This window comes from Stenotrophomonas sp. SMYL86, assembly GCF_036320025.1.
Lineage (GTDB): Bacteria > Pseudomonadota > Gammaproteobacteria > Xanthomonadales > Xanthomonadaceae > Stenotrophomonas > Stenotrophomonas maltophilia_A.
This window is the reverse complement of record NZ_JAWIRU010000008.1, coordinates 147,226-196,699: the sequence shown is the minus strand read 5'-3', so window position 1 is coordinate 196,699 and position 49,474 is coordinate 147,226. Positions and strand designations below refer to the sequence as shown.

Below are 49,474 nucleotides of genomic sequence, written 5' to 3'. Positions count from 1 at the left end.
CCTCCGGATCTGCGATTGCCGGCCAGCGGCCGTCACTACCGATAAAGAAAAACGCCGGCTTGCGCCGGCGTTTTCTGATGGCTTACTGCGCCTTCTGGATCACTGCGCAGGCCAGCCGCGCACCGGCGTTGCCGGTCGGCTGGGTCTTGTAGTCATCCGCATCGGCGTGGACGATCAGGCCGCGGCCGATGATGTCGAAGTCATCGCCCTTGCCGATGTTGACGTTGCTCGACACCGGGCCGTCGATGGTGGCCACGCCCTTGTCGTCGGCCTTGATGTTGGGCATGTCGCCACCGTGGTGCGGATCGGCGGACACGCTGCCGTGATCCTGCTTGCCCGGGTTGAAGTGGCCACCGGCGCTCATGCCGTCCGGCGCGCTGCAGTCGCCCTTCTCGTGGATGTGGAAGCCGTGCTCGCTGCCCGGCTTCAGGCCGCTGATCTGGCCGGTCACGTGGACCTTGCCGTCAACCACCTTGAAGGTGACGCTGCCCTTGGTCTCGTTGCCCTGGGTCGGCGCCAGCTCGGCCGTGGCCGAGACATCGGCAGCCGGGGCGGCAGCGGGTGCCGGTGCTGCGGCCGGTTCAGTGGTTGCGCCCTCGGCCGGCGCGGCCGGCGGGGTTTCAGTCTGCGGAGCGGCCGGCTGCTGGCCGCAGGCCGCCAGGCCCAGCGCGGCGATGGCCGCAAACAGCGAAGTGTGGATCAAACGCATGGAATCTCTCCCTGGATGATGCCTGCAGTGATCAGCGGACAACCCGGATCACGCCACAGGCGATGCGGACGCCGGCATTGCCGGCGGGCTGGCTGCGATAGTCGTCGGCGTTGGCATGCACGACCAGTGCACGTCCGGCGATATCGGTGGCGGCGCCTCCGCCAAGGGTAACGCCCTTGAGGTGGATATCGACGTTGGCGCGGCCCTGGGCGTCGGCACGCAGATTGTCCATGTCGCCCAGGTGGTGCTTGCCGGTGCCGGCGCGGCCATGCGCAGCGCCACCGGGATTGAAGTGATTGCCGGCACTGCTGGCATCCACCGCGCTGCAGTCACCGCGCTCGTGGATGTGGAAGCCGGCCTGCTGCATCGGCTGCAGGCCACCGATCAGCCCGGTGATGTGGATGCCACCGGGCTCCACCATCAGCGCGATGCGGCCACTGACGATGCTGGCCGAGGCCGGCGACAGATTGGCCTCGGCCTGCTTGGCGGCGCTGACCACGGTCGGCGGTGGCGGGGTGGGTTCGGCCTTCTTCGGCGCACTGCCACAGGCAGACAGCAGCGCGGCGGCGGACAACGGCAGGATGGCAAAGGACAGACGCATCGAAGACTCCTTGCAGGTGACACTACGGACGGCATCGTCCATGAACGATCAACGGTTCGGCAAGCGGGCGCGAGGATCGCGTGCAGGGACCGTTCAATGGCCCCCGCGACGGCGCCCGGCGCCCAGCTTGCGGGTAAGGGTATTGCGGCCAAGGCCCAGGCGGGCCGCGGCTTCGGCACGGCGGCCATGGGTGATCTGCAGCGCGGCCTCCAGCAGGGCATGGTCGACCCGCTCTCGCACCTGCGCGTGCAGCCCTTCCACGCCTTCGGCCAGCTGACGGCGTGCCCATTCGGCCAGCAGCGCCTCCCACTGCCCCGGATCGGCGTTGGTGGTGCTGCTGCGACGACCGCGCGTACGGTTGAGCGCGGTATCGACGTCGGCCACGCCAATGGTGTCAGCGGCGGCCAGCGCCGCCATCCGCCAGCACACGTTTTCCAGTTCGCGCACGTTGCCCGGCCAGTCGTGTTCGCGCAGCGCCTGCAGTGCGGCAGCGGTCAGGCGCTTCGGCGGCGTATCCAGCTTGCGTGCGGCGGCGGCCAGAAAGGTGCTGGCCAGTTGCGCGATGTCCTCGCGACGCTCGCGCAGCGGTGGCAGCTGCAGGCGCACCACGTCCAGGCGATGCAGCAGATCGGCACGGAACTTCCCCTGTGCGACCAGGCCTTCCAGATCCTGGTGGGTGGCGGCAATCACCCGCACGTCGACGCGGATCAACTCGCGACCACCGACGCGGAAGAACTCGCCCTGTGCCAGCACGCGCAACAGACGGGTCTGCAGCGGCAACGGCATATCGCCTATTTCATCGAGGAACAGCGTGCCGCCGTTGGCCTGCTCGAAGCGACCGATATGGCGGCGCTGGGCACCGGTGAAGGCGCCGGCTTCGTGGCCGAACAACTCGCTTTCCAGCAGCTCGGACGGGATTGCAGCAGTATTGAGCGCGACGAACGGCCCCTGCGCGCGCGGCGATTCGCGATGCAGCGCATTGGCCACCAGCTCCTTGCCGGTGCCGGTTTCGCCGGTGATCAGCACCGCCAGCGGCGCCTGCGCCAGGCGGCCGATGGCACGGAACAGCGCGCGCATCGGCGGGGTATCGCCCACCAGTTGCGGCGGCTGGTCGCCATGCGCTTCCGCCGCAGGTGTGGGCGCCGCCAGTGCCGGTGCAACGGCCGGCAGCACACGCTGCGCCAGCGCCACGGCGTCATCCAGATCGAACGGCTTGGACAGGAATTCATGCGCGCCACCGCGGAACGCACCGGCCGTGCTGGCCACGTCGGTGTAGGCCGACATCACCACCACCGGCAGCTGCGGAAGCGCGGCCTTGAGCTTGTCCAACAGCACCAGGCCATCGTCACCCGGCATGCGCACATCGGTGAACAGCAGCGCCGGCGGCGGGCCTTCGCTCAACGCCTGCAGGGCGGGGGCGGCGCTGTCGAAATCGACGACCTGGTAGCCCGCCTCGCGCAGCGCGGTGCACAGCACGAAACGCACGGCGCGGTCGTCGTCGACCACCCAGATGCGTTGTGCGGGAATGGAGGCGTCAGACATCACGCGGGGCCTCCTCGGCCGGGGCGGCGCCGCTGATGATCGGCAGCAGCAGGGTGAACACGGTATGGCCCGGGCGCGAGCGGTAGGTCAGTGTGCCGCGATGTTCGCGTGCGACCTGCTGGGCCAGCGCCAGGCCCAGCCCGGTACCCTCGGCGCGGCCACTGACCAGCGGCAGGAACAGGTGTTCGGCCAGTTCCTCGGGCACGCCACGGCCGTCGTCGGCGATTTCCAGGCGCAGCGCCAGCGTGTGCAGCTGCTCGGCGATGCGCACGCCATGCTCCACGCGGGTGCGCAGGGTGATGCTGCCGGCGCCGGCCTGGATCGCGTTGCGCACCAGGTTCCACACCGCCTGGGTGAGGCGGTCGGCATCGCCGTGGAATTCGGGAATGCTGGGGTCGTAGTCGCGCTGCAGGCGTACCGCCCAGCCGGCCTCGTTCTCGGCCAGGCGCAGCACGCGCTCCAGCGCGGCATGGATGTTCAGTTCGGCATGCGGTGCGGCCGGGGCCGGCGACAGCAGCTGGTCGAGCAGGCCGTTGAGGCGTTCGATCTCCGACCCGATCAGCTCGATCAGCTCGCGTTCGCTGGCATCGCGCTGGGCCGCGCGGCGGGCCAGCAGCTGGGCCGCGCCCTTCAGCCCGGCCAGCGGGTTGCGCAGCTCGTGGGCCAGTCCCTTCAGCGCCGCGCTGAGCGCGCTGGGCAGGGCCTGGGTCGGGTCCAACCCGGGGAATTCATCGACCGGATGCGCCTCCAGCAGCCAGCCGCCATCGTCGCGACGGCTCATCCAGCCCTCGGCGAAGCGCGGCGCCTCACCGGGCACCGCCAGCGCCAACCGGTTCAGGCGCAGGCTGTCGCGCTCATCGCAGGCCAGGAAATGGGCCAGCGCCTCGCCCTGCACTTCCAGTGCGGCCAAGGGCCGACCCAGCAGGCGCCGGGCGCTGACACCCAGCCAGCGGGCGAAGGCCGGATTGCAGCCGGCAATGCAGCCATCGGCCCCGGCCCAGGCCAGCGGCGTGCCCAGGGCATCGAGGGATGGCGGGGGTGCAGGGTCGGACATTGCACCAATGTAGTGCAAAACGCGGGTCCGGCATCAGATCGCATCGAATGCGTCGCCAGTCGTCGCGCCCGGGAATTACGCGCCATGCTTGCCTAAGGAATACTAACGCCTTACGATACTATCGTCACACGTTATCAATATGCCGATCCAATCATTTGCCTGCAAACGTACGCAGGCACTGTTTGATGGTCATCGCGTGCAGAGATGGCGCCACATTGAAGCTGCCGCGCTGCGAAAGCTGGCCATGCTCAATGTGGCAGCTGATCTGCGGGATCTGCGTCTGCCGCCAGCGAACAGACTGGAATCGCTGCATGGGGACCGGCGGGGCCAGTACAGCATCCGCATCAATGACCGGTTCCGGCTGTGCTTTGTCTGGTCTCGGGAAGGTCCTGCCGAGGTCGAAATTGTCGATTACCACTGAAGGAGTCGTGCGAGTGCGAACCGCCCCCTACCCCGCTCCCGGCGAGATCCTGTTGCATGAATTCCTTGAGCCTCTGGGCATCACCCAATACCGGCTGGCCAAGGCAATTGGCGTCTCACAACGCCGTATCGGCGAGATCGTCTCCGGCGATCGCGCAGTCACTGCGGACACCGGGCTGCGCCTGTCCCGCTACTTTGGCGTTTCCGACAAGTTCTGGATCGGCCTGCAGGCCGACTTCGATGCCGCGATGACCAAGGAAAAGCTGGCCGACGTGCTTGCCCGGATCGAACCCTACAACGCGGCTGCCTGAGCCTTGGCCCGGGGGCAGAGCCCTTTCCTTGCGGAAAGGGACCCGAGCCCGGGCGGGCAGCGTTACACCGGGTAGCCGGTGGCTTCCCGGGCCTTCTTCCAGGCGCTTTCGAATTCGCGCGCGCTGATCTCGTCGTCTTCGTCGAAATCCAGGAACGACACCGGCTGGTCGGCCAGCAGGAAGCGGTCATCGCTGTGGGCATGCTCGTCGGCCCAGACCATCTTGGTGCCGTAGATCTCCACCTGGCGCACGATCTTCTCGCCACGGGCTTCCATCAGCACGTTGCCCTTGCCCAGGCCCGATTCGGCCCAGTGCTTGTAGTACTTCTTCGCGGCGGATTTCGCGCCGGGTTTTGCGTTGTGCTTTGCGTAGGTCATTGCAGAGGTCCTGGCCGCAGGCGCGGTCGGAAAGTTCGGAATGGCGCCATTATCGCCCGACCTCGCAGCGCGCAGGTGAGTGCTTCACCGGGCCGACGCAGGCAACGCCACGCCCTTCGGCCACAGCATCCAGATGTTGCCCTTCTGCTTCATGTCGCCGGCCAGCTTGCCGGCGGCATCGCCGCTGCCCCAGTACAGGTCGGCGCGCACTTCACCGGCAATGGCGCCGCCGGTGTCCTGCGCGGCCACCGGGCGCACCACCGGGGTGCCGTCCGGGCGCGTGGTGGACAGCCACAGCAGGCTGCCCAGCGGCACCACGCTGCGATCCACTGCGACGCTGTAGCCGGCGGTGAGCGGCACGTTCAGTGAACCACGTGGGCCTTCCGGGCTGTCCGGGTTGCGCACGAAGAACACGTAGCTGGGGTTGCTGCGCAGCAGTTCCGGCACGCGCGCGGGATTGGCCCGGGCCCAGGCGCGGATCGCGTCCATGGTGACGTCTTCTTTCTTCAGCTGGCCCTGGTCGACCAGCCAGCGACCGATCGCGCGATAGGGGTGGCCGTTCTGTTCCGCATAGGCCAGCCGTACCTGCGTGCCATCGGGCAGGCGCACCCGGCCCGACCCCTGGATCTGCAGCAGCTGCAGGTCCATCGGGTCGGTCAGCCAGGCCAGTACCGGCGCCTTGGCGCCCTTGGCCGCGATGGTGCCGGCGTCGTCATAGGGCTTGAGCACCTTGCCCTCGACGCGCCCGCGCAGGCGCTTGCCCTTCAATTCCGGGTAGACGCTGTCCAGCTGCACCACGATCAGATCATTCGGCGTGCCGTAAACCGGTACGGTGGCAGCAGCCGTGCGGGTGAGGCTGCCGGGGTAGATCGGCTCGTAGTAGCCGGTAATCAGCCCGTCGGCCTGGTGGCCGCCGGCACGCAATGCATAGACATCCAAATCGCGCTGCAGGAACTGGCGGATCGCCGCCGGGTCCTTGTCCGAAACCGTCGCGGCGGTGGCGCAGGGTTTGGCCCAGACCGCATCGTTCTTCAGGCGGGTGCAGCTGCTGCGCCAGGCGACGAAACCGGCCTGCAGGTCACTGTCGGAGACCGGTGGCAGTGCACTCCATGCGGCCTTGGCGTAGGTGGCCGCGGGCGGTGTGGCCGGCATCGGCGCTTCGGTTCCAGTGCGGGGAGCGGTGGTGGAGCAGCCGGCGAGCACGGCCGCTGCCAGCAGGATGCAGTGCTTGCGCTTGAAGAAGATGGCGGAATCAATCATGCCGCCATGGTGGAGTGCCGGCCGCTGGGCGGCAACCCAGCGCGGGGCCAAGCGTTCATGCGCCGGTTCACGGCGTCTGCAGCAGCAGGGAATGCAGGATGCGGGCGTCTTCAGCATCCAGTGTCTTCGGCAGGTCGTCGCGGCCACGGAAACGGCGGTGGAAGGCGGCGACGGTGGCGTCCCGGTTGTCGAGCGGATAGCCGAAGCGGGCCAGCGCATTCCACGCGTCGAAGCCTTCCGGCGCAGCCCCGTCGGCGGCGCGTGGCCATACGCCGAATCCAGCCTCCGCCAGCTGCTGCCACGGGAAGAACCGGCTCGGATCCTGCTTGCGCGTCGGCGCCAGGTCGGCATGGCCGATGACCTGGCGCGGCGGGATGTTCAGGCGGGTGGTGAGATCGCGCAGCAGCACGATCAGCGATTCGATCTGCGCCGCACTGAACGGGCTGCGGCCATCGTTGTCGAGCTCGATGCCGATCGAGGCGGAGTTGAGATCGGTGATGGTGCCCCAGCGCCCGGCGCCGGCGTGCCAGGCGCGGCGCTCATCGGCGACCAGCTGGTAGCGATGGCCATCGGCACCGATCAGGTAGTGCGCGCTGACTGGTCCACCGCTGTTGGCCGTGCGCAACGTACGCAGGCTCTGCTGCACCGACTTCTGCTCGGTGTGATGGATGACGATGATGACGGGCGTGCGCGCGTTCTGGTTCGGCGACGGCACCCAGGTGGCGAGCGGGTTGTGGGTTTCCTGCGGCGCGGAGGCACAGGCGGCCAGCAGCAGGCAGGCCGAGAGCATCAGGGCGGTGCGGATCGGGTGCATGGCCCGATTGTGCGCGATCAGGCGCGATGATGCATGCCGCCGTGCCGAGCAAGCTTGGCACCCACCAGAGAGGATGCGGTAGATCCACGCCATGCGTGGATGGTCTACCCGCTGTGCCGACCAAGTGGTCGGCACCCACCAGACCCAGACCCAGTGCCAAGCAAGCTTGGCACCTACCAGAGCAGTAGAAGTGCCGACCAACGGTCGGCACCCACAACATCAATGCAGCAGCTCGGCCGCTACTTCAGGCCTCGTACGCGGACTCGCCGTGCGAGGTCACATCCAGGCCGGTGCGCTCTGCTTCCTCGGTCACGCGCAGGCCGACCACGCTGCGCACCACCAGCAGGATCAGCGTGGTCACTACCGCCGACCAGACCACGGTCAAGCCGACGCTGACCACCTGCACCCAGACCTGATGGGCGATATCCAGATCGGCCTTGGTGCCGCCCAGCGACTGCGCACTGAACACACCGGTGAGAATCGCGCCGACGATGCCGCCGACACCATGCACACCGAACACGTCGGCGGTGTCGTCCACCTTCAGCAGGCGCTTCAAACCGGTCACACCCCACACGCAGACCACGCCGGCGACGAAGCCGATGATGATCGCGCCGAGCGGGCCGACGGTGCCGCAGGCCGGCGTGATGCCGACCAGGCCGGCGACTGCGCCCGAGGCCGCGCCCAGTGCCGACGGCTTGCCCTTGCTGATCGCTTCCACCAGCGTCCAACCGAGTACGGCAGCGGCCGTGGCCAGCACGGTATTGAGGAAGGCCAGCGAGGCGACGGTATCGGCGGCAGCGGCGGAACCCGCGTTGAAGCCGAACCAGCCGACCCACAGCAGCATCGCGCCGATATAGGTAAACGGCACGTTGTGCGGCTTCAGCGCGGTCTGGCCATAGCCCAGGCGCTTGCCGACGAACCACGCGGCGACCAGACCGGCCACACCGGCGTTGATGTGGACCACGGTGCCACCGGCGAAATCGATCGCGCCCATCTCACCCAGGTAGCCGCCACCCCAGACGATGTGCGCCATCGGGATGTAGCTGAGGGTGAACCACAGCGCCGAGAACAGCAGCACCGCACGGAACTTGATGCGCTCGGCGAACGCGCCGACGATCAGCGCGGTGGTGATGCCAGCAAACGTCGACTGGAAGGCGACGAACAGGTAGTCCGGCAGGCCCTTGATCGGGGTGTTGCCGACCGACTCCGGAGTGAAGCCCTTGAGGAAGGCGAATTCGGTGAACGAGCCGAAGAACGGGTTGCCGGCGCTGAACACCGCGCTGTAGCCATAGGCCACCCACAGCAGCAGCACCAGCGAGAACACCACCAGGATCTGGCTGAGCACCGACAGCACGTTCTTCGAACGCACGAGGCCGCCATAGAACAACGCCAGGCCCGGCACCACCATCAGCAACACCAGCAGGGTGGACGTCAGCATCCAGGCCACGTCGCCATGGTCGTAGGTCGCGGCGGCTTCAGCCGCGGCCGGTGCGGCGGCCGCAGCGACCGGATCCTGCAACGGTTCGACCGCCACGCTTTCGCTCGGCAGCGGCGAGATCTGGGCCTGAGCGTGGGCACTGCCCGGCCACGCACCGGCGGCCAGCGCGCTGAGCAGCATCAACAGGCACACGAAGTGGAACCGGGCTTGCCACCCGGTGAGAAGGCGCATCTTCATGGGGGAGTCTCCGGAAAGGGGTTACAGCGCGTCGGCACCGATTTCGCCGGTGCGGATGCGGATGACCTGTTCGACGGCGGTGACGAAGATCTTGCCGTCACCGATCTTGCCGGTGCCTGCCGACGACTGGATCGCTTCGATCACCGCGTCGGCACGCTCATCGGTGACCACGGTTTCGATCTTGATCTTGGGCAGGAAGTCGACGACGTACTCGGCGCCGCGATACAGCTCGGTGTGGCCCTTCTGGCGGCCGAAGCCTTTCACTTCGGTCACGGTGATGCCCGACACGCCTGCGTCGGAGAGGGCCTCGCGGACCTCGTCGAGCTTGAACGGCCGGATGATGGCGGAGATCAGTTTCATGCGCATGTCCCGAGGGTGGATGGGGCCAGCGCGCCAGCGCGCGTTGGCATCAGGCAACCAGCGGCCATCAGGATGATGGCCGTGGCTGTTGCACCGGACACGTACAGGGCCGGGACGGCCGTGCCTCTCTCCTTGCACGACCGACGCGGGAGGGAGGGCGGCCCTGGTCGCGTATCCGGTCTCTCTTGCCCCTGTTTCAGCGGACTAACAGTCCGCTCTACTGCAGCGGGCCAGCGGCCCGCTCTACCACGGCGGGCCAGCGGCCCGCTCTACTACGGCGGGCCAGCGGCCCGCTCTGCCACGGCGGGTCGGGGTCCGCTCTACCACGGCGGACCGGGGCCCGCCCTGCGGCTCCCCAGCCGCGAAGACGGAAGCGATGGCGGCGGGTGGGAGGGGGAAGCCCACCGCCATCGCCACCGGTCAGCTGGCGTAGTACAGCTGGTATTCCAGCGGGTGGGTGGCCGCGCGGAACTTGGTCACTTCCTGCATCTTCAGCGCGATGTAGCCGTCGATGAAGTCATCGCTCATCACGCCGCCGGCCTTCAGGAACTCGCGGTCCTTGTCCAGCGCTTCCAGCGCCTGGTCCAGCGAGGAGCAGACCTGCGGGATCAGCTTCTCTTCTTCCGGCGGCAGGTCGTACAGGTCCTTGTCGCTCGGTGCGCCCGGGTCGATCTGGTTCTTGATGCCGTCCAGGCCGGCCATCATCAGCGCGGTGAAGGTGAGGTAGCCGGACTGGATCGGATCCGGGAAGCGCATTTCGATGCGGCGCGCCTTCGGGTTGGACACCCACGGAATGCGGCACGAAGCCGAACGGTTGCGGGCCGAGTAGGCCAGCATCACCGGTGCTTCGTAGCCCGGCACCAGGCGCTTGTAGCTGTTGGTGCCCGAGTTGGCGAAGGCGTTGATGGCCTTGGCATGCTTGAAGATGCCGCCGATGTACCACAGCGCCAGCTGGCTCAGGCCACCGTAGCCGTCACCGGAGAACAGGTTGGTGCCGCCCTTGGACAGCGACTGGTGCACGTGCATGCCGCTGCCGTTGTCGCCGACGATCGGCTTGGGCATGAAGGTGACGGTCTTGCCGTTGCGGTGCGCGACGTTCTTGATCACGTACTTCATGCGCAGCAGTTCGTCGGCCTTCTGCACCAGGGTGCTGAACTTGGTGCCGATCTCGCACTGGCCGGCGGTGGCCACTTCGTGGTGCTGCACTTCCACTTCGATGCCGACCTGTTCCAGGGTCTTGCACATCTCGGCGCGCAGGTCGTGCAGGGTGTCGGTCGGCGGCACCGGGAAGTAACCGCCCTTCACGCCCGGACGGTAGCCGCTGTTGGCGCCGTCGTACTTGGCGCCGCTGTTCCACGCCGCTTCTTCCGAGTCGACCTGGAAGAAGGTGTGGCCCATTTCATTGGCGAAGCGGACCGAATCGAAGATGAAGAATTCCGGCTCCGGGCCGAAGAACGCGGTTTCGGCGATGCCGGAGGACTTCAGGTAGGCCTCGGCGCGCTTGGCGATGCCGCGCGGGCAACGGCCATACGGCTGCATGGTGGCCGGGTCGAGGATGTCGCAGCTGATCACGATGGTCGGATCGGCGTAGAACGGGTCGACGTAGGCGCTGGCGGTATCCGGCAGCAGCACCATGTCCGATTCGGCGATGCCCTTCCAGCCGGCGATCGAGCTGCCATCGAACATCTTGCCTTCTTCGAACAGCGACGGCTCGACGATGCTGACCGGGAAGGTCACGTGCTGCTCGACACCACGCATGTCGACAAAGCGCAGGTCGACGAACTCGATCTGGTTGTCCTTGATCAGCTTCTCAACGTTTTCCACGGACATCGGTACGACCTCGGATGGGGATGAATGCCTGCTGAGGTACAGCAACGACCGTGCCAACTTTTCGCAGGCTGCAAGTCATTGATTTCAAAAAGGCCGCCCCGCAGCGGTGCAGAACCGTGCGCACCAAATGGGTGCAGCCGACAGCGGACGCACCCGTTTGGTGCGGCAGTGATCGTCTATCCTCTCGACCTTCTTCCTTCCTGCCGCGCGTGCCCGCACCGTCCATGTCCGACCTGCTCTCCGCCCTGTTGCTGGGCATCCTCGAAGGCTTGACCGAGTTCCTGCCGATCTCCAGCACCGGCCACCTGCTCATCGCCCAGCACTGGCTGGGTGCCCGTTCGGACTTCTTCAACATCGTCATCCAGGCCGGCGCGATCGTGGCGGTGGTACTGGTGTTCCGCCAGCGCCTGCTGCAGTTGGCCACCGGCTTCGGGCAGCGCGAGAACCGCGAGTACGTATTCAAGCTGGGCGCGGCCTTCCTGGTCACCGCCGTGGTCGGCCTGGTGGTGCGCAAAGCCGGCTGGTCGCTGCCCGAGACGGTCAGCCCGGTGGCCTGGGCACTGATCATCGGTGGCATCTGGATGCTGCTGGTGGAGGCCTACACCGCGCGCCTGCCCGACCGCGACCAGGTGACCTGGACCGTGGCGATCGGCGTCGGCCTGGCGCAGGTGGTGGCCGGCGTGTTCCCCGGCACCTCGCGTTCGGCCTCGGCGATCTTCCTGGCCATGCTGCTGGGCCTGAGCCGCCGTGCGGCGGCTGCCGAGTTCGTGTTCCTGGTTGGCATTCCCACCATGTTCGCCGCCAGCGCCTACACCTTCCTGGAAATGGCCAAGGCCGGACAGCTGAGCAGCGAGAACTGGACCGAGGTGGGCGTGGCCTTCCTTGCCGCGGCCGTCACCGGCTTCGTCGTAGTGAAGTGGCTGATGGGCTACATCAAATCGCACAGGTTCACCGCGTTCGCGCTTTACCGCATCGCGCTGGGCGCCGCGCTGCTGCTGTGGTTGCCGTCCGGCAGCTGAACAGCGCCGGGGCACGGTAACCCCGTTGCCGGCCCCACCCCGTTTCCCCCACGGTTCCCCAAGGAGAATCACCATGAACCGCAAGCTCACCCTGCTCCTCCCGCTGGCCCTGCTGGCCGCCTGCAGCCAGACCCCGGCCCCGGCCGGGACCGGCGGCGACGACGTGGCCCCGGCCGCAGCCAAGGCAGCAGACCAGCAGACGCTGGCGCACCTGGATGCGCAGCGCCTGCAGAGCCAGCACTGGCTGCTGCAGCAGGCCACCGCCGCCGACGGCAAGCGCATCGACGCGCTGTTCGCCCGCGAAGACAAGCCGGTCACCCTGGACTTCGCTGATGGCCGCCTGTCGGTCAGCAACGCCTGCAACCACATGGGTGGCGGCTACACCCTGGCCGACGGCAAGCTGACGGTCAGTGCGATGGCCTCGACCATGATGGCCTGCACCGACAAGGCGCTGATGGCGCTGGACGAGGCCGTGTCGAGCCGCCTGCAGGGCGAGCTGAAGGCCGAGCAGGATGCCGATGGCAAGCTGACCCTGACCAACGCGAAGGGCGACGTGCTGGTGTTCAACCCGGAACCGACCGCTGAAACCCGCTACGGCGGCGCCGGCGAAACCGTGTTCCTGGAAGTGGCCGCCAAGACCGAGAAGTGCTCGCACCCGCTGATCCCGGACTACCAGTGCCTGCAGGTGCGTGAAGTGAAGTTCGACGACAAGGGCCTGAAGCAGGGTGAGCCGGGCAAGTTCGAGAACTTCTACGGCAACATCGAGGGCTATACCCACGAAGACGGCGTGCGCAACGTGGTGCGCGTGAAGCGCTACGAAGTGAAGAACCCGCCGGCCGACGCGCCGTCGCAGGCGTACGTGCTGGACATGGTGGTCGAGTCGGCCATCGAGAAGAAGTAAGACGATGGAAGGGCGGCCGAAAGGCCGCCCTTCTTCGTTGTGTAGAGTCGAGCCATGCTCGACTGCTTCTACGGTGAGTCGAGCATGGCTCGACACTACAGAAGCAAAGCCGGCCAGCGGCCGGCTCTACCACCCATCGTGCCGCTCAGCCCAGCGCCGGGTTCAACGTGTAGGTGCCATGCAGTGCGGCTTCGGCCAGCACGTGGCCGTGCATGGCGCGATATGCGTCGGCGGCAGTGAAGCGCGCCGGAAGCGCCAGCGAGGCCACATCCAGCGCGAACACGCGGAAGAAATAGCGGTGCACGCGTTCGTCGTTGAACGGCGGATAGGGGCCGTCATAGCCCAGGTAATCGCCGGCCATGTCCGGGTTGCCCGCAAACCAGCCGGTGAAGTCGTTCAGGCCCTGGCGGCTGCCCGCCGGGCCAGCCGGTGCGGTCTTGCCCTTCACCACGAAGCCATCGCTGCAGCTGCCGGCGGCGATCTCCTGCACCGAGGCCGGAATATCGGCCATCACCCAGTGCACGAAGTCGCAGCGCGGCTGGTCGCGCGGCACGGTCATGTCGCTGCGGCCGACCGTTTCCGCAACGGTCGGCACATCCGGGTCCACGCACACCAGCAGGAACGAACGCGTGCCTTCCGGTGCGCCGTTCCAGGCCAGGTGCGGATTGCGGTCCGGCGCGAAGCCGGTGGCATCGCCGGCGGCGAACTCGCGGTCGATCGGCGCGCCGTTGGTCAGGCTGTGGCTGCTCAGTTGCATCGGCTTCTCCTTACTCTTCCGGGTAACCCAGGCGCACCGCAATCGGGGTGAGCTTGGCAAAGGCGGCGCTCATCACGTCGCGGTAGTTGCGCCAGTGGCCCGGCGGGAAGCGCGGTGCGCCCAGCTGTGCGGCCGGCGGCATCTGCCGCTCGAACAGGCGTCCCAGCAGCTCGGCCATCGCGTGCGGATCATTGCCGATCTGGTCGATGCGCAGCAGCACGTGCGGATACAGTTCTTCCTCATGCAGGGTGGCAACCTGCGCCAGCCCGCGCGCCAGCCATTCGCTGGCTTCAGCCAGCGAGGTCATCGCCAGCGGAGCGGCAGCGCCGTAGGCCACCCAGTCCAGCAGCATGTCGCGCGGGTCACGCAGCACGAGCACCAGTCGTCCCTGCGGCAGCTGCGGGCGCAGCGCCCACAGCAGGGCGTTGTCCCACCACAGCAGCCAGTCGATGACGGCATCGCCCTGCAGGCCACGCGCCGGCAGCTGCTCGCGCCAGCGCTGCACCAGCCGCTCCGGGGTCAGCACGCCGGAGGCGAGGTCCTGCAGCGTGTGGTAGTTCTGGAATGCATCATCCGGCGGATTGCTGGTGTAGCGGTCACTGCGCAGCACCGGGCTGGCGGCCGCCAGGCCGGTCGCAACCCGCTCCACACCCGAACCCGGCGCACCCCACAGGAAGATCGGCGCGGAGCTGGCATCACTGTCGATCTCGCCCTTCTCCGGCCAGCTCGGCGGCGCCTTGGCCTGTGGCGGAAGCGGCAGGCGCTGCGGTGCCTGGTCGGCCTGCAGCGCCATCCACGTCTGCAGCGCCTGTTCCGGCTGGCCAGCGCGGTCCTGGATTTCACCCAGCCAGGTACGCAGGTCGGCGCGATGGCCGTCCGGCGCCCTGTCGATCAGCGCCTGCACGCGCGCGATCGCGGCAACCGGATCACGCTGCAGCAGGCCTTCGACCAGGCGTGTTTCGCCACTGACGCGGCCCGGTTCGAGGCTGACGATACGTTCGGCGATGGCTTCGGCCTGTTCGTGTTCGCCCACCATGTCATGCAGGCGCAGGCGTGCTTCCAGTGCCGGCAGATGACCCGGCATCGCGTCCATCCAGCGCTCCACGGTCGCCGCGGCGGTCGGGCTGCCGACTTCTTCCACGGCCAGGCGTGCCAGCCACAGGTCGTGCAGCTGCGGATGCTGTTCCAGGGCCGCGTCCAGGCGCGCGCGGGCCTCGTCTTCGCGGCCCAGGCGCTGCCAGGACATCAGCAGCAGCTGCAGCACCTGGCGGTCGTCGGGGATCGATTCCAGCAACGGCAGCAGATGGTCCAGCGCCTGCAGCGGCTGGCCGCCGCGCAGCGACAGTTCACCGGCCAGGCGACGCATCGACGGCGTATCCATGCCTTCCTGCTGAAGCGCGATCTGCATCGCTTCGGCAGCCGCCTCCAGGTTGCCCTGGCGCAGCGCCAACTGCACTACCAGGCCATGCAGCGAGCTGATGGCCGGGTTCAGTTCCAGCACGCGGCGGAACGCCTGCTCGGCGAAGGCCAGCATGTCCTTGCCCAGGTAGGCGAAGCCCAGTGCGTACAGCACGCGGGTGTCGTTGGGCTGCGCCTGGTTGGCCGCCGACAGCAGCGTCAGCGCACGATCCGGGTCGTCGCGGCGCAGCGCGATCATGCCGTCGATGGTCAGCAGTTCCGGGTGGTCCGGCTCAACGCGCGAGGCCAGCGTGGACAGGCGCTGGGCTTCATCGAAGTCGTTGCGGCCGATCGCCAGGTGCGCCTGCATCAGATAGGCGGCGAATGAGTTCGGGTCAAGCCCGGTGGTACGTGCCAGCGCTTCGTCAGCGCCCTGGTACTGGCGCAGGGCGAGCAGCAGGCCAGCGTGCTGCAGGTGCAGCTGGGCATCATCGGGGGCCAGCTGCAACGCCTGCTGCAGCGCCTCCATCGCATCCTCGGCCTTGCCCTGCTGCTGCAGCGCAAGCGCCAGCCAGCGGTGGGCTTCGGCCTGGCCGGGTTCATCACGGGTCCACGCCTGGGCCAGCTGCACGGCCTGGTCGGCCTGGTTCTGGCGCAACGCTTGGATGATCTGGTCTTGCATGGCGGTCCGGTTCAAGTGCAAACCCGCATTGTAGCGGTCCACGCACCGGTGCCGGTTCAGCCCGCCAGCACCCGCTGCAGGCGCTGCGCCACCCAGCGCTCGGAGAAGCCGTCACCCCGCCAGTTTTCCAGGAAGCCGCAGTGGCCTCCCCAGCAGGCGGTTTCCAGGTGCGCCTGGCGCGGCAGCTGCCAATCGCTGAAGGTCGCGTACGGGATCACCGGGTCGTCCTGCGCCATCAGGATGTCGGCCGGCACCTGCAGGGTGGACAGGCGGTCACCGGCAATCGAATAGCCATCGAAATAGGCCTGCAGCGAGCCGAAGGTGGTGTGCCGTTCGACCAGCCAGGCAGTCAGTGCACGGATGTCCAGCTTCAGCACGCGGTCGTCGCAGTCGCTCAGCTCGGGAAACAGATCGCGCTTGCGGCGCAGCGAGCCGGCCCATTTGCGGCGGAAGTACCAGTCGTACATCGCCGGGCCGTTTTCGATGCTCTCCATCGTCAGCCCCGGGTCCAGCACCGGGCACACCGAGGCCACCCGCAGCAGCGGCACGCCGGCAGCCGGCGCGCGCAGGGCCAGGCGCAGCACGAAGTTGCCCCCCAGCGAATAGCCGGCGGCCACCAGCGGCAGCTGCGGCCAGCGCTGGGCGATGTCACCCGCGGCATGCACCACTTCATCGATCAGGTTGGAGTGGAAGATGCCGGGGTTCAGGTGGTGGGTGTTGCCATGGTCGCGGAAGTTCAGCCGCACCACATCGAAACCCTGTTCGATCATGCGCGCGGCAGCCATGCGCATGTAACTGGATTCGGCACTGCCCTCCCAGCCATGCAGCAGCAGGGCCATGCCCTTCGGTTCGCGGCCTTCGACATGGCTGTGCCAGCCCTGCAGGCGCACGCCATCACCGCCGTCGAGGATCAGCTCTTCGCTGACCGCACCGGTGGCGGCCAGCAGCAGCAGGCCTCGCTGCAGGCGCATGCGGCTGGAGCTGAGCATCGACTGCAGGTGCGGATTGCGCAGCCAGCGCGGCGGCTGGTAGTCAGTCGCATGCAACGTCGGTGTACCGGCGTCCAGGACGGGTGGCGGGACCAGGGCCACCGTGCCCTCAGCCGGTGCTCATGGCCGCCACGATGCGCGCGCGCGAGGTTTCCGCGATGCGTCGACGGCCTTCCAGGTCCTGGGTACCGATCGGCTCCAGGAAATGCACTTCGGTATGCCGCGCCGGCTCACCCAGCAGACGCAGGAAATTGGCGGCGAAACTCTCGCCCGGGCCGAATGCCACGATGGTCTGTGCGTCACCCTTGAACCCATAGACCAGCGCCACAGGCTGCACCGGAACACCGGTTTCGACCGCGGCCTGGAAGATGCGGGCATGGAACGGCCCCACTTCATGGCCACCGCGGGTGCGCCCTTCCGGGAACACGCCTACTGCCTTGCCGGCACGCAGGCGATCGGCCATCACCTGCATCACGCCACCGAGCGATTCGGTATTACCGCGCTGGTGGAAGATGGTCTGCCCGCGCGCGGCGAGCCAACCAACCAGCGGCCAGCTTGCGATTTCGCGCTTGGCGACGAAGCCCATCATGCGCTGGCTGTGCAGGATGGAGATGTCGACCCAGCTGACGTGGTTGGCGACGAACAGCACGGCGCCCGGCAGCGGCTGGCCCACCCGTGACAGGCGGAAGCCGAAGATCCACATCAGGCCCCCCTGCCACCAGTTCACCACCTTCGCCCCGAAGGTATCCTCGCCCACGCGCAGCTCGCCCCACGGCGGGAGCATGCCGATCAGGATCAGCGGCAGGAACACGGTGATGTGGACCAACAGCAGCGGTACGCGGTACAGGTAACGGCACACACGCGCCACGCCGCCACGGGGGGCCGGAGTGGGGGAAGTCATCCGCGCACGATACCGGAGCGCCGCAGCAGCTGCCAGCCGATTTAGGCCATAACCGCCATTGACCGGGGCAATCGGCGAGGAACGCTGGGTTCTGCCGCCGTCAACACGCCCGCCGGGGGCTCAACCGTGGCCGGCGGCCACCACCGCCAGGGTCAGCCGAGAGATGCACACCAGCCGGCCCTGCTCGTCTTCGATGCGGATCTCCCACAGCTGGGTGCTGCGGCCGACGTGCAGCGCGCGGGCGGTGCCGGTGACCGTGCCCGAGCGCACGGCGCGCACGTGGTTGGCGTTGATTTCCAGGCCCACGCAGATCTGCTTGCCGGTATCCACGCACAGGTTGCCGGCACTGCTGCCCAGGGTCTCGGCCAGCACCACCGAGGCACCGCCGTGCAGGATGCCGTACGGCTGCCGGGTGCGCTCGTCCACCGGCATGGTGGCCTGCAGCCAGTCTTCGCCCGCAGCGCTGAAGACGATGCCGAGGGATTCGATCGCCGTGTTGCGGCTGAGCGCGTTGAGCTGCTCGATGGAAACGGCTTCGCGGAACACCTGGGTCATGCGGGCACCTTCAGAGGATGGGAACGAGGCCGGCGCCGAATGCAGTCAGCATGCGCACCAGCAGCCACTTCGGGCCGACGTTGACTTCGGGGAAGTCGCCGACGGCGACGTAGCAGTTGTGGAACGCCGGGTCCTGCCGTGGCAGCGGCTGCGGGCAGTCCGGACCGGGCTTGAACTCGTAGTCGGTGGCGTAGCGCCACGGCCAGAAGTCGAGGATCGGCAGCGCTTCGGAGGCTTTGCCGACGCTGTAGTTCAGGCCCGACAGCACTGGCGGCTTGGCCCGCGGCGCCACTGTCCACGAGTTCTGCGGATGGGTATCGCGCAGGATGCTCTCGGCCAGCTGCTCGGCAAACACCGGATCGTCGATGATCACCGCGCCTTCGGTGTTGTAGTTCTCGCTGCGCGGATCGAAGTTGTGGGTGCCGACCACGCCGATGCGGCGATCGACCACCAGCGACTTGGCGTGCAGGCCCATGCGGGCGCCCTTGCGGGTGACCGGCAACGGCTTGTTGACCGCCTTGCTGCCCAGGAACGACGGACGCGTCTCGGTGCGCAGCAGGCGCGTTTCCACCTCGCTGCCGGCGGCGCGGCGACGTTCGCGCGCGTTCTGGTAGGCACTGCCGGTACGCGGATGATGCACCGCCACCTGCTTGCGGGGCGCGGCCAGATCCCCGTCGCTGCCACCACCGGCATTGCTGCCAGCGGCGCTGCCGCCGATCAGCGGATTGCGCCCACCGTCGTCGTCGCCTCCGGGCGCGGCGATCGGGTCGGGCAGCAGATTGCGGTAGTCGACCGGTGCATCCAGCGGGAACGGCTTGTATTCGAAGATGTTGAAGCCCAGTTCGCGCATGTTGCGCCGCTTGTACTTGTACGACAGCGCATACACGATCGGGTTGTCGGTGGCCGCCAGGCTGTTGCTGGACACCACCACGCGCGGCGGCTGCGGGCGCTTGCGCAGCTCGCGGAACAGCTTCTGCGCCGGCTTGGACAGCACCAGGTACGGCGTCTGCAGGATCACTTCCTTCTGCGCACCGGCAATGAGTGCGTCCAGCTGCGGCTCGGTCACATGCTGGCCGGCCAGCGGGGCATCGGCCTTCTCGCGGCGGTGCTTGCGCGGCAGGTCGGCGACGTAGCGCACCGAGGCCACCGGCAGCGCGGTATCCACGAAGGAACGGGTGACGAACTCCATGTCATTGGCTTCAGCGCTGACCCGCTGCACCCGCTCCGGGCGGCGGAACGTGGCGGGCGGCAGCACCGGCACGCCTTCGCGCAGCAGGGTGCGGCCCACGTCATTCAGGCGCTCGGCCGGCACGCTGCGCTTGGCGCGCCAGAACGCATCGAAGTTGGCCGCCATCGCCCGCGCTTCCGGGCCGGCGATCATGACGTCGCGATCGCGGAAGTTGTACTCGCGATCCCAGTCGTAATAGTCGTCCTGGTAGTTGCGGCCGCCGACCACGCCGATCGCATCGTCGATCACCAGCAGCTTGTTGTGCATGCGCTGGTTGAAGCGACGGAAGCAGCACAGCACGCTGCCGGCGTAATCGAAGTAGTTCAGCCGGGCCTTGCCGAAGGTCGGGTTGTAGACCCGCAGCTGGAAGTTCTGGTGGGCGCCGGACAATGCGCCGAGGATCTGCAGGTCGGAGATCGCCGAGAGCTGGTCGATCAGCACCCGCACCTTCACCCCGCGCCGCGACGCGGCCAGCAGTTCGTCGATGACCAGCCGCGCGCTGTCGTCCTTGTCGAAGATGTAGGTCTGCAGGTCGATGCTGCGGGTGGCACTGCGCAGCAGGTTCAGGCGCGCCACCAGGGCGCCCTCCCCCTCGTCCAGCAGGGTGGCGTAGTGGCGCGGCTGCTCCGGGGTGGATTCGGTGAACGCCCGGCCGGCCAACGCCCGCAGCGGCGAATCCTGTGCGCAGCGGTCGGCGCGCTGGCAGTCGACCTGGATCGAGCGCGCCTGCACGGCGATCGCTTCGGCGCGGTCGCGCTCGGCATTGGACAGCGATGCACAACCGCTGCCCAGCAACACGGTTGCCAGCGCCAGTACACGCAGCAGGAGGTTCACGGTTTCGGCGCCTCGCTCAGGCGCGCTCGCAATACGAAGGTCACTCGGTCACTCAAGGCAAGCTGCCAGCTGTCCATTCCATACCGGCCTCGCTGCACGGTACCGCGGCTGACGACGTCGCAATCATAGCCGGGTCGGGCGCAATCCGCCTTCTCGACCTTCAGTGTCTCGGGGTGGCTGATCCCGCGCAGGGTCAGCCGCCCGTTGATGTCGCCCCCGTCTTCCACGGTCTCCGGCCAGTACGGCAGCGAGTCGAACTCGACCACCGGGTGGCGGCCTGCGTCGAAGAACTCCTCGCCACGCATCCAGCCGGTGTAGCGCGCCTTGCCGGGGATCTCGACCGAGCGCGTGAACATCTTCAGGTGCACCTGGTGGCGGCCGTCGGAGAGGATCTCGATGCGACCCTCGAAGTGCGGGAACAGGCCTTCGATGCGCTGCCCGAAGCGGGTGCGCACCTCGAAACCGATCTGCGAGCGCTGGGTATCCAGGTGCAGGACCCGGTGCGCTTCAGCGACCACCGGCGGCAAGGGCGTTGGCGGTGGCGCGGCAGCCCAGGCCGCGCCGGAAGCCAGCAGCACGGGCAGCAGAAAGCGGCTGCGCCGCGCCAGGCTCATTGGATCACGGCCACCAGAACGCGTTCAGGCTGGCCACGCCCGGCTCGATCGAGGCCTCGCGCGGGAAGCCGAGCACGGCAATGCCGGCCGGCGGCATGCCGCGATAGTCGCTGCTGGTGCCTTCCGTCATCAACGCCACCAGGCGCTCCAGGCCGGGGTTATGGCCGACGATCAGCACCCGGTCGAGGTCACGGCGGTCGTCCACCAGCGCCGCCAGGGTGCCGGGGGTGGCCTCGTAGATGCTGTCTTCCAGGCGCTTCTCGACATAGCCGATGGTGCCGAGCACGGCTTCCAGGGTCTCCCGGGTGCGCCGCGCCGGTGAGCACAGCACGCAGTCCGGCAGCAGGTTGTTCTCCTTCAGCCACTTGCCGGCGGCTTCGGCTTCGGCGAGCCCCACCGGCGACAACGGCCGGTCGAGGTCGGCCTGGCCGGGGGTAGCCGGTTCGGCATGGGCATGGCGCAGCAGGATCAGTTCACGCATCGCGGGTTTCCATGAAGAAGAGGATGCAGCAGAAAGAGTGACGCAGGCATCAAAGCTTCAGCCAGGACAGCAGCGGCTCCCAGTCGGCCTGGTGCTCGCGCACCTGGGCCGAGCGATAGTCGAACAGGCTGCGGCCCAGGCCGGTCATGACCACATAGCTCTGGCTGTCGCGCAGCTGCGCGACCACCGGGTACGGCCATTCACCCAGCATCTGCAGCGCCTGCTGCGAGGTCTGGGTCCATGGTTTGGTACGGTTGAGCACCAGCCCCACCGGCAGCTTGCGGCTGTGCACGCGCGGGTTCTGGGCCAGGCTGTTGAGGAAGCCGACGATCGCTTCGATGTCCAGCGCCGAGGGCAGCACCGGTACCACCACCGCGTCGGCAGCGTCGAGGAAATGGGGAATATCGTCAGCCAGGGCACCGGCCGGCGCATCGATGATGACGGTGTCGGTGCCGTCGGGCAGCTTCTGCGCCCACTGCTTCTTCCGGTACACGTCGATGGGGAGCACCGCGCTTTCCAGCCCGGCACGGCGTTGTGCCCAGCGGGTGCTGGAACCCTGCGGGTCGGCATCGGCAATCACCGTGGCCTTGCCCTGCAATGCCGCGTACGCGGCCAGGTGGGTGGCGACGGTGGTCTTGCCCACCCCGCCCTTGGAACCGGCCACCAGGATCGTCTTCATGCCAGCCTCGCTTCCGGGTACGTGCCCCGAGCGTACACCGGTGATGGTGACGGGAGGTAGCGTCGTGCTGAACCAGCGGCCATCGCCTTTGCTATCGTGGCGCCCCCGAAGGATCGAACCGGCATGAGCGAACTGCAGGATCTGAGCGCGTTGATCCGCGCCAATACCCCACTGATCGTCATCGAGACCCAGGACGAGGGTCGCATCGTCGAGCTGTTCCGGCAGACGCTGATGCACGTCTGGCGGGCCCTGCACCGCTGGTCGATCACCGAGGGCCTGCGCCGGATCGACCTGGACAGCGAAGACCCGCCGGTCGGGCCGCCCGATGCCAGCGCGGCCCTGCAGATGATCCGCCAGGCCGACCAGCGCGGCGTCTACCTGCTGCTCGATTTCCATCCCTACCTGGGCTATGCCAGCCACCAGCGCGCCCTTCGCGACCTGATCCAGCGCCGCCACAGCGAGCCGCATGTGCTGGTGCTGATCGGTGCCAAAGTGGAGCTGCCGGCCGAGCTGGAAGCGCTGGCGGTGCGCTTCAACCCGCGCCTGCCCGATGCCAATGCCCTGCTGAAGATGCTGCGCGAGGAGGCCGACGCCTATGCGCGCGAGCATGGCGGCCGCCGGGTTGAAGTCGACAGCGAGGCGGTGAAGAAAATCCTGAAGAACCTGCAGGGCCTGAGCCTGGTCGATGCCCGGCGCATCGCGCGCCAGCTGATCTACGCCGACGGCGCACTGCGCGACGACGACCTGCCGCAGCTGGCGCGGCTGAAGTTCGAGCTGCTCAACCGCAGCGGCCACCTGTTCTTCGAGCATGACAGCGCGCGCTTCGGCGATGTGGCCGGCGCCAACCGGCTCAAGCGCTGGATCAACCAGCGGCGCGTGGCCTTCATTGCCGGCTCCGCCCCGGCCGGGCTGGACCCGCCGCGCGGCATGCTGCTGCTGGGTGTACAGGGCTGTGGCAAGTCGATGCTGGCCAAGGCCACCGCCGCCGGCTTCGGCGTGCCCCTGCTGCGCCTGGACGTGGGCGCGCTGTACAACAAGTACCACGGCGAGACCGAGGCCAACCTGCGCCAGGCGCTGGCCTCGGCCGAGCAGCTGGCGCCGTGCGTGCTGTGGATGGATGAGATCGAGAAAGGCCTGGCCACCGGCAGCGAGGATGGCGGCGTCTCGCGTCGCGTGCTTGGCTACCTGCTGACCTGGATGGCCGAGCGCAAGGCGCCGGTGTTCATCGTCGCCACCGCCAACCAGGTGCACGAACTGCCGGCCGAGCTGCTGCGCAAGGGCCGCTTCGACGAGATCTTCTTCGTCGATCTGCCCTCGCCCGACGTGCGCGTGGAACTGCTGCGGCTGCATCTGGGCCGGCGCCAGCTCAACGCCGACGACTTCGCATTGCCCGCGCTGGCGGCGGCCGCCAATGGTTTTTCCGGCGCCGAGATCGAGCAGGCGATCGTGGCCGGCCTGTATGCGGCGCATGCCGAGGGCCGGCCGCTGGACACCGAGCTGCTGATGACCGAGATCCGCGCCACCCGACCGCTGTCGGTGCTGATGGCAGAGCAGGTAGAAGCACTGCGTGCGTGGGCGTCGGGGCGGACGGTTTCCGCGGACGACTGAGGGGTTTCCAGCGAACGGCGCAGCCCCTCGTGGCGGCTGGTTGACTGTGAACATCAAAAGCCGCGCTTGGCCGGCCGCTCTTTGTAGAGCCGAGCCCACACTCGGCTGCATTTCGATCAGATATCGAATAGTCGATTCCGTTACAGATTCATCCACGCATGGCGTGGATCTACCGTGTCGACCAAGGTCGACACCTACCAACAGCTGCCGGAATCTGTCGAAGGCGGGGCACTGTGGGTTTGCGGGGTGTGAGCCGCATGGATGCGGCGACCAAGCCCCCAGGACGGGTTTACGGCGGCCCCGCAAACCCACAGTGCCCCGCCATCCCGCAGGAAGCCCGCTGTTGCTTCGGCTGTTGCTGTTGCTTCAGCTGTTGCCTCTGCGGGTGCCGGGTGCAACCCGGCCGAACCCCTTCCCTCAGGGCCAGGCAGGTGGTGCGGCCGCCCAGGCCTGCTGCACCTCGGCCAGCGACGCGCGCTCATCCTCACGCCACTGCGGCAGCAGCTGCCCATAGTTGGCCGTGGTACTCCACTGCGTCGGCTCGGTGCGTACCGCAGCCGCATACCACTGCACCGCCTCCTGCTTCTGCCCCATCCGCCACAATGCCAACGCATAGGTCGGTGGCACCCAGGTGGGCTTCGTACGGGCGTTGCTGGCCGATACCAGCCACTGTTCCAGCGCCGCCTCCGGCTTGCCCTGGCGCAGCAGGTCCCAACCGTAGTTCCAGCGCACGCTGCGGCCGCTGCTGCTCTGTGCCGGCGCCTCTTTCATCGCCTCGCCATACAGCTGCTCGGCCAGCTCGCCACGGCCCTGCGCGCCGGCCACCGATGCCAGCTGCACCGTCGCTTCCACCGCGCGGCGGCCGCGCTCACGCAGCTTGACCAGCTGGGCCACCAGCTCATCGCCCTCGCCCTGCACCGCCACCATCGGCGTTGCCGCCAGGTCGTTGTCGAAGTAGAACTCCTGTGGTGCCGGCACGGCCGGCGCGGCCCACGCAGTGGCCACTCCCGAGGCCAGCAGCACGCTGGCCAGGATCTTTCCTGGAACTGACATCCCTTCTCCCCAGGCCGCAACTGCAGCCTCCCTCTCTCTCCCCGATCCTAACCCCAGCACCGCCGCGGGCGCGAGTGCCGGGGCCTCGCGGCCCCGCTGCTACAATTCGCGCCTTTCCCGCCGCGTGCCTGCACGCGGCCGGTGCCAGCCGATCCTACCGGGCCAGCCATGACCAGTACCGCGCAACTCACTTCGCCCTCGTCCGCCGACCTGCTCGACCGTGATTACACGCTCGACCACAAGTACACCCGCAGCGAGGGGCGGATCTATCTGAGTGGCGTGCAGGCGCTGGTGCGGCTGCCGCTGATGCAGCGGCTGCGCGACGCCGCCGAAGGCATCGACAGCGCCGGCTTTGTCAGCGGCTACCGTGGCAGCCCGCTGGGTGGCTTCGACCTGGAGCTGTGGCGCGCGCGCAAGCACCTTGAAGCAGCCAAGGTGAAGTTCACCCCGGGCCTGAACGAGGACCTGGGCGCCACCATGGTGTGGGGCACGCAGCAGACCAACCTGTTCCCCGGCGCCAACGTGCAGGGCGTGTTCGGCATGTGGTACGGCAAGGGCCCGGGCGTGGACCGCTGCGGCGACGTGTTCAAGCACGCCAATGCCGCCGGCACCTCGCGCTACGGCGGCGTGCTGGCGCTGGCTGCCGACGACCATGCCTGCCGCAGCTCGACGCTGCCGCACGGCAGCGAGGACGAATTCGTCAGCGCGATGATGCCGGTGCTGAACCCGGCCGGCGTGCAGGACATCCTCGACATGGGCCTGCTCGGCTGGGCGATGAGCCGCTATACCGGCCGCTGGGTCGGCTTCAAGACGATCGCCGAGACGGTGGAATCGTCGGCGTCGGTGCAGGTCGATCCGATGGCGCGCCGCATCGTGCTGCCGGAAGACTTCGAGATGCCGTCGGGTGGCCTCAACATCCGCTGGCCAGACCCGCCGCTGGACCAGGAAATGCGCCTGCACCGCTATGCGGTGAAGGCCGCACAGGCCTTTGCCCGCGCCAACGGCATCGACAAGGTGGTGATGGATGCGCCGCGCGCGCGGCTGGGCATCGTCACCACCGGCAAGAGCTACCTGGACGTGCTGCAGGCGCTGGAGTACCTGGGCCTGGACGAAGCCGCGTGCGCCGACATTGGCATCCGCGTGTACAAGGTCGGCATGACCTGGCCGCTGGAACCGCAGGGCATCGCGCGCTTCGCGCAGGGCCTGGAAGACATCATCGTGGTGGAGGAGAAGCGTGCCTTCATCGAGCGCCAGATGAAGGAACAGTTCTTCAACTGGCCGGCCAGCTGGGGCCAGCGCCCGTCCATCGTCGGCAAGTACGATGAAAGCGGCGAATGGATCCTGCCGTCCACCGGTGAGCTGACGCCGGCCACCATCGCCGGCGTGATCGGTCGCCGCATCCAGAAGTTCTTCAACAACGAATCGATCGAGCAGCGCCTGCAGTGGATGCAGGAGAAGGAAGCCGAGCTTGCGTTGCCGCGCGCCAGCTTCCCGCGCGTACCGCACTACTGCTCGGGCTGCCCGCACAACACCTCCACCCAGGTGCCGGAAGGCTCGCGGGCGCTGGCTGGCATCGGTTGCCACTACATGGTGACCTGGATGGACCGCAGCACCGACACCTTCACTCACATGGGCGGCGAAGGCGTGACCTGGGCCGGGCAGGCGCCGTTCACCGACACCCCGCACGTATTCCAGAATCTGGGCGACGGCACCTATTTCCACAGCGGCTCGCTGGCGATCCGCCAGGCGGTCGCCGCCGGCGTCAACATCACCTACAAGATCCTCTACAACGACGCGGTGGCGATGACCGGCGGCCAGCCGGTGGACGGCCCGCTGAGCGTGCCCGACATCGCAAAGCAGATGCGCGCCGAAGGCATCCATACCATCGTGGTGCTGTCGGACAACATCGGCAAGTGGACCGGCCAGCGCGAGCACTTCCCCAGCGACGTCGAGTTCCACGACCGCAGCGAGCTGGATGAGGTGCAGAAGCGCCTGCGCGAGGTGAAGGGTGTTTCGATCCTGATCTACGAACAGACCTGCGCCACCGAGAAGCGCCGCCGCCGCAAGCGCGGCAAGCTGGAAGATCCGCAGAAGCGCGTGCTGATCAATTCGCTGGTCTGCGAAGGCTGCGGTGACTGCGGCAAGAAGAGCTTCTGCGTGTCGGTGCTACCGAAGGAAACCGAGTTCGGGCGCAAGCGCGAGATCGATCAGTCCAACTGCAACAAGGACTATTCCTGCGTGAACGGTTTCTGCCCGAGCTTCGTCACCGTGCACGGTGGCCAGCCGCGCAAGGGCAGCAAGCGCGATGCTTCCACCCTGCTGGACAACCTGCCGGCACCGGCCATCCGCGGCACCCTCGAACAGCCCTGGAACATCCTGATCACCGGCGTCGGCGGTACCGGCGTGGTGACCATCGGCGCGCTGCTGGGCATGGCCGGCCACCTGGAAGGCAAGGGTGCGACCGTGCTCGACCAGACCGGCCTGGCACAGAAGGGCGGCGCGGTGACCACGCATATCCGCATTGCCCGTCGTCCCGAAGACATCCACGCCGTGCGCATCGCCGCCGGCGAAGCCGACCTGGTGCTGGGCTGCGACATGGTGGTGGTCAACGACTACTGGGCGCTGTCGAAGGTGCGTGCCGGCCGTTCGCAGGTGGTGCTGAACACCTACGAAGCAATGCCCGGCACCTTCACCACCCGACCGGACATGCAGTTCCCCGCCGCCGACATCGTGGCCGGTGTGCGCGTGGCGCTGGGCGGCCAGGAGCCGTTGCTGCTGGATGCCACCCAGCTGGCCACCGCGCTGCTGGGCGATGCGATCGCCGCCAACCTGTTCATCCTCGGCTATGCCTGGCAGCAGGGCCTGGTGCCGCTGTCGTTCGAGTCGCTGATGCGCGCCATCGAGCTCAACGGTGCGGCCGTGGCGATGAACCAGCAGGCCTTCGCCTGGGGCCGCCTGGCCGTGGTCGACCCGCAGGCCGTGCAGCAGGCCGCCGGCCTGGTGCGCAACCGCCACACCGATACCGAATCCACTCCGGGCCCGCTGCACCCGCTGCCGCCGGGCGAGTGGGAGGGCAACGAATGGGGTGCCACCGCCGCACCGCGCAACACCGGCGACGAACGCGAACTGCGTGGCCTGCCCTCGCACGGTGGCGACGTGGCATTCCTGCCGCTGGACGACGCCCGCCTGTCGCGCTCGCTGGATGAAATGATCGAGCGCCGCGCCGCGTTCCTGGTCGAGTACCAGGACGCTGCCTACGCCAACCGCTACCGCAGCCTGGTCGAGCGCGTGCGCGCCGCCGAAGCCGACCGCATCGGCGGTTCCACCGCGCTGACCGAGACCGTAGCCCGTTACCTGTTCAAGCTGATGGCCTACAAGGACGAGTACGAAGTGGCCCGCCTGTATACCAGTGGCGACTTCCAGCGCCGCCTGCAGCAGCAGTTCGAGGGCGATTACCAGCTGCGCTTCCACCTGGCACCGCCGCTGTTCGCCAGGAAGGACGAGCAGGGCCGGTTGCTGAAGAAGGAATACGGCCCGTGGATGTTCAAGGCCTTCGGCCTGCTGGCCAAGCTGAAGTTCCTGCGTGGTGGCCGCTTCGACGTGTTCGGACGCACCGAGGACCGCCGCATGGAGCGCAAGCTGATCGGCGATTACGAGGCCACCGTGCAGCTGCTGCTGGACGGCCTGGATGACGACCGCCTGGCGCTGGCGGTGGAGATCGCCAGCGTGCCCGAGCACATCCGCGGCTTCGGCCACGTCAAGGAAGCGCATTTCGAGCAGGCCAAGGCGCGCGAAGCCGCCCTGCTGGCGCAGTGGCGGAACCCAAAGGCGCTGCACATCGTGCAGGTGGCTTGAGCACCGCTGACGGCACGAAAGCAACCTATTGATTGCATATTGAGATAGCAATCGATAGGTTGCCTCCAGCGAAGGAAAGAGATAGGTTGCTTGTCGTAATGCAACCTATCCTTTGCGTACACGCTCGCGTACGGTCACTTTCTAGGGGACTGCCGATATGGACAGGCCGCTGCACACGGTGAGGACACCTCAACAACTGGCACCGCTGATGCGTGCGTTCAGGCGCCAGGCGGGCCTGAGCCAGGCGCAGTTGGCGGCACAGCTCGGCATAAGCCGCCAGGCAGTAGGCGCATTGGAGCGCGACCCGGCATCGGCAAGCTTCGAACGGCTGATGCGGGTCTGGGCAGTGCTGGGTCTGGAAGTCAGATTGCAGCAGCGAAGTCCCCCGGAGACAACGTCAACGTTGGAGTGGTGAGCCATGGGTACGCTGCGGGTCTGGATGAATGGTGTCGAGGTCGCGCTCTGGGATGATGTCCGGAGCGGCTCTTCCCGGCTTTCGTACGTCGACTCGTGGATCAGCTCCGCCCAGTCCCGGCCGTTGTCACTCTCACTGCCCCTGCTCCCGGAGGGCGAGAGCCATCGGGGCAATGCCGTCAACAACTACTTCGACAACCTTCTTCCCGACAACGCCGTCATCCGCAACCGGATCCGCGACAGGTTCTCCACGCGCAGCAGCGACACATTCGACCTTCTCGAAGCCATTGGCCGGGATTGCGTCGGCGCAGCGCAACTGCTGCCGCTTTCGCATACACCGGGGGACATCCAGCAGATTACGTGCGAAGCGTTGGACGAATCAGGCGTCGCTGCGATCCTGCGTCAGGTGACGACAGGGAATCTACCTGGCGCGCCCACCAGTGATGATGCGTTCCGCATATCCATCGCCGGTGCGCAGGAGAAGACGGGACTTCTGCTGCATGCTGGCCAGTGGTGCATTCCTACCGGCAGTACCCCATCCACCCATATCTTCAAGCTGCCGCTTGGCATTGTGGGCAACATGCGGGCGGACATGCACCAATCCGTCGAGAACGAATGGCTGTGCATGCAACTGCTTTCCGCCTTTGGAATCCCCGTTGCGAATACGCAGATGGGACGCTTCAAGGACGAACGCGCGCTTATTGTGGAGCGATTCGACCGCCGCCTTTCTGCGGATCGCCGGTGGTGGCTGCGGCTGCCGCAGGAAGACATGTGCCAGGTCTTCGGTCTGCCCGCTGCCAGGAAGTATGAATCCGATGGCGGCCCAGGCATCGTGACCATCATGGATCTGCTTCGACAATCCGAGCATTTCGAGGATCGGGCGACCTTCTTCAAGACGCAGATTCTTTTCTGGATGTTGGCTGCAACCGATGGACATGCCAAGAACTTCAGTGTTTACCTCGAAGCCGGTGGACGCTTCCGCCTGACACCCGTCTACGACGTATTGTCGGTGCATCCCATCCTGGGTAGGGGGCCAAACCAGCTCGACCCGCGGAATGCACAGCTCGCCATGTCCGTCCAGGGCAAGAATCGCCACCGGAAGCTGCACCTTGTGCGACGACGCCATTGGAACGAAACCGCACGCGCCTGTGGTGTCGCTGATGGTGCGGAGCCGTGGATCGAAGCGCTGATCGCAGCCGTCGAACCCGCCATCGAGCAGGTCACGCGTCAGCTCCCAAGTGATTTCCCCGTAAACGTGTCCGAACCCATTTTCAACGGGCTGCGCGCTGCGGCGGCACGCCTTTCCAGCATGTCGCCGGACGCCTGATCACCCCAGCCGCCACAGCAGCAACCGGTTGTTGGCCGGCATCGCCACATCACCCAGGCGGGTGAAGCCGTTGTCCGCCGCCAGCGCCTGCACCGCTTCCACATCGCGGATGCCGCTGCGTGGATCACGCGCCTTCAGCCAGGCATCGAACTGCGCGTTGCTGTCGCTGGTGTAGCGACCGCCGTAGTTGAACGGGCCGTACACCGCCAGCAGCGCACCATGCCGCAGCACCGACGGCAGCGCGGCGAACAGCGCCTGCACATGCTCCCAGCCCATGATGTGCAACGTGTTGGCACTGAATGCGGCATCGAACGTGCTGCCCTCGGGCAACGACAGGCCCGGCGCCGGGGGTAGTTCCACCTGCAGTGCCAGCGGCGGCAGCAGATTCAGCAACGCCGCCTCCGCGCGCCAGGCCTCGATGCCGGGCAGATGGTCCGGATGATCGCTGGGCTGCCAGCGCAGCCAGGGCCAGCGCTCGGCGAAGAACGCCGCGTGCTGGCCGGTGCCACTGCCGATCTCCAGCAGCCGATGGCGGTCGCCCATCCACGGGTCGAGTGCGGTGGCGATGGGTTCGCGGTTGCGCTCGCAGGCTTCTGAATACGGCTTGCTCGACATCAGGGACGGTGTCCAGGCGGGGTCGGCCCCATTGTGCACGAGGGGGTGTCTGCAGGGCTTGCAGCCCTGCACCCGCAGGAGCCGGAGCAACAGCAACAGCGGGCTTCCTGGGGGATGGCGGGGTGGGTCCGGTTGCGGGGGACGCCGTGAATCCCCCTCCGGGGTCCGGCCCAGCCGCTGGCGGCTGTGCGTTCGGGCGCTTGCGAAGCGGTGCTTCGCAAGCAAAGCGCCCTCACCCATGGAGGCTCGGTCGCGCCATCCATGGCGCTCACGCCCCCGCAACCGGACCCACCCCGCCTTCGACAGTTTTCTGCGGTCTGTCGGAACGGCTCTGACCCCGGATACATTTCGATATCTGACAGACGTGTCGACCAAGGTCGACACCTACCAACAGCCGAGTGAACCTGTCGAAGGTGGGGCGGTGTCGGAGTGCGGGGTGTCAGCCGCATGGATGCGGCTGCCAAGCCTACAGGGACGTACTTGCGGCGTCCCCGCAGTCCGACACCACCCCACCAACCCACGGAATGCCGCTCTGGCTTTGGCCGTTGCCGTTGCCGTTGCCGTTGCATTGAGCAGGTGCAGGGCTGCAAGCCCTGCCGAAACCCACCCAACCATGACTGCAGTCACTTGCCCGGACGCGCCGCGCTGGCGAAAGTCGAGGAGTTGACGTGATCGGTCCGGCCCGTTGCCAACCGCACGCAAGCGAGAGAGAGAAACGCTGTGCAACGACGTGAGTTCCTGGCTTTTTCCGGTCTGGGCCTGGCGGGCCTGCTGCTGCCGCATTCCCGTGCCATCGCCGCCGAGCAGCTGCTCGCCCCGGTCGATACCGCCCAGCGCAGACGCCTGGCGGACGTTGCGCTCGCTGCCGCACGCACAGCCAAGGCCAGCTACTGCGACGTGCGCATCGGCCGCTATCTCAACCAGTCGGTCATCACCCGCGAGCACCAGGTCGGCAATGTGACCAACCGCGAATCGTCCGGTATCGGCGTGCGGGTGATCGTCAACGGCGCCTGGGGCTTTGCCGCTACCCACCAGCAGACCGAGGCTGCCGTGCGCGCGGCGGTCGAGCAGGCCGCAGCGATCGCCCGCGCCAACGCCGGCATCCAGACCCGGCCGGTGCAGCTGGCACCGACGCCGTCGGTGGGCGAGGTGCACTGGCAGACCCCGGTGCGCAGGAACGCGATGGCGGTGCCGATCCAGGACAAGGTCGAGCTGCTGCTGGCGCTCAACGCCGCCGCGCTGAATGCGGGCGCCGACTACATCAATTCCACCCTGTTCCTGGTCAATGAACAGAAGTACTTCGCCTCCAGCGACGGCTCGTTCATCGACCAGGACATCCATCGCATCTGGCTGCCGTTCACTGCCACCGCCATCGACAAGGCCAGCGGCAGGTTCCGCACTCGTGCCGGCCTGTCCTCGCCGATGGGCATGGGCTACGAGTTCCTCGATGGCGATGCGCGCGGCAAGGTGCAGCTGCCTGGTGGCATCACCGCCTACCGCGATTCCTACGACCCGGTCGAGGACGCCATCGCCGCCGCCCGCCACGCGCGCGAGAAACTGAAGGCGCCGTCGGTGAAGCCGGGCAAGTACGACCTGGTGCTGGACCCGTCCAACCTGTTCCTGACCATCCACGAGAACGTTGGCCACCCGTTGGAGCTGGACCGCGTGCTCGGCTACGAAGCCAACTACGCCGGCACCAGCTTCGCCACGCTGGACAAGCGCGATGCCGGTTTCCGCTGGGGCAGCGACATCGTCACCTTCTTCGCCGACAAGACCCAACCGGGCAGCCTCGGTGCGGTCGGCTACGACGACGAAGGCGTCAAGACTCAGCGCTGGGATCTGGTGCGCGACGGCATCCTGGTCGATTACCAGGCCACCCGCGATGAGGCCCACATCCTCGGCCGCAACGCCTCGCACGGCTGCAGTTACGCCGATTCCTGGTCCAGCGTGCAGTTCCAGCGCATGGCCAATGTCTCGCTGGCACCTGGCAAAAAACCGCTCAGCGTCGAGGACATGATCAAGGACGTGGAGAACGGCATCTACATCCACGGCCGCGGGTCGTATTCGATCGACCAGCAGCGCTACAACGCGCAGTTCGGCGGCCAACTGTACTACCAGATCAAGGACGGAAAGATCGCCGGCATGGTCGAGGATGCGGCCTACCAGATCCGTACGCCGGAATTCTGGAATGCCTGCACTGCGATCTGCGACGAGCGTGACTTCCGCCTGGGTGGTTCGTTCTTCGACGGCAAGGGCCAGCCCGGCCAGGTCTCGGCGGTCTCGCACGGTTCGTCCACCACCCGCTTCAACGGCATCAACATCATCAACACCGCGCGCAGTCTCGGCGCTTGAGCCACCCATCCTTCGACATGGAGAGCAGCCTTGCAAAGACGTGACTTCCTGGCCCTGACCGGGCTTACCGCGGGCGGGCTGATCGTGCCTTCCTTCTTCGGCAAGGCGATTGCCGCCGAACAACTGCAGAGCACGCTGGACCTGGGGCTGAAGAAGCGCCTGGCCGATGCGGCGCTGGCCGCTGCCCGCCAGGCCGGTGCCACCTACTGCGACGTGCGCATCGGCCGCTACCTGCGGCAGTTCGTGATCACCCGCGAGGACAAGGTGCAGAACGTGGTGAACACCGAGTCCACCGGCGTGGGCATCCGCGTGATCGTCAACGGTGCCTGGGGCTTCGCCGCCACCAATGCGCTGGGTACGGCCGATGTAGCCAAGGCCGCGCAGCAGGCCGCAGCAATCGCCAAGGCCAATGCCGGCGTGCAGACCGCACCGGTACAGCTGGCCAAGGCGCCGGGCGTGGGTGAGGTGAGCTGGCGCACGCCTATCCGCAAGAATGCGATGGAAGTGCCGATCAAGGACAAGGTCGGCCTGCTGCTGGATGTCAACGCTGCGGCGATGGGCGCCGGCGCCAGCTTCGTCAATTCGATGCTGTTCCTGGTCAACGAGCAGAAGTACTTCGCCTCCACCGATGGTTCCTATATCGACCAGGACGTGCACCGCATCTGGGCACCGATGACGATCACCGCCATCGACAAGTCCAGCGGCAAGTTCCGTACCCGCGAAGGCCTGTCCTCGCCGATGGGCCTGGGCTACGAGTATCTGGACGGCGCGGCTGCCGGCAAGGTGGTCAGCCCGAATGGCGTGGTCAACTACAGCTCTTCCTACAACATGAAGGAAGATGCCATCGCCGCCGCCAAGCAGGCGCAGGAGAAGCTGAAGGCCCCGTCGGTGAAGCCGGGCAAGTACGATCTGGTGCTCGACCCGTCGCACACCTGGCTGACCATCCATGAGTCGATCGGCCACCCGCTGGAGCTGGACCGCGTGCTCGGCTACGAAGCCAACTACGCCGGCACCAGCTTTGCCACCCTGGACAAGCGCGAACAGCATTTCCAGTACGGCAGCGAGCTGGTCAACATCTTCGCCGACAAGACCCAGCCGGGCAGCCTCGGTGCGGTGGCGTACGACGATGAAGGCGTGAAGTGCAAGCGCTGGGACCTGATCAGCAACGGCAAACTGGTGGATTACCAGACCATCCGCGACCAGGCCCACATCCTCGGCAAGACCGAGTCCGACGGCTGCTGCTACGCCGACTCGTGGTCCAGCGTGCAGTTCCAGCGCATGGCCAACGTGTCGATGGCACCGGGCAAGAAGCCGCTGAGCGTGCCGGACCTGATCAAGGACGTGGAGAACGGCATCTACATCATCGGTGATGGTTCGTTCTCGATCGACCAGCAGCGCTACAACGCGCAGTTCGGCGGCCAGCTGTTCTACGAGATCAAGAACGGCCAGATCACCCGCATGCTGGAAGACGTGGCCTACCAGATCCGCACACCGGAGTTCTGGAACGCCTGCACCGCCGTGGCCGACGAGAGTGACTACCGCCTGGGCGGTTCGTTCTTCGACGGCAAGGGCCAGCCGGGCCAGGTCTCGGCGGTCTCGCACGGTTCGTCAACTGCGCGCTTCAACGGCATCAACGTCATCAACACCGCACGCAGCCTCGGCTGATCGGTCAGGAGCCCTTACACCATGAGTATCTTCACCGAAGCCCAGGCCAAGGCCATCCTCGACAAGGTCATCGCCCTGTCCAAGGCCGACGAGTGCACCGCCGTGCTGGCCGGCGCGATCAGCGGCAACATCCGTTTCGCACTGAACAACGTCTCCACCAGCGGCATCGTCGACAACACCGAGCTGGCGGTCACCGTTGCCTTCGGCAAACGCGTCGGTACCGCATCGATCAACGAGTTCGACGATGCCGCGCTGGAGCGCGTGGTACGCCGCGCCGAAGACTTGGCGCGCCTGGCCCCGGAGAACCCGGAGTTCATGCCGGCCATCGGCAAGCAGAGCTACCGCGCCAGCCCGACCTTCAGCGAATCCACTGCAGCGATCGATCCGGCCTTCCGCGCCAAGGTCGCCGCCGATTCGATCGCCCCGTGCCGTGGCCACGGCCTGATCGCCGCCGGTTTCCTTGAAGACGGCCAGGGCTTCCAGGCCACCGCCAACAGCAATGGCAACTTCGCCTACCAGCGCACCACCAACTTCGATTACACCTGCACCGTGCGTACCGAAGACGGCCGCGGTTCGGGCTGGGTCGGCCGCAACCTGAAGGATGCCGCCGACTTCAAGGCCGACCAGGACATCCGCATCGCCATGCGCAAGGCCACCGAATCGGCCGAAGCCAAGGCGCTGGAGCCGGGCAAGTACACGGTGATCCTGGAACCGGCCGCGGCCGCAGGCCTGATCAGCTTCATGATGAACTTCTTCAGCGCACGCTCGGCCGATGAGGGCCGCAGCTTCCTGTCGAAGAAGGGCGGCGGCAACAAGCTGGGCGAGCAGGTCTACGACCCGCGCGTGACCATGATTGCCGATCCGTGGCATCCGGACGCACCGGTGCTGCCGTGGGACGGCGAAGGCATGCCACGCGAGCGCATCGCCATCATCGAAAACGGCAAGATCGCCAACCTGGACTACTCGCGCTTCTGGGCGCAGAAGCAGGGCAAGACCGCCAAGGCAACGCCGGGCAACCTGCTGATGAGCGGTGGCGACAAGAGCACCGCCGAGCTGGTGCGCGGCACCCAGAAGGGCATCCTGGTCACCCGTACCTGGTACATCCGCATGGTCGACCCGCAGACCGTGCTGCTGACCGGCCTCACCCGCGACGGCACCTTCTACATCGAGAACGGCCAGATCAAGCACCCGGTGAAGAACTTCCGCTTCAACGAGTCGCCGGTGATCATGCTCAACAACATCGAAGAGCTGGGCAAGCCGGTGCGCGTGGCCGGTGATGAATCCAGCTACGTGATGATGATCCCGCCGATGAAGCTGCGCGATTTCACCTTCACCTCGCTGTCCGACGCCGTCTGATGGATCGCCGGGCCTGCCTGCGCTGGTTGGCCGCTGCCGCTTCGGCGGCGGCGCTGCCGGCCTTGGCGCAGTCAGGCCCGCGCAGTTCGCGCTACGACTTCTGGTTCACCCGCCTGCAGTACGACTCCGGCGACTGGGATGTGGATGCGCGCATGCCGTCCAACCTGATCACCTCGCTGATCGACTACACCTCGCTGCGCGTGGACCCGCAGGAACACGTGGTGGCGCTGGCCGATCCGCGCATGCTGGAAGCGCCGTTCTGCTACCTGGCCGGGCACACGCTGGTGGAGTTCAACGCCGCCGAGCGGCAGAACTTCGTGCGCTATGTGCGCAATGGCGGCTTCGTCTTCGTCGACGACTGTAACCACGATATCGACGGCCTGTTCGCCACCTCGTTCGAGGCGCAGATGGGTCGCCTGTTTGGTCCCAAGGCACTGCAGAAGCTGCCCAACAGCCACCCGCTGTACCGCAGCTTCTTCCGCTTCCCCGATGGCCCGCCCGCCACCAGCTTCGAACTCAACGGCTGGGGCGACGACCTGGTGCACGACTATCTGAAGGGCATCGAGGTCGATGGCCGCCTGGGCCTGCTCTACAGCAACAAGGACTACGGCTGCGAGTGGGACTACGACTGGCGCAACAAGCGCTTCCTGGCCGAAGACAACACCCGCTTCGGCGTCAACATCGTGATGTACGCGTTGAACAATTGATAGGACCTGCACGCCCATGACCACCGCTGACCTCGACTCCCTGCTGCCGCGCCTGCACGATCTGCGCGCTGCGCTCGCACGCGCGGTGGTGGGCCAGAACACCGTGGTCGAGCAGCTGCTGATCGGCCTGCTGGCCGGCGGCCACTGCCTGCTGGAAGGCGCCCCGGGGCTGGGCAAGACCCTGCTGGTGCGCTCGCTCGGGCAGGCGCTGGAACTGCAGTTCCGGCGCGTGCAGTTCACCCCGGACCTGATGCCCAGCGACATCCTCGGCACCGAGTTGCTGGAGGAAGACCACGGCACCGGCCATCGCCATTTCCGCTTTCAGCAGGGCCCGATCTTCACCCACCTGCTGCTCGCAGACGAACTCAACCGCACCCCGCCCAAGACCCAGGCCGCGCTGCTGGAAGCGATGCAGGAACGCACGGTCAGCTACGCCGGCACCACCTACGCATTGCCCGCGCCATTCTTCGTGCTGGCTACGCAGAATCCGATCGAGCAGGCCGGTACCTACCCGCTGCCGGAAGCACAGCTGGACCGCTTCCTGCTGCACGTGCTGGTGGATTACCCCAGCGAAGACGAGGAACGGCAGATCCTGGAGCAGACCACCGGCGGTGCCACCGACGCGGTGCCGAAGGTGATGGATGCCGAAGCGGTGATCGCCCTGCAGGCCGCAGTACGCCAGGTGCATGTCAGCCCTGATGTGCTGGCCTGGATCACCCGCCTGGTGCGCGCCAGCCGCCCAGGCGAAGGCGCACCCGCGGCGATCAACCAGTGGGTGAAGTGGGGTGCGGGCCCGCGCGCCGGGCAGTCGCTGGTGCTGGCGGCGAAGGCACGCGCACTGCTGCAGGGCCGCTTCGCCGCCACCCGCGAGGATGTGCAGGCACTGGCCGCACCGGTGATGCGCCATCGCCTGCTGCTGTCGTTCGCCGCCGAGGCCGAGCAGAAGCGTGCCGACGACGTGGTCGCCGCCCTGCTGCAGGCCGTGCCGTTCCCGGGTTGAGCCACGCGTGAACGCAGGTGCCCCGCTGACGTTGCCACCGGAACTGCGTGCGCGCCTGCGCCTGCTGCGGTTGCGGCCGCGCCTGGCCAGCGGTGCGAGCGGCATTGGCCAGCACGCCAGCCGCAGCCGTGGTGCCGGCCTGGAGTTCGCCCAGTACCGGGCCTACGAGCCGGGTGACGAACTGCGCCAGATCGACTGGAAGCTGTATGCACGCTCGGACCGCTTCTTCGTGCGCGAATCCGAACGCGAAAGCCCGATCACGGTCTGGCTGCTGCTCGATGCCACCGCCTCGGCCGGCCAGGCCGATCGCGCGGCACCACAGCGCACGCGCCTGGACCACATGCGCGGCGTGGCCGCCTGCGTGGTCGAACTGGCCCTGCAGCAGGGCGACCGTTTCGGCCTGCTGGCGATCAACGGCGATGGACTGCAACTGGTGCCCGCAGCGAACGGCGCACGCCAGCGTGACCGCGTGCATCTGCAACTTCATGCGCTGCAGGCGCGCGGTGGCTGGCCTGCGGCCGATCGCCTGCGCCCGCTGTGGGAGCGCGTGCGTCCGGGCGACATACTGCTGGCCATTGGCGATGGCTTTGATGAAGCCGGCATCGTGCTGCTGGAACAACTGGCCAGCGCGCGCCGCGAAGTGGCCCTGCTGCAGATCCTGACTGCCGACGAACGCGACTTCCCGTTCGACGCCGGCCATCGCTTCCGCGATCCGGAGACCGGCGAGGAACTGCTGGGCGATGGCGCGGCGATCCGCACCGACTACCTGCAGCGCTTCGCTGACGCACGCAGCGCATTGCAGTCGCGCCTGCAGGCCAGCGGCATCGCCAGTGCCACCGGCTGGCTCGACCAGCCGCTGGACCAACCACTGCAGGCGCTGTTTGGCCGTGGGGGCGGTGCATGACCCTGCTGTTCCCATTGGGTCTGGCCGCGCTCGCCGCATGGCTGCTGCCGCTGCTGATCCACCTCGCCCGCCGCCATCCGTACACACCGCTGGATTTCGCCGCGCTGCGCTGGTTGCGCGCACAGATCCGGCCACGCCAGCGCATCCGCTTCGATGACTGGCCGTTGCTGCTGGTGCGCCTGCTGTTGCTGGCCGCGCTGGCCTTGTTGCTGGCACGGCCTGCGTTGACCGGTCCCGCTCCGACCCCCAGTGCGTGGACGGTGGTGGCCCCAGGACTGGATGCCACGGCGCTGCGTGGCACGGCCAAGGATGGCAACTGGCACTGGCTGGCGCCCGGCTTCCCGGCCATTGATCAGGCGCCACCTGCAGCCAGCGCATCCCTGCCCAGCCTGCTGCGCGAACTGGACGCGCAGCTGCCCGTTGGCACCGCATTGACCGTGCACGTTCCCGATCCCCTGCCCGGCCTGGATGGCGCCCGCCTGCAGCTGTCGCGTGAGGTGCAATGGCACACGCAGCCGATGCCGGTCACTGCGCAACCGCGTGCCGCAACGTCGCCGCGCCTGCGCGTGCACAGCGATGCTTCGGCCGCTGCCCAGCACTGGTTGAATGCACTGCAGCGCGCATGGGGCGTGCAGGCGCCGCTCGCTCCTCTGGTGGCGGATGCCCTGCCCGAACGCGGCGAGATTGGCGTATGGAGCCGCAACGACGCACTGCCGGCGAACTGGCAGGCCTGGCTGCGCGACGGCGGCAGTGTGCTGATCGCCACCAAGCCCGCCACGGAAGCCCAGGTCCTGCTGCGCAGCGCCGAAGGCGTGCCGCTGTTGTGGCAGCAACGTGTCGGCCTTGGCCGCCTGCTGTCACTACCGGGTGACTGGGATGCCGCCAGCAACACCGCGCTGCGCGATCCACAGCTGCCGCGTTCCCTGCTGCTGGCCCTGCAGCCGCCGCCGTCGCCACGCGTGGGCGATGCACAGGACCAGGCGCCGCGCCAGATTGCACTGCCCGCCGCAGCATCGCCGGTGCGTGAGCCCACGGCGTGGCTTCTGCTGGCAATCGTGCTGCTGTTCGCACTGGAACGCTGGATGGCCAGCAGCGCGCGGCGCAGGGCGATCGCATGAAGACGCTGCAGCATGCCTGGCAACGTGCGCGTCGTCGCCGCGCCGCCATCACCCTGCTGCTGGGCCTGCCGTGGGCGCTGGCTGCGACGGCGCTCGCACTGCGGCTGTCCGGTTTCGATATCGCCTGCGTGGTCGCCACGGTCAGCCTGCTCGCCTGCGCGGCCTTCGCCACTGCACGTGCCCGCCAGCTGGGCCGCCAGTGGCTGCAGCGCCAACTCGATGGCAGCGGTACGAGCGAAGACAGCGCCGATCTGCTGTTCGCCGACGCCACCACGCTCAATCCGCTGCAGCAGCGCCAGCGTGTGCATGTGCTGGCCACGCTTGAACGCGCGATGCCGGAGCTGCGTCCGCGTTGGCCGCACCTGGCGGTGATGCTGTGCTGGATCGGTGGCTTGGCCGTTGCCCTGCTCCCGTTCGGCTGGCCGCGTTCGAACCCAGACCCGGCAGCCGTTCATTCCGCCACGACCGGCAGCACGGCGTCCGCAGGCCCGCTGCAACTGCAGTCCAGTCGCCTGCGCATCGACGCACCGGCTTACACCGGGCAAGCCACGCTGACGCAGAGCACGCTGGATGCAAAGGTCGCCGCCGACAGCCAGCTGTCGTGGTCGTTGCGCTTCGACCGCGCACCGGCCAAGGCATGGCTGCAGTTCCACGATGGTCGCCGGTTGCCGCTGAGCGAGCACGATGGACAGTGGCAGGCGCAGGATGTGGCACGCACGCCGGTGCTGTACCGCGTGGTGAGCGAACCGGCACTGGCAGAGACCCGCCTGCATCGGCTGGATGTAGTGGCCGACCGCGCGCCCAGCGTGCGCGTGCTGGAGCCCTCCGCCAGCCTGGTGCTGGGCACGCCGGGGCAACGCCAGTGGGCGCTGCGCTTCGAGGCCAGCGACGATTACGGTGTCGCGGCGCAGGCAACGCTGTCGATCACCACCACCCAGGGCAGCGGCGAGAACATCACCTTCGTGAAGCGCAGCGTCACGCTTGCCGGCAGCGGCGAAGCCACCGCGCGGCGTTTCGCCCACACCCTTGATCTGGCTGCGCTGGGCGCACAACCGGGCAACGATGTCATCGCCCAGCTGGAGGTGCGCGACAACCATGCGCCCACGCCGCAGACCGGGCGCAGCAGCAGCGTGATCCTGCGCCTGCCCAGCGCCGAAGTCGCACTCGGTGCAGAGCTGGAAGGCCGCATCAAGAAGACCCTGCCGGCCTACTTCCGCAGCCAGCGGCAGATCATCATTGATGCCGAAGCGCTGATCCGGCAGCGCCGCACTCTCGCCGCCGAGGACTTCGTGAAGCGCAGCGATGCGATCGGCGTCGACCAGCGCATCCTGCGCCTGCGCTACGGCCAGTTCCTGGGTGAGGAAAGCGAAGGTGCGCCGAAGCCACCGCCGACCAGCGACCTGCCCACCAGCGATACGCCCGCCGCAGACGACCACGATCACGACGACGATCACGACCATGGCGCCGAGGCCGGAGCGCACGATGAGCATGGCCACGATCACGGCGGCAAGGCGTCCAATGCCGATACGCCACCGGTGTTCGGCAGCGCCACCGACGTGCTCTCCGAGTACGGACACACCCATGACCACGCCGAGGCGGCCACCCTGCTCGATCCACAGACCCGCGCCACGTTGAAGGCCGCGCTGGACCAGATGTGGTCGGCCGAAGGCGAGCTGCGCCAGGGCCGTCCGGAGCAGGCATTGCCCTTCGCCTACAAGGCATTGGGCTTCATCAAGCAGGTGCAGCAGGCCGAACGCATCTATCTGGCCCGGGTCGGGCCGGAGCTGCCACCGATCGATGAAGGCCGCCGCCTCGGCGGTGACCGTGCCGGGCTGGCCAGTCGTGAACTGCCGCTGGCCGCCCGCACCCCGCCCGATCCGGCCATCGTTGAAGCCTGGCAGCGTCTCGGCGACGACACCGGCGCGCCGGATCTGGATGCGCTCGCGACCTGGCAGCACCGCAACGCGGCCTACCTGCCCGATGCACTCGATCTGGCTGCGGCCATCGAGCAGCTGCGCATCGAGCCCGGTTGCCACGACTGTCGCCAGCGCCTGCGTGCACAGTTGTGGCGGGCGCTGCAGCGTCCGCTGCCGCAGGTGATGCGGCGCAGTGCCGCCGATGCGATGGGGCAGCGGTACCTTGATGCGCTGGAGGCGCAGCCATGAACGCCTCCGCTGTGAACCTGTGGATTGCACTGGCACTCGCCCTGATCGTGGTCATCGCCAGCGTGCGCCAGCTGCGTGGAAACACCGCCCACCCTGGCCGCCGGTGGATCGTGATCGCACTGCAGATCATCGTCGCCGCGCTGCTGTATTTCTGCCTGGTACCGCCCCCCCGCCAGCAACCCGCAGGCGGGCTGGTCGTGCTCGGAACCGATGCCGGCAAGGCCGGCGCGCTCCCGGCCAGCGAAGGCCCGCTGTTGCTTTTGCCCGAAGCTGCCGACATTCCCGGCGCACAGCGCGTTCCCGACCTGGCCACCGCGCTGCGCCAGCATCCGGCGTCCACACTGACACTGGTCGGTGCGGGCCTGGCCGCACGTGACCGTGACGCGCTGCTGCCACCGGATGTACGTTGGCAGGCCGCACCGGAGCCGCGCGGCTGGATCGCACTGCAACCACCGGCCGATGTCGCTCCCGGTGCTCGTTTTGACGTCCAGGCACAGGCGCGTGGCGCGGCCAAAGCGAAAGCAGTGCTGCTTGACCCCGCCGACAGCGTGGTTGATCGCACGGACGTTGCCGAGGACGGGCGCGTGAAGCTCAGCGGCATCGCCCGCGCCGAAGGCCGCAGCGTGTTCCAGCTGCGCCTGCTCGATGCCGACGGCCATGTGGTGGACAGCGTACCGGTGCCGCAGCAGACCCTGCCGGCCGCACCGCTGCGCCTGCTGGTGCGCGCCAGTGCGCCGGGTCCAGAGCTGAAGTACCTGCGGCGTTGGGCGGCCGATGCCGGCATCCGCGTGCAGGTGCAGGCCGATACCGGGGCGGGTGTCAGCGTGGGAGATGGCGCGGTCGCGCTGGATGCGGCGTCACTCGCGCGCAGCGATCTGCTGTTGCTGGACGAGCGCAGCCTGGCCGCATTGAGTGCCGGCCAGCTGGCTGCCGTGCGGCAGGCGTTGCGCGAGGGACTAGGCGTGCTGGTACGCGGTGCGGGCGCACCTTCGGCCAGCGCGCGCCAGCGCCTCCGCGATCTGGGCCTGCCGGTGCAGGGCGATGGAAGCAGCCGCACCCTCGAACTTCCCGGCGACGGCGACAGCGCGGTCCTCGCCGCACGGCGTGGCCCGCTCGCCGCGGGTACGCTGCCAACCGGCTACGGCGAAGAGGCTGACCGCAGCTCGCACAATGCTCCCCTGCCTGCGCTGGAAGCACTCGCGCTGCAGGCACCGGGCAGCACCGCCCTGCTGCATGATGGCACGGGCAAGGCTGTCGGTGGCTGGCGCGCTGCCGGCAAGGGCCGCATCGGCCTGCTGCCGCTGACCGACAGCTGGCGCTGGGTACTGGCCGGGCGCGACGACCGCCACGGCGAACTGTGGAGCGGCGTGGTGGCCACGCTGGCACGTGCACAGGGCAGCGCTGATGCGCTGTGGTCACCGCAACCGATCGGCTGGGCAGGCGAACGACAGACGCTGTGCGGTGTGCAGGCGCCGCTGCAGGTCTTCAACAGGCGTGGCGACGATGTACCCCTGATCGTCGATGGCGCGACGTCGGCGCTGCGCTGCGCTGGCTGGTGGCCCCGCGAACCGGGCTGGCAGCGCCTGCAGCACGGCGACATCGTTGTCTGGCGCTATGTGTTCGATCCGAAGGATGCACCGACGCTGCATCGGCAGGCGATGATCGATGCGACCACGCGTGCACTGGCTGCCAGCACGCCGGCAGACGCGTCAGTGATGCAACCCGTGGCAGGCCCACGCTGGCCGTGGTGGCTGGCGTTCGTGTTGTGCGCATCGCTGCTGTGGTGGCTGGAACGGCGACGCTGAGCCCATCGATTGGATCGCGGACAGCATCCACGCATGGCGTGGATCTACTGGCCGGTTGCCCTGGTAGATGCCAACCTTGGTTGGCGCCTTTCCGCGGGGTCAACGCGTGCCGGCGCGCCGGTACACGCCGTTGAAGCGCACGTTCATGCCACCGCATTCGCTGTTGTCGACCACGATCAGCACCTCCCCCAGCGAATGCACGCGCACCTTGCAGGTGTCCTCTACAAACTCGACATCGGCACCACGCGGCGCCGCGCGCGCTTCCACCTGGCCCATGTTCGGCCCGTAGGGACGCTGCTCCGGCGTAGGGTTGGCGGAGGGCCAGTAGGCGTCACCCTCCACATGCAGCTGCCCGCCCTGCACGGTGATGCGCAGGCCGTTGTCGCCGTCCTTCCAGTGGCCCGCCCAATCCTGCAGCGACGGCACGACCACCGGCAACGCCTGCAGCTTGCTGCGGTCCACCCAGCCAGCACTGCCACCCACCTTGTTCGGGAAGAACGCGCAGCGGTAGCGGCCAAGATCACGCCCGGTCACCACGGTATCGCCATTGACCACATAGCTGCGCTGTCGGCAGGCCGGTTCGCCCTTCGCCGGGCAGCCGTCCATGTCGCCAAGCAGGTACAGACGGGGCGCATCGACCACCCGCGCCAGGGCGAACCGGCTCTGTTCAGAGGGAAACGCGCCATTGCGGCAGGCGCCATCACCGGCGATGCCATCAGCGAAGGCGGACGCCGGCAGCGATGCGGCCAGCAGGCAGATCGAACGCAGGAACATGGCAGCACTACCGGTGGGGAGCCGGCAGGATATACCGGCCTACTTCACCGGCGGTGCATCGCCGGCATCCTGCTCCTGGGAGAACCGCAGCGCACGCTGCTGCTGTTCGGCACTGAGCTCCGGCGGTGGCCGCGCCACGGCGGCCTGGATCTGCGCCGGTCCGCCGGTGAGTTTGTTGATCCCCTTGGCCGCCGCCATCACACCCTTGACCACGCCCATCATGATGTAGCCACCGCCCATGCTGACCTGCTCCGGCGACGGCGGTTCGCTCCAGTCGCGACTGAAGCGGTTGTCGCCGAACTTCACCGGGTTCTTGAAACGGTACAGATCCAGCGGCTCGTCTTCGGGCTTGAGCGCACGCACTTCGCCAAGGGTGGTGACGTTGTCCTGCGGCAGGGTGGTGGAGATCGGCGCGGTGGTTGCCGCCGGCGCATCTGCAGGAGGTTCGGGCGCTGGGTCGGGCACCGCTACCGGCGTGGCCTGCTGCGCCTGCGCGATACCGGCCAGCAGCATGCTGGCCAGGACGGCTCCCTGCGTTCCACGTCGTGCCACAGCCATCCACCCTGTTGGTTGCGTCCAGCGCCCAAGGATACGGATACCGGCTTCAGATTTCGTTGCTGCACGGGCAGCTGTTCAGCCAGGGGAGATGCGGCGACGCCACGGGACGCGAGCACTGAACGGTTCATGCCCTTGGTGTGCGGTGTCTCACATCCTGAGACGTGAGTGTGGTGCCATGTGACCCCTCGCAATCCGTCCCGGCTCCACTTTCCATGGCTTACGAACTCGCCAAGCGCACCGCCGATGCCGAGCAGAAGCTCGCCACCCGCGATGGCCTGCCCGCCCGCGACGGCGCACTGCTCAGCGCGCGCCTGCAGCGCCGCTACCAGGACCGCATCACCGGCAGCTTTGCCATTCCCGGCCGCGAAGGCCGCTATGCGCCCATTCCCGATTCGGTTCCGCCGGCCCTGGCTGCAGCGCTGAAGGCGCGTGGCATCGAACAGCTCTACAGCCACCAGGCCGAGGCCTGGAACGCCAGCCAGCGCGGCGAGCACGTGGCCATCGTCACCCCCACCGCCAGCGGCAAGTCGCTGTGCTACACCCTGCCGGTGGTCAGCGCGGCGATGCAGGACAAGGCCAAGGCGCTGTACCTGTTTCCGACCAAGGCACTGGCCCAGGACCAGGTGGCCGAGCTGCTGGAACTCAACCGTGCCGGCGACCTCGGGGTGAAGGCCTTCACCTTCGATGGCGACACCCCGGGCGATGCGCGCCAGGCCATCCGCCTGCACGGCGACATCGTGGTGTCCAACCCGGACATGCTGCACCAGGCGATCCTGCCGCATCACACCAAGTGGGCGCAGTTCTTCGAGAACCTGCGCTACATCGTCATCGACGAGGTGCACACCTATCGCGGCGTGTTCGGCAGCCATGTCACCAACGTGCTGCGCCGGCTCAAGCGCATCTGCGCGTTCTACGGCGTGCAACCGCAGTTCATCCTGTGCTCGGCCACCATCGGCAACCCGCAGGCGCATGCCGAGGCGCTCATCGAGGCACCGGTCACCGCCATCACCGAATCCGGCGCGCCCAGCGGGCCCAAGCAGGTGCTGTTGTGGAACCCGCCGGTGATCAATCCGGACCTGGGCCTGCGTGCCTCGGCGCGCTCGCAGAGCAACCGTATCGCGCGCATCGCGATCAAGTCCGGGCTGAAGACCCTGGTGTTCGCGCAGACCCGCTTGATGGTCGAGGTGCTGACCAAGTACCTGAAGGACATCTTCGACCACGACCCGCGCAAGCCGCCGCGCATCCGCGCCTACCGTGGTGGCTACCTGCCCACCGAGCGCCGCGAGACCGAGCGTGCGATGCGTGCCGGCAACATCGACGGCATCGTCAGCACCTCGGCACTGGAGCTGGGCGTGGATATCGGCAGCCTGGACGTGGTCATCCTCAACGGCTACCCCGGCAGCGTGGCCGCCACCTGGCAGCGCTTCGGCCGTGCCGGCCGCCGTCAGCAGCCGGCGCTTGGGGTGATGGTGGCCAGTTCGCAGCCGCTGGACCAGTACGTGGTGCGGCATCCGGACTTCTTCGCCGAGGCTTCGCCCGAGCACGCGCGCATCGCGCCGGACCAGCCACTGATCCTGTTCGACCACATCCGCTGCGCAGCCTTCGAGCTGCCGTTCCGGGTCGGCGATGGCTTCGGCCCGATCGACCCGGAAGTGTTCCTGGAAGCGCTGGCCGAAACCGAGGTGATCCATCGCGAAGGCGAACGCTGGGAATGGATTGCCGACAGCTATCCGGCCAACGCGGTCAGCTTGCGCGCGGTGGCCGACGGCAACTTCGTGGTGGTCGATCGCAGCGATGGCCGCCAGCAGATCATCGCCGAGGTCGATTATTCCGCCGCCGCACTCACCCTGTACGAAGGCGCCATCCACATGGTGCAGTCCACGCCCTACCAGGTGGAGACGCTCGACTGGGACGGCCGCAAGGCCTATGTCACCCGCACGCATGTGGATTACTACACCGACAGCATCGACTTCACCAAGCTCAAGGTGCTGGACCGCTTCGACGGCGGCGTGGCCGGGCGTGGCGATTCGCACCATGGCGAGGTGCACGTGGTGCGCCGCGTGGCCGGCTACAAGAAGATCCGCTACTACACCCACGAGAACATCGGCTACGGTCCGGTGAACCTGCCCGACCAGGAACTGCATACCACTGCGGTGTGGTGGCAGCTGCCGCAGGCACTGCTGCTGCGCGCGTTCGCCAGCAAGCAGGATGCGCTGGATGGCTTCCTCGGCGCCGCGTATGCGCTGCACATCGTCGCCACCGTCGCGGTGATGGCCGATGCGCGCGACCTGCAGAAGTCGGTCGGCAACGGCGATGGTGCCTGGTTCGCGATCGCCGACCAGAGCGGCCGTGGTCAACTGCGCGGCAGCGAAGGTGATCCTGGTGTGGTGGAACTGCTGCAGGAGTTCGTGCCCACCGTGTATCTGTACGACAACTTCCCCGGCGGCGTCGGCCTCAGCGAACCGCTGTGGCAGCGCCAGGCCGAGCTGGTGCAGCGCGCGCGCGAACTGGTGCAGCGCTGCGACTGCAAGGCCGGCTGCCCGGCCTGTGTCGGCCCGGTGCTGGCCGCGCAGGAAGAGGATGACACCTCGCCGCGTGCGCTGGCGCTGCGTGTGCTGGACCTGTTCGATGCCGAGGCCTGCCGGCACGTGCCCGACGTGGTGGTGACCACGAGCGATCCGATGGAGCTGCTGGCACCGTGAGCCTGAGCCTGGACAAGCTGCGCCTGCTGCGGAAGCAGGCCGGTGACCCGAAGGCAGTCACGCCGGCTGCGCCCGAGCCGCCGCCCGCAGCGCCGGCACCGGTTGCCGCCAACGATGCGCGGCAGCCACCGGCCGAGCGTTCGGTGTTCGCCTGGGTCGAACAGGAAGTCCGCCACAAGCCGACCGGTGCAGCGGCCTCCACACCGGCACCCGCACCGCTGCGTCGGCCGGAAGTGGGCAGCCTGCATCGCCTGCTCGGCCTGCGTTCGCGGGGTGGAGCCGCGCCGGCACGCGCCAGCGCGCAGGATCGCCAGCTGCCCGGCGAGGAAATCGCACCGGGCCTGTTCCTGATCGAATCGCTGCAGCCGCAGCCGATTCCGGCACAGCCGCTGTCACTGGATTTCGCCCGCCGCGAAGGCGAACACGTGGCCCCACGCGATCTGCTGTTCTTCGATACCGAGACCACCGGCCTGGCCGGCGGCACCGGCACCCGTGCCTTCATGATCGGTGCCGCCGACTGGCATGTGTGCCCGCAACGCGGCGAAGGCCTGCGCATCCGCCAGCTGCTGATGGCGACGATGGCCGCCGAGGACGCGATGCTGGCCACCTTCGCCCGCTGGCTGCAGCCGTCCACCGTGTTCTGCAGCTACAACGGCCGCAGCTACGATGCGCCGCTGCTGAAGGCGCGCTACCGGTTGGCCCGCCAGCGTTGCCCGATCAGCGCGCTGGATCACGTCGACCTGCTCTATCCGACCCGTCGCCGCTATCGCGGCACGTGGGAGAACTGCAAGCTGTCCACCATCGAGCGCCAGCTGCTGCGCGTGGTGCGCGAGGACGACCTGCCCGGTTCTGAAGCGCCGGGCGCATGGCTGCGCTTCCTGCGCGGCGGCGACGCGGTGAACCTGCGCCGGGTGGCCGACCACAACCACCAGGACGTGGTGACCCTGGCCCTGCTGCTGCAGCGGCTGGTACGGGAAGAACAACGTGAGCGCGAAACCCTGGCGCTGGTCGGGCAGTAGGCGTTGACGCAGCCTGACGGTGGCAGCGGTGACACTGCCGCCACCATCCATGCCTGGAGCCCGACGATGCGCCTCAATCCCCTGGTCCTGCTCGCCATCCTGCCCTTGGCCGCCTGCAGTCACGCCGGCAGCAGCACCACCCACGATCCCGCGCCGGCGCCCGTGGCCGATACTGCGCACGAATGCAGGCCGGAGGCGCTGGAAGCCTTCACCGGCAAGACCGCCGACGAAGCCACGATCAAGAAACTGGTGGCTGACAGCGGCGCGCGCGGTGCACGGGTGGTCAAGCCGGGCATGGCGGTGACCATGGACTTCCGCCAGGACCGCGTGACCGTGCAGGTGGATGCGCAGAACCGCATCGAGCGCGCCAGCTGCGGTTGATGTTCCCAGGGAAGTGCCGACCGCTGGCCGGCACCCCACATTGCCGGCCAGTGGCCGGCACTACCGCTCAGAGTCGCTCGGCCTTGCCGCTGGCCAGTGCGCGCG

The 49,474-nt window shown here is 67.7% G+C and carries 43 protein-coding genes; 20 read left to right on the top strand and 23 right to left on the bottom strand.

Going from position 1 to position 49,474, the window contains the following annotated elements; translation table 11 throughout:
• Positions 1–82: 82 nt before the first annotated feature.
• From V3B64_RS11290 to V3B64_RS11275, 4 genes are all read right to left on the bottom strand, one after another.
• Positions 83–709, bottom strand: a complete 627-nt coding sequence (locus V3B64_RS11290; RefSeq protein ID WP_329914164.1) for a superoxide dismutase family protein — start codon at positions 707–709, stop codon at positions 83–85.
• Positions 710–740: 31 nt separating this feature from the next.
• A complete protein-coding gene (locus tag V3B64_RS11285; RefSeq protein ID WP_004134573.1) occupies positions 741–1,310 on the bottom strand; it encodes a superoxide dismutase family protein in 570 nt (189 codons plus the stop codon).
• A 93-nt stretch (positions 1,311–1,403) separates the two neighbouring features.
• Entirely contained in the window at positions 1,404–2,852 is a 1,449-nt protein-coding gene (gene ntrC / locus V3B64_RS11280) for a nitrogen regulation protein NR(I) (RefSeq protein ID WP_329914163.1), read from the bottom strand.
• Entirely contained in the window at positions 2,845–3,906 is a 1,062-nt protein-coding gene (locus V3B64_RS11275; RefSeq protein ID WP_329914162.1) for an ATP-binding protein, read from the bottom strand. Before V3B64_RS11275 ends, ntrC begins: the two co-directional genes overlap by 8 nt.
• A gap of 139 nt (positions 3,907–4,045) precedes the next feature.
• On the opposite strand from V3B64_RS11275, the gene V3B64_RS11270 reads away from it, so the two are divergent.
• Positions 4,046–4,327 carry a type II toxin-antitoxin system RelE/ParE family toxin gene (locus V3B64_RS11270; protein WP_014035516.1) on the top strand — a complete coding sequence of 94 codons (282 nt, stop codon included), beginning with the start codon at positions 4,046–4,048 and terminating at the stop codon, positions 4,325–4,327.
• Positions 4,328–4,340: 13 nt separating this feature from the next.
• Entirely contained in the window at positions 4,341–4,637 is a 297-nt protein-coding gene (locus tag V3B64_RS11265; protein ID WP_088023180.1) for a HigA family addiction module antitoxin, read from the top strand.
• A 62-nt stretch (positions 4,638–4,699) separates the two neighbouring features.
• Here V3B64_RS11265 and V3B64_RS11260 read toward each other — a convergent pair whose 3' ends face one another.
• The 6 genes from V3B64_RS11260 to glnA form a co-directional block, all read right to left on the bottom strand.
• Positions 4,700–5,014 carry a hypothetical protein gene (locus tag V3B64_RS11260; protein WP_032130155.1) on the bottom strand — a complete coding sequence of 105 codons (315 nt, stop codon included), beginning with the start codon at positions 5,012–5,014 and terminating at the stop codon, positions 4,700–4,702.
• Positions 5,015–5,098: 84 nt separating this feature from the next.
• Positions 5,099–6,274, bottom strand: a complete 1,176-nt coding sequence (locus tag V3B64_RS11255; RefSeq protein ID WP_329914161.1) for an MltA domain-containing protein — start codon at positions 6,272–6,274, stop codon at positions 5,099–5,101.
• A gap of 67 nt (positions 6,275–6,341) precedes the next feature.
• The gene (locus tag V3B64_RS11250; RefSeq protein WP_121505012.1) at positions 6,342–7,088 is read right to left on the bottom strand and encodes an N-acetylmuramoyl-L-alanine amidase; all 747 of its coding nucleotides are present in this window, start codon (positions 7,086–7,088) and stop codon (positions 6,342–6,344) included.
• A gap of 244 nt (positions 7,089–7,332) precedes the next feature.
• On the bottom strand, positions 7,333–8,763 hold the full coding sequence (gene amt, locus V3B64_RS11245; protein ID WP_071228817.1) for an ammonium transporter: 1,431 nt from the start codon (positions 8,761–8,763) through the stop codon (positions 7,333–7,335).
• 21 nt (positions 8,764–8,784) lie between these two features.
• Positions 8,785–9,123, bottom strand: coding sequence for a P-II family nitrogen regulator (locus V3B64_RS11240; RefSeq protein ID WP_004134334.1), 339 nt, complete (start codon positions 9,121–9,123; stop codon positions 8,785–8,787).
• Positions 9,124–9,543: 420 nt separating this feature from the next.
• Positions 9,544–10,953, bottom strand: a complete 1,410-nt coding sequence (gene glnA / locus V3B64_RS11235) for a type I glutamate--ammonia ligase (protein WP_004153533.1) — start codon at positions 10,951–10,953, stop codon at positions 9,544–9,546.
• Between the two features lie 224 nt (positions 10,954–11,177).
• On the opposite strand from glnA, the gene V3B64_RS11230 reads away from it, so the two are divergent.
• Together V3B64_RS11230 and V3B64_RS11225 are read left to right on the top strand one after the other, a co-directional pair.
• Positions 11,178–11,972, top strand: coding sequence for an undecaprenyl-diphosphate phosphatase (locus tag V3B64_RS11230; RefSeq protein WP_180844556.1), 795 nt, complete (start codon positions 11,178–11,180; stop codon positions 11,970–11,972).
• A 73-nt stretch (positions 11,973–12,045) separates the two neighbouring features.
• Positions 12,046–12,873: an META and DUF4377 domain-containing protein gene (locus tag V3B64_RS11225; protein ID WP_012509681.1), complete on the top strand. Its 828-nt coding sequence runs from the start codon at positions 12,046–12,048 to the stop codon at positions 12,871–12,873.
• A 145-nt stretch (positions 12,874–13,018) separates the two neighbouring features.
• Here the strand turns inward: V3B64_RS11225 and V3B64_RS11220 are convergent, their stop codons facing one another.
• From V3B64_RS11220 to V3B64_RS11180, 9 genes are all read right to left on the bottom strand, one after another.
• The gene (locus V3B64_RS11220; protein ID WP_329893492.1) at positions 13,019–13,630 is read right to left on the bottom strand and encodes a YbhB/YbcL family Raf kinase inhibitor-like protein; all 612 of its coding nucleotides are present in this window, start codon (positions 13,628–13,630) and stop codon (positions 13,019–13,021) included.
• Between the two features lie 10 nt (positions 13,631–13,640).
• Complete coding sequence (locus tag V3B64_RS11215; protein WP_049398186.1) at positions 13,641–15,710, bottom strand: tetratricopeptide repeat protein; 2,070 nt, start codon at positions 15,708–15,710, stop codon at positions 13,641–13,643.
• 56 nt (positions 15,711–15,766) lie between these two features.
• A complete protein-coding gene (locus V3B64_RS11210) occupies positions 15,767–16,756 on the bottom strand; it encodes an alpha/beta fold hydrolase (RefSeq protein ID WP_050509830.1) in 990 nt (329 codons plus the stop codon).
• 52 nt (positions 16,757–16,808) lie between these two features.
• Positions 16,809–17,600, bottom strand: a complete 792-nt coding sequence (locus V3B64_RS11205) for a lysophospholipid acyltransferase family protein (protein WP_032128720.1) — start codon at positions 17,598–17,600, stop codon at positions 16,809–16,811.
• A gap of 120 nt (positions 17,601–17,720) precedes the next feature.
• Entirely contained in the window at positions 17,721–18,155 is a 435-nt protein-coding gene (locus V3B64_RS11200; RefSeq protein ID WP_032128719.1) for a hotdog fold thioesterase, read from the bottom strand.
• Positions 18,156–18,165: 10 nt separating this feature from the next.
• Complete coding sequence (locus tag V3B64_RS11195; RefSeq protein WP_049462234.1) at positions 18,166–20,217, bottom strand: phospholipase D family protein; 2,052 nt, start codon at positions 20,215–20,217, stop codon at positions 18,166–18,168.
• Entirely contained in the window at positions 20,214–20,831 is a 618-nt protein-coding gene (locus tag V3B64_RS11190; protein ID WP_032128717.1) for a YceI family protein, read from the bottom strand. Before V3B64_RS11190 ends, V3B64_RS11195 begins: the two co-directional genes overlap by 4 nt.
• Before the next feature lie 4 nt (positions 20,832–20,835).
• Positions 20,836–21,312, bottom strand: a complete 477-nt coding sequence (locus V3B64_RS11185; RefSeq protein WP_329914160.1) for a histidine phosphatase family protein — start codon at positions 21,310–21,312, stop codon at positions 20,836–20,838.
• 49 nt (positions 21,313–21,361) lie between these two features.
• Positions 21,362–21,991 carry a ParA family protein gene (locus V3B64_RS11180; protein WP_010487235.1) on the bottom strand — a complete coding sequence of 210 codons (630 nt, stop codon included), beginning with the start codon at positions 21,989–21,991 and terminating at the stop codon, positions 21,362–21,364.
• 123 nt (positions 21,992–22,114) lie between these two features.
• Between V3B64_RS11180 and V3B64_RS11175 the strand changes: the two genes are divergently transcribed.
• A complete protein-coding gene (locus tag V3B64_RS11175) occupies positions 22,115–23,599 on the top strand; it encodes an AAA family ATPase (RefSeq protein ID WP_329914159.1) in 1,485 nt (494 codons plus the stop codon).
• A 417-nt stretch (positions 23,600–24,016) separates the two neighbouring features.
• Here the strand turns inward: V3B64_RS11175 and V3B64_RS11170 are convergent, their stop codons facing one another.
• Positions 24,017–24,652 (bottom strand): hypothetical protein, encoded by a 636-nt coding sequence (locus tag V3B64_RS11170; protein ID WP_032128715.1) that lies wholly within the window; start codon positions 24,650–24,652, stop codon positions 24,017–24,019.
• Between the two features lie 168 nt (positions 24,653–24,820).
• Between V3B64_RS11170 and V3B64_RS11165 the strand changes: the two genes are divergently transcribed.
• From V3B64_RS11165 to V3B64_RS11155, 3 genes are all read left to right on the top strand, one after another.
• Entirely contained in the window at positions 24,821–28,507 is a 3,687-nt protein-coding gene (locus V3B64_RS11165; protein ID WP_329914158.1) for an indolepyruvate ferredoxin oxidoreductase family protein, read from the top strand.
• 157 nt (positions 28,508–28,664) lie between these two features.
• The gene (locus tag V3B64_RS11160) at positions 28,665–28,922 is read left to right on the top strand and encodes a helix-turn-helix transcriptional regulator (protein ID WP_004134030.1); all 258 of its coding nucleotides are present in this window, start codon (positions 28,665–28,667) and stop codon (positions 28,920–28,922) included.
• A gap of 3 nt (positions 28,923–28,925) precedes the next feature.
• Entirely contained in the window at positions 28,926–30,248 is a 1,323-nt protein-coding gene (locus V3B64_RS11155) for a type II toxin-antitoxin system HipA family toxin (protein ID WP_329914157.1), read from the top strand.
• Here the strand turns inward: V3B64_RS11155 and V3B64_RS11150 are convergent, their stop codons facing one another.
• On the bottom strand, positions 30,249–30,863 hold the full coding sequence (locus V3B64_RS11150) for a DUF938 domain-containing protein (protein ID WP_049421091.1): 615 nt from the start codon (positions 30,861–30,863) through the stop codon (positions 30,249–30,251).
• Between the two features lie 720 nt (positions 30,864–31,583).
• Here V3B64_RS11150 and V3B64_RS11145 point away from each other — a divergent pair.
• Genes V3B64_RS11145 through V3B64_RS11105 form a run of 9 tightly spaced genes read left to right on the top strand, consistent with a single transcriptional unit; the run spans position 31,584 to position 43,935 of the window.
• Positions 31,584–33,215, top strand: coding sequence for a TldD/PmbA family protein (locus V3B64_RS11145; protein WP_277778855.1), 1,632 nt, complete (start codon positions 31,584–31,586; stop codon positions 33,213–33,215).
• Positions 33,216–33,245: 30 nt separating this feature from the next.
• Positions 33,246–34,880: a TldD/PmbA family protein gene (locus tag V3B64_RS11140; protein ID WP_180844550.1), complete on the top strand. Its 1,635-nt coding sequence runs from the start codon at positions 33,246–33,248 to the stop codon at positions 34,878–34,880.
• Between the two features lie 21 nt (positions 34,881–34,901).
• Positions 34,902–36,236 (top strand): TldD/PmbA family protein, encoded by a 1,335-nt coding sequence (locus V3B64_RS11135; RefSeq protein ID WP_329914156.1) that lies wholly within the window; start codon positions 34,902–34,904, stop codon positions 36,234–36,236.
• Positions 36,236–36,943 carry a DUF4159 domain-containing protein gene (locus V3B64_RS11130; RefSeq protein WP_032128709.1) on the top strand — a complete coding sequence of 236 codons (708 nt, stop codon included), beginning with the start codon at positions 36,236–36,238 and terminating at the stop codon, positions 36,941–36,943. The genes V3B64_RS11135 and V3B64_RS11130 overlap by 1 nt, the downstream gene beginning before the upstream one ends.
• Before the next feature lie 16 nt (positions 36,944–36,959).
• Complete coding sequence (locus tag V3B64_RS11125; protein ID WP_049461571.1) at positions 36,960–37,943, top strand: MoxR family ATPase; 984 nt, start codon at positions 36,960–36,962, stop codon at positions 37,941–37,943.
• A gap of 7 nt (positions 37,944–37,950) precedes the next feature.
• Positions 37,951–38,847 (top strand): DUF58 domain-containing protein, encoded by an 897-nt coding sequence (locus V3B64_RS11120; RefSeq protein ID WP_329914155.1) that lies wholly within the window; start codon positions 37,951–37,953, stop codon positions 38,845–38,847.
• Positions 38,844–39,965: a BatA domain-containing protein gene (locus V3B64_RS11115; protein WP_329914154.1), complete on the top strand. Its 1,122-nt coding sequence runs from the start codon at positions 38,844–38,846 to the stop codon at positions 39,963–39,965. Before V3B64_RS11120 ends, V3B64_RS11115 begins: the two co-directional genes overlap by 4 nt.
• Positions 39,962–42,130 (top strand): hypothetical protein, encoded by a 2,169-nt coding sequence (locus tag V3B64_RS11110; protein ID WP_329914153.1) that lies wholly within the window; start codon positions 39,962–39,964, stop codon positions 42,128–42,130. Before V3B64_RS11115 ends, V3B64_RS11110 begins: the two co-directional genes overlap by 4 nt.
• Complete coding sequence (locus V3B64_RS11105) at positions 42,127–43,935, top strand: hypothetical protein (protein WP_121504999.1); 1,809 nt, start codon at positions 42,127–42,129, stop codon at positions 43,933–43,935. Before V3B64_RS11110 ends, V3B64_RS11105 begins: the two co-directional genes overlap by 4 nt.
• A 99-nt stretch (positions 43,936–44,034) precedes the next feature.
• Here V3B64_RS11105 and V3B64_RS11100 read toward each other — a convergent pair whose 3' ends face one another.
• Both V3B64_RS11100 and V3B64_RS11095 read right to left on the bottom strand, forming a co-directional pair.
• Entirely contained in the window at positions 44,035–44,709 is a 675-nt protein-coding gene (locus V3B64_RS11100) for a hypothetical protein (protein ID WP_121504998.1), read from the bottom strand.
• 39 nt (positions 44,710–44,748) lie between these two features.
• Complete coding sequence (locus tag V3B64_RS11095; RefSeq protein WP_012509660.1) at positions 44,749–45,267, bottom strand: hypothetical protein; 519 nt, start codon at positions 45,265–45,267, stop codon at positions 44,749–44,751.
• 212 nt (positions 45,268–45,479) lie between these two features.
• On the opposite strand from V3B64_RS11095, the gene V3B64_RS11090 reads away from it, so the two are divergent.
• From V3B64_RS11090 to V3B64_RS11080, 3 genes are all read left to right on the top strand, one after another.
• A complete protein-coding gene (locus tag V3B64_RS11090; protein WP_329914152.1) occupies positions 45,480–47,969 on the top strand; it encodes a DEAD/DEAH box helicase in 2,490 nt (829 codons plus the stop codon).
• Entirely contained in the window at positions 47,966–48,988 is a 1,023-nt protein-coding gene (locus V3B64_RS11085) for a ribonuclease H-like domain-containing protein (RefSeq protein ID WP_329914151.1), read from the top strand. Before V3B64_RS11090 ends, V3B64_RS11085 begins: the two co-directional genes overlap by 4 nt.
• A gap of 66 nt (positions 48,989–49,054) precedes the next feature.
• Positions 49,055–49,369, top strand: coding sequence for an I78 family peptidase inhibitor (locus tag V3B64_RS11080; protein WP_125893021.1), 315 nt, complete (start codon positions 49,055–49,057; stop codon positions 49,367–49,369).
• Positions 49,370–49,474 lie beyond the last annotated feature (105 nt).

Bases quoted from the DNA above. Each gene is read 5' to 3' on its own strand.
- V3B64_RS11215 (WP_049398186.1), bottom strand. From the start codon at position 15,710: ATGCAAGACCAGATCATCCAAGCGTTGCGCCAGAACCAGGCCGACCAG.
- V3B64_RS11180 (WP_010487235.1), bottom strand. From the start codon at position 21,991: ATGAAGACGATCCTGGTGGCCGGTTCCAAGGGCGGGGTGGGCAAGACC.
- V3B64_RS11135 (WP_329914156.1), top strand. From the start codon at position 34,902: ATGAGTATCTTCACCGAAGCCCAGGCCAAGGCCATCCTCGACAAGGTC.
- V3B64_RS11185 (WP_329914160.1), bottom strand. From the start codon at position 21,312: ATGCGTGAACTGATCCTGCTGCGCCATGCCCATGCCGAACCGGCTACC.
- V3B64_RS11095 (WP_012509660.1), bottom strand. From the start codon at position 45,267: ATGGCTGTGGCACGACGTGGAACGCAGGGAGCCGTCCTGGCCAGCATG.
- V3B64_RS11100 (WP_121504998.1), bottom strand. From the start codon at position 44,709: ATGTTCCTGCGTTCGATCTGCCTGCTGGCCGCATCGCTGCCGGCGTCC.
- V3B64_RS11170 (WP_032128715.1), bottom strand. From the start codon at position 24,652: ATGTCAGTTCCAGGAAAGATCCTGGCCAGCGTGCTGCTGGCCTCGGGA.
- V3B64_RS11090 (WP_329914152.1), top strand. From the start codon at position 45,480: ATGGCTTACGAACTCGCCAAGCGCACCGCCGATGCCGAGCAGAAGCTC.
- V3B64_RS11230 (WP_180844556.1), top strand. From the start codon at position 11,178: ATGTCCGACCTGCTCTCCGCCCTGTTGCTGGGCATCCTCGAAGGCTTG.
- V3B64_RS11175 (WP_329914159.1), top strand. From the start codon at position 22,115: ATGAGCGAACTGCAGGATCTGAGCGCGTTGATCCGCGCCAATACCCCA.
- V3B64_RS11160 (WP_004134030.1), top strand. From the start codon at position 28,665: ATGGACAGGCCGCTGCACACGGTGAGGACACCTCAACAACTGGCACCG.
- V3B64_RS11155 (WP_329914157.1), top strand. From the start codon at position 28,926: ATGGGTACGCTGCGGGTCTGGATGAATGGTGTCGAGGTCGCGCTCTGG.
- V3B64_RS11255 (WP_329914161.1), bottom strand. From the start codon at position 6,274: ATGATTGATTCCGCCATCTTCTTCAAGCGCAAGCACTGCATCCTGCTG.
- V3B64_RS11165 (WP_329914158.1), top strand. From the start codon at position 24,821: ATGACCAGTACCGCGCAACTCACTTCGCCCTCGTCCGCCGACCTGCTC.
- glnA (WP_004153533.1), bottom strand. From the start codon at position 10,953: ATGTCCGTGGAAAACGTTGAGAAGCTGATCAAGGACAACCAGATCGAG.
- V3B64_RS11115 (WP_329914154.1), top strand. From the start codon at position 38,844: ATGACCCTGCTGTTCCCATTGGGTCTGGCCGCGCTCGCCGCATGGCTG.
- V3B64_RS11125 (WP_049461571.1), top strand. From the start codon at position 36,960: ATGACCACCGCTGACCTCGACTCCCTGCTGCCGCGCCTGCACGATCTG.
- V3B64_RS11130 (WP_032128709.1), top strand. From the start codon at position 36,236: ATGGATCGCCGGGCCTGCCTGCGCTGGTTGGCCGCTGCCGCTTCGGCG.
- V3B64_RS11285 (WP_004134573.1), bottom strand. From the start codon at position 1,310: ATGCGTCTGTCCTTTGCCATCCTGCCGTTGTCCGCCGCCGCGCTGCTG.
- V3B64_RS11225 (WP_012509681.1), top strand. From the start codon at position 12,046: ATGAACCGCAAGCTCACCCTGCTCCTCCCGCTGGCCCTGCTGGCCGCC.
- V3B64_RS11200 (WP_032128719.1), bottom strand. From the start codon at position 18,155: ATGACCCAGGTGTTCCGCGAAGCCGTTTCCATCGAGCAGCTCAACGCG.
- V3B64_RS11240 (WP_004134334.1), bottom strand. From the start codon at position 9,123: ATGAAACTGATCTCCGCCATCATCCGGCCGTTCAAGCTCGACGAGGTC.
- V3B64_RS11190 (WP_032128717.1), bottom strand. From the start codon at position 20,831: ATGAGCCTGGCGCGGCGCAGCCGCTTTCTGCTGCCCGTGCTGCTGGCT.
- V3B64_RS11270 (WP_014035516.1), top strand. From the start codon at position 4,046: ATGCCGATCCAATCATTTGCCTGCAAACGTACGCAGGCACTGTTTGAT.
- V3B64_RS11205 (WP_032128720.1), bottom strand. From the start codon at position 17,600: ATGACTTCCCCCACTCCGGCCCCCCGTGGCGGCGTGGCGCGTGTGTGC.
- V3B64_RS11250 (WP_121505012.1), bottom strand. From the start codon at position 7,088: ATGCACCCGATCCGCACCGCCCTGATGCTCTCGGCCTGCCTGCTGCTG.
- ntrC (WP_329914163.1), bottom strand. From the start codon at position 2,852: ATGTCTGACGCCTCCATTCCCGCACAACGCATCTGGGTGGTCGACGAC.
- V3B64_RS11110 (WP_329914153.1), top strand. From the start codon at position 39,962: ATGAAGACGCTGCAGCATGCCTGGCAACGTGCGCGTCGTCGCCGCGCC.
- V3B64_RS11220 (WP_329893492.1), bottom strand. From the start codon at position 13,630: ATGCAACTGAGCAGCCACAGCCTGACCAACGGCGCGCCGATCGACCGC.
- V3B64_RS11260 (WP_032130155.1), bottom strand. From the start codon at position 5,014: ATGACCTACGCAAAGCACAACGCAAAACCCGGCGCGAAATCCGCCGCG.
- V3B64_RS11290 (WP_329914164.1), bottom strand. From the start codon at position 709: ATGCGTTTGATCCACACTTCGCTGTTTGCGGCCATCGCCGCGCTGGGC.
- V3B64_RS11105 (WP_121504999.1), top strand. From the start codon at position 42,127: ATGAACGCCTCCGCTGTGAACCTGTGGATTGCACTGGCACTCGCCCTG.
- amt (WP_071228817.1), bottom strand. From the start codon at position 8,763: ATGAAGATGCGCCTTCTCACCGGGTGGCAAGCCCGGTTCCACTTCGTG.
- V3B64_RS11080 (WP_125893021.1), top strand. From the start codon at position 49,055: ATGCGCCTCAATCCCCTGGTCCTGCTCGCCATCCTGCCCTTGGCCGCC.
- V3B64_RS11275 (WP_329914162.1), bottom strand. From the start codon at position 3,906: ATGTCCGACCCTGCACCCCCGCCATCCCTCGATGCCCTGGGCACGCCG.
- V3B64_RS11150 (WP_049421091.1), bottom strand. From the start codon at position 30,863: ATGTCGAGCAAGCCGTATTCAGAAGCCTGCGAGCGCAACCGCGAACCC.